The following is a 57,671-nucleotide window of genomic DNA, read 5'->3' as shown; positions in this document are numbered from 1 at the left end:
CAGCAAAAAATTATCAAAACGACGGAGATTCTATTTACCGTTTGTTTTATGATACAATTAAAGGTGGAGATTATCGCTCACGTGAAGCAAACGTACATCGCTTAGCAGAAGTTTCTGGTAATATCATCGACCAATGTGTAGCGCAAGGAGTTCCTTTTGCTCGTGATTATGGTGGAATGTTAGACAATCGTTCATTTGGAGGTGTTCAAGTACAACGTACTTTCTATGCAGCTGGACAAACAGGACAACAATTGTTATTAGGGGCTTATTCAGCATTATCACGACAAATTGGTTTAGGTCGTGTGAAGATGTACAACCGTCACGAAATGCTAGACTTAGTTAAAGTAGACGGAAAAGCACGTGGAATTATAGCACGTAACTTAGTTACAGGTGAATTAGAAAGACATTCAGCTCACGCAGTTGTTATTGCTTCAGGTGGATATGGAAATGTTTATTTCTTATCAACAAATGCAATGGGAAGTAACGTTACAGCTGCTTGGAAAATTCATAAACAAGGTGCTGCTTTTTCAAATCCATGTTTTGTACAAATTCACCCAACTTGTATTCCAGTTCACGGAACAAATCAATCTAAATTAACATTGATGTCAGAATCTTTGCGTAATTCAGGTCGTATTTGGGTTCCTAAAAAGAAAGAAGATGCTGAAGCAATTCGTGCAGGAAAACTAAAACCAACACAAATTGCGGAAGAAGATAGAGATTATTATTTAGAAAGAAGATATCCTGCTTTTGGTAATTTAGTACCTCGTGATGTAGCTTCTAGAGCAGCAAAAGAACGCTGTGATGATGGTTATGGTATTGAAGCAAATGATACGAATGAAGGAGTTTACTTAGATTTCTCTTCGGAAGTGAAAAGTAAAGGTAAAGAAGTTGCTTATGCTCAAGGAAATCACAACCCATCTGAAGAAGAAATTATTACTTTAGGTAAGAAATGGATTGAAGAAAAATATGGTAACTTATTCGAAATGTATGAAAAAATTACAGACGAAAATCCATATGAAACTCCAATGAAAATTTATCCAGCAGTTCACTACACAATGGGTGGAGTTTGGGTCGATTATAACTTACAATCTACAATTCCTGGTTGTTTCGTTGCTGGTGAAGCTAACTTCTCAGATCACGGTGCAAACAGATTAGGAGCTTCTGCTTTAATGCAAGGTTTAGCTGATGGTTATTTCGTATTACCATATACTGTTTCAAATTATTTAGCTGATGATATTAGAACAGGAAAAATCTCAACTGATTCTCCTGAATTCGCTGAAGCTGAAAACAATGTAAAAGCAACAATTGACAAATTCTTAAACAATAACGGTACAAAATCTGTTGACCATTTCCACAAACGTTTAGGTAATGTTATGTGGAATAAAGTCGGAATGGCTCGTAACGAAAAAGGTTTAACAGAAGCCATTGCTGAAATTGGACAAATTCGTGATGAATTCTACAGAGATGTTTATGTTCCTGGAAGTGCAGATGAACTAAACCCTGAACTAGAAAAAGCACTTAGAGTCGCAGATTTCTTAGAATTAGGACAATTGATGGCTATGGATGCTCTGCAAAGAAAAGAATCTTGTGGAGGTCACTTTAGAGAAGAATATCAAGATGCTGAAGGAGAAACTTTACGTGATGATGTAAATATGTCTTTCGTAAGTGCCTGGGAATATAAAGGTCAAGATACTACACAAGCGGTTCTTCATAAAGAAGAATTGAAATATGAGTTTATTAAAATTGCAGCTAGAAATTATAAATAAAATACTATGAGCGCAGCTAAAAATATAAATATAACCTTAAAAATTTGGCGTCAAAAAAATGCTGATTCTAAAGGTGGAATTGAAACATACAAATTAGATAATGTTTCAACAGCAAGTTCATTTTTGGAAATGTTAGACCAATTAAATGAACAATTAGTAAATGAGAGAAAAGAACCTGTGGCATTCGATCACGATTGTCGTGAAGGAATCTGTGGAATGTGCTCACTTTACATCAATGGTAGAGCTCACGGACCAGAAACAGGAACAACAACTTGTCAGTTACACATGAGAAAATTCAATGATGGTGACACTATCTTTATTGAGCCATGGAGAAGTAAAGCCTTTCCTGTTGTTAAGGATTTAGTAGTTGATAGAAGTTCTTTTGATAGAATTCAACAAGCCGGAGGTTTTGTTTCTGTAAATACTTCAGGAAACACAATTGATGCCAATTCAACTCCAGTCCCTAAAGAGGATGCTGATAAAGCTTTTATGGCTGCAGCTTGTATTGGTTGTGGAGCTTGTGTAGCAAGTTGTAAAAACGGTTCAGCTATGTTATTTGTTGGTGCAAAAGTATCTCAATATGCATTGCTACCACAAGGAAAAGTGGAAGCAACACAACGTGTTCAAAACATGGTTCGTCAAATGGATGAAGAAGGTTTTGGAAACTGTACAAACACTGGAGCCTGTGAAATAGAATGTCCAAAAGGAATTTCTTTAGAAAACATTGCTCGTATGAACAGAGAATACTTAAAATCTAGTTTCTAAAACATACTTGTCTTTCTGACGAAGGAAGAATCTAAAACGCATTCATTAATTTGGATGCGTTTTTTATTGTATTACTACTTTAGCATATTTATTGTTTACTTTAATCAAGTATAAGCCTTTTGAAAATGCAGCTACATCAATTGTAGTTATTGATGAATTTACAATGCTTGAATACACTTTTTTGCCAGTATAATCAAAAATTTCAATTGCATTTAATGGAGTTTTACTTTCAATATGAATTTGATTTGAAGCGGGATTTGGATATAAATTTAATGTATCATCAGTCAAAAATTGTGATGTTGTTAATGTATTTGGATACGATAAAAAACCAATTGTATTTCCTACATCAGATACGTTATAAGGTAAGTTTATTCCATTTGAACCAAATTCTTCCGCACCAGCATCAAAGTTTGCTGTAGGTCTATTTCCATTTAGAATATCTTTTGTTAAAAAAGAAAAACTTCCAACTCCAGCATCAATAGCTGCACTTCCAGTTTGAACTCTATAAAAATCTGTTCCAGATGTTAATAATCCCGAACTTACAGCTGTATTGTTATTTGTTCCTGTAGGAATATCCCAACTTCCTGTTTGACGAATATTTCCCTGATAAATTGAAGTCCCTGTTGGAGCAGTAACTACATTTATAGCTTTGTTACTTGAATTTAGCATTATATTATTCGCTACTGTAACATTTAGAGGAGCTAAGGTTAAATCTGAAGAAACATCTGTTCCCATTCGAATGCCATAATCGCAATTTACAAAAGTATTATTTGTTACAATTGCATTTTTAACTTGGTAATAACCATTTAAAGCAGAACTTGGTCTTCCATTTGAAATATTAATTCCACCGCAAGTTTTGGTGCTCGAACCATCTGGTTTTATAGAGTTTACTCCTTCAACATAGTTATTATATACTTTGTGATTTTCACCAATGATTCTGATTCCACCTGAAAACAAATTGTTATTGGCAAAGAAATAATTGCCATAAACTTCGCAATCATTACCATGTCTTAGTGTTAATGTTCCTTGATAATTTCTAAATGTGTTGTTGTAGTATTTATTTTTCCCACTTTTGTTAGATATAATTTCCACTTCACCAGACCAATTATTAAATAAATTATTATAAACTACTTCCGTTATCAACTAAATTAGAAGGATTTCTAAAAATTACACCTTCAAAAATAATATATGAACCTCCTAAGCTTATTCTCGAATTTCCTTCAAAAAAGACTTGTCCTGCAGTTTGAGCTACAATTTTTATAGGATTTGAGGCGTTGCCATTTTTATTTATACTTAAATAAATATTTGTCCAGATTCCATTTGCTAATGTAATTGTGGTTCCAGCTGAAGCACTAGAAATTGCTGCTTGTAATTGAGTGTTGTTTGTTACAGTTTGCCCTATCATGCTTTGTAAACAAATAACCACCTATAAGATACTAATTTGAATTCCTTTTTTCATAATCAAAAAAATTGGTTAACCAATTTGGTTATCCGGACAAATATAATTGATTTTTGCATACATTTGATAAAATTCATTACATTTAAAATTTATTCTACATTTAATGAAAATTGCTTTATTCCAAACCAGCTTAGCTTGGGAAAATCCAGAAGTAAACCGAACATTTATAGAAAAATATTTTATGAGTGAAGAGGAGTCTTTTGATATATTTGTGCTTCCAGAAATGTTTTCTTCAGGATTTACAATGAATCCAGAAAAAATTGCCGAAACAATGAATGGGAAAACAATTTCTTGGATGAAATCTTTAGCTTTTAAGAAAGATTGTGCAATTTGTGGTAGTTTGGTTATTGAAGAAAAAAACGATTATTACAATCGCTTTATATTCGTTCATCCTGATGGAAAAATTGACTTTTATAACAAAAGGCATTTGTTTTCATTGGCTGGTGAACATGAAAAATATTCAAAAGGAAACAAAAAAGTAATTATTGATTATAAAGGCTGGAGAATTTGTCCTCAAATTTGTTACGATTTGCGTTTTCCAGCATTTTCTCGTAACCATGAGAATTATGATTTGTTGCTTTATGTTGCCAATTGGCCAAAAACAAGAATAACTGCTTGGGATGCACTTTTAAAAGCAAGAGCTATTGAGAATATGTGTTATGTAATTGGTGTAAATCGAATAGGTTTTGATGAAAACAACCACCAATATATAGGTCATTCACAAGTTTTAGATGAATTGGGAAATCAAATTCTTGATGCTGATGAAAAATTAGGTGTATTTATAGTTGAATTAGACAAAAATAAAATGCTTGAAAATAGAAATAAATTGAATTTTTTAAACGATAAAGATGAGTTTGAAATAACGTTTTAAATTCAAAAATAAATTTTCTAAATTTTTCCAAGCTGTGTTTTAGAATGTTTAATTCCTCAAATCAAACTCCTGATCGACATCCCAATTGGATCTAACATCAATCTGTTTTGGAAAATAGATAATTTCTTCTGCTTGCCTTTTTTCTAAAAAGCTACCAGTGTCCCATTCACCATTTCCATTATCATCATAAATAACTCTGATTGTGTAAAGTAATGGATCAATTAAATCGAAATTTAGTGTTGTTTCTTTTTCACTAATTTTAGAAGCCAATACTGTTCCTTTACTATCCAGCAATTCAACAATTATTGGAAAACGATTTACATTTTTTAAATTTACTCTTAAATTACCAAAATCAGCATACGTTCTAGTTCCAGTTCTTTGAATTAAAGTGTCGTTTGTTGTGCCATAAAAATCAGTTATTGCACCAGGTAAAAGTTCTAAAGTGTATTTTTCATCTTCTTCTTTTTTGAAATCAAAAACAAGCTCTTGTTCAAATTCAATATATTTTATTTTGAAATCGAGGGCAACAGAATCTTTATTTAATAACTTCATTTTTGATGGGTCAAAACTAGATAATGGAGTAGTTGATTTTAATGCAAAATTATCTGAAAACCTCAAAGTACCTGATTGTTTTGCAGTTATCGACAAAGTGTCAGTCTCTTTTAAAACTTTATATTTTGAAACAAATGATTTTGAATAACCTTCATTTTCAACTAAAAACAAAATTGAATCTGATGCTACTTTTGGAACAAATATCTGAACAGAATCTTTTCCGACAGTTGGAAATTTTGCCAACTTAACATCAATGTTGTCTGATCCTGTTTTTGCTGTTACTTTTAAATTTTTAATATTTCCAGTAAAAGCCATGAAAAATTTATTTGTTGTTTGTTGAATTGGTTTTTCGGCTTTAAAAATTGGTTTTTCTGCAAATAATTCTAATTGATAAGCTATTTCCGTAGGAGTTTTGATAGGCTCTTTTAAAAATCCAATTTTATCAGACTTTGGGTCAAATTTATTGTTGCCATTTTTATCTTTCATTGCTACTAAATAGTATTCTCCTTCTTTTAGATTTTCTAAGGCAAATACTTTTAAACTGTCTAATGTGTTCGTTACATACAAAGGGGTTTCCTTATAAACAGTAGAATCTTTGAAGGTTTGAGCATCATACAACATTACTGATACAAAGTTATCTGGCTTTTGATTGTAGGCATCTTTAATTTTTCCAACAACAGTTAAGGAATCAATATAAGAACCCGTTGAAAACACATATTTGAATTGTGAATATGGATTTCCTTCATTATTATCTGTAATACTTTGTCCAAAATTGAAACTATATGTAGTGTTTTCTTGTAAAGTATCTTGAATCTTAATTGAAATAAATTTACTGGCACTTCCTTGAGGAACTATTATTGGAGCAGTTTTCATTGGAGGTGAAATAATCAATTGTTTATTAATGTCTTTGATCTTTATTAACTCGTTAAAAACAATCTTTATTTCTTTTCCAGTGAAATTAGTTTTATAATTTTCAGGTGAACTACCAATAATTTTGGGTGGAATGGTGTCTTTTAAACCACCAGTGATGGTTCCTCTTTTAGCGCAACTTGAAAAAGCAAAAAGAAGACTAAATATCAGTGTTAATACTATAAAATATATTTTTTTCATAAGATTCATAAATTCAAACACAAAATAACAACTATATTTAAAGCTTACATACTTTTTTTACTATTTTTTATGATTGTGTATAAGCAATAGCCAACAAACTGACTTTAGAATTCGGAATTTCCAACAAAGCTTTTGCAGAAGCTTCAATAGTTGCTCCACTTGTAATTACATCATCAACAAGAAGGTAATGTTTGCCAATATGATGGTCTTTTGCCTTAATTTCAAAGTTATTTGACATCAATTCAGCTCTTTTTGCTTTAGATTTTTTGGTTTGAGTTTTGGTGTGTTTAATTCTAAATAAAACATCATTCTCTATAGGAATTTTAAGCTCTTTCGACAAAGCTTCACAAAATGTAGTCACTTGATTGTAGCCTCTATCTTGCAATCTTTTTTTATGAATTGGTGTTGGAATTATATAGTCAACTTTCGGAATTTTATTAGCATCTATAAGTTCATGTGCATAAATGTTACCCAAAATTGTTCCGATTTCTTGTTGTTTTCTGTATTTTAAATTATGAATTAATTCTTGAACAATTCCTTTAGAATGAAAATATAACATTGCTGTAGCTTGTTCAATGGGAAGTATTCCATAGAATTTGCTCATAATATCATTGTTCTCTATTTGATGATGATAAGTATAAGGCAAATTATGTCTGCATTTAACACAAATAACAGATTCATTGTTCAATAACAAAGAGTTACAGCCATTGCAGAGTTTGGGAAAGAATAAATGGAGTAATGATTTAAACATTTGAAAAAATAAAATTAAAGATAAAAATTCTTCTTTAATATTCTATATAATTTTTACTTTTGCATCATTATGGCAAAACAAGAAGATTTATTTAAGAACGTAGTTTCGCATGCAAAAGAATACGGATTTATTTTTCCGTCAAGCGAAATATATGATGGTTTGAGCGCGGTTTATGACTATGCTCAAAACGGTGTAGAATTAAAAAAGAATATTAGAGAATATTGGTGGAAAGCCATGGTGCAAATGCATGAAAATATTGTAGGATTAGATGCTTCAATTTTCATGCATCCAACAACTTGGAAAGCTTCTGGACATGTTGATGCGTTTTCTGACCCATTAATTGACAACAAAGACTCTAAAAAAAGATATCGTGCCGATGTTTTGATTGAAGATTATGCTGAAAAAATCAACATCAAAGCTCAAAAAGAAATAGAAAAAGCAAGAACACGTTTTGGTGATGCTTTTAACGAGGAAGAATTCACTTCAACAAATGAAAGAGTTAAAGGTTATTTAGATCAAAAAAATACGATTTTACAACGTTTAGCACGTTCTCTTGAAAAAGAAGATTTAGCCGATGTAAAGGCATTGATTGAAGAATTAGGAATAGCTTGTCCAGATTCTGGTTCCAAAAATTGGACAGAAGTTCGTCAATTTAACCTAATGTTTGCTACTAAATTAGGAGCTTCTGCAGATACAGCTATGGATTTATACTTACGTCCAGAAACAGCTCAAGGTATTTTTGTGAACTTCTTAAACGTTCAAAAAACGGGTAGAATGAAAATTCCGTTTGGAATTGCTCAAACAGGAAAAGCCTTTAGAAATGAAATCGTAGCAAGACAGTTTATTTTCAGAATGCGTGAATTCGAACAAATGGAAATGCAATTTTTTGTAAAACCAGGTGAAGAAATGCAATATTATGATTATTGGAAAGAAACACGTTTAAAATGGCATTTATCATTAGGTTTAGGAAAAGAAAATTACCGTTTTCATGACCACGAAAAATTAGCTCATTATGCTAACGCTGCAGCAGATATTGAATTCAATTTCCCATTTGGATTTAAAGAATTAGAAGGAATTCACTCAAGAACAGACTTTGATTTGAAAGCTCATGAAGAACATTCTGGTAAAAAATTACAGTTTTTTGATAACGAAACAAATTCAAGTTATGTTCCTTATGTAGTTGAAACTTCTGTTGGTTTAGATAGAATGTTTTTAGCTGTTTTTTCAAAAGCATTAGAGGAAGAAATACTAGAAGATGGTTCAACCAGAACGGTTTTACGTTTACCTTCTGTATTAGCTCCAACAAAAGCTGCTGTTTTACCTTTATTAAAGAGAGATGGTTTGCCAGAAATAGCTAAAGATATTATTGAAGAATTGAAATGGGATTTCAACGTAGCTTACGATGAAAAAGATGCCGTTGGTAGACGTTATCGTCGTCAAGATGCACTTGGTACTCCTTTTTGTATTACTGTAGATCATCAAACAAAAGAAGACAATACAGTTACAATTCGTCATAGAGATACCATGAAACAAGAGCGAGTTACCATTACTGATTTGAGAAAAATCATCTCAAATGAGGTTTCAATGCGTAATTGGTTAATGAAAATGTAACAGTCTAATAACAATATATTTGGTAAGACTTGCTATTTTGCGAGTCTTTTTTTTAGTTATTAACATGCAATTCTTTTTTTGTTCTAAAAATTGAAATTTAGTTGAAATACTGCATTTGACAGTGTGTAAAATTCATTTTGTCGATATTTATATCCAAAAAACTAATAAAAACCTCAAATAACTGTTTTTAAAAGCGTTTTTTAAATGTATTTCAACCCTTTTTTAATGTAAGTTAACGGGTTGTTAACATGTTTATGTATTTGTTAACATTTTTTTGTTTGCAAAATGGAATTACGGTTTTACCCTTTTTATTCAAAATTTAACTAATATTGTTACCAGTAAAACCCCAAATTTTACCCTTTAAACTACTAATTCTAGATAATCAATAAGGTTATTGGTATTAGACATATGACATATAAATATATTATAATTGACGGTAACAGTCAAAGTAGCATGAGTTTGCAGGCTCATGTTTCTACTTTGGGTGATTTTCACTTCTCTGGTTATACAAATAACACAGCAGAAGGGTTGAATCTTATTTTGGAAGAAAATCCAGATGTAATTTTTTTAGGAACAAACCTGGCAGATTCTAATACAGAAAGTAATTTTACTTTAGTAAACGAATTATATAAGTATATGGTTGTTTTACCTAAGATAATTATTATCTCCAACACCAAAGAAGTTGCTTATGAAGCAATGAAATATGATGTGTATGATTTTATTTTGAAACCTTTTCAAAAAATCGACATTATAAAGACGTTATTGAAATTTAAGAAAGAAAAGAGCTTTGCTTCATTGTTAAATCAAGTAAACTTTTCACAGATTGAAGTCAATCAACCTATTGTAAATACTAATGTGACCAATGCTATTCCTCTGGTAGAAGAGAAAAAGTATGATTTTAGTGAAAATGGCGTTGAAAAGGAAATTCCTAAAATTGACGTTCAATTTAATACGGAAGAAATAAAAAACGAATTAATTGATATTGTTAAACAAAGTTTAGAGTTTAAACCAGTTATAGTTCAGTCAGAACAAGTTGTGGAACAAAAAAACAACATTTTATGTGTGAAATCGTACGGAGATTATAGATTCATTGAGTTTGATGATATAGTTTACTTAAAAGCAGATAATAATTCAACAGATATTATGATGAGTTCTGGTGATAGTATTACAGCCTTTAAAACTTTAAAATATTTTGAAAGTTCGTTGCCAAATGATTTTGTCAGAATCCATAACAGCCATATTATAAATATAAAATACGTTTCTAGAATACATTTAGGTAATTCAGACTGTTATTTAAACAAAGGAAAAGTTAAACTTCCTTTTTCGAAGTCTTATAAAGACAATATTAGCACAATTATTGAACTATATGCATCTAATGAGCCAAAAGACGATTAGATAATTTAATAGTTACATTTCAAAACAGTCATTTAACTCTTGTTTGTAGTTATAATACAAATAGGAGACAAAATCTTGCGTACATTCTTCAAATCTTATCTATTTTTACATTGTTCTTAAAGAAAAGGATAGTCTCATACCCATTTCTCAAAGAGCTACGTTCTTACCGATTAATTTTTATTAATATTTATATATGTCTTTAAAAAGGCTACTTGTAATTTTTCAAGTAGCCTTTTTAATTTTAAAAAAAAACCACCATTTTACTTAAAAAAAACAATTTTTTAGTATAAAAAATTTAAATACAGATTGTTGTTTTTTTTCGTTTAAATACGAAATTAACCGTTAAAATAGAATAGTCAGTAAGAAAAAACTTAATTTATTTAAAGATAATAAATGTTTTTTGACTATAAATTTACACCATAATCTATCAATCTACCATTTTTTACGCTTCTAATACATTTATTTACCCTCAAAATATATATGATTACCCTTGCTTTTCGCTATTGGAATAGGTTCCTTCTAATTTTATAGAAACAAAAAACAAATTACAAACCCTTAACTCTATTTATTATGAAAAAACTTATTGCAACCTTCGCAGTAGTACTATTTACTGTAGTGCTAACATCTTACAACAACAATGGTGATGATCAAATTGCTGGTGATAACACTTCAACTCAAACACAAGAACCAGGTGGAGTTATTCAAGATGTTGGAGGAATTTAATATATTTTATTAATTGAATAATTAAAAAGTGGTAAAATGATATATTTTACCACTTTTTTTTTATTTTCGTAAGCATGAATATCAGTTTAAAAAGAATATTTTTTTTAATAATTATTCTATCATTTTATTTTTGCGATAATAAAAAAAATTATGATTTAATAAATCATAATATTAATGATAGTATTGTTTATTATAATGACAGCATTAAAAATTTAAATATTTCAGATTCGTTAAAAAAATCTCTGAACGATAAAGTATTTGAATTAAATAAGTTCAATAAAAACGATTCTATTAGAATAAAGAATAACGATACTATTGCTTATAACTATTTTAAATTAAATTTTTTTGACGATTATAATAAAGTTGTAAAATATAATTACTCTGAATCATTAAAACTTAAAGACACTTCAAGAATTATTAAAAGCACCATAAATTATGGGCATTATTATTTGAGAAGAAATTTTTATGATAGTGCCTTTTATTATTTTGACAAATCCCAAAAACTATATGTAGCAAGTAATCAATTAGATAAATCAAATGAATTAGCAATCGAGAAAGCAACAATACAATATTATAAAGGTGATTATTTAGGAAGTGAAACAACAATTTTTAAATCTTTATCTTTTTACAAAAAAAAGGAGGATTATTTAAAGTTAAATACTGCTTTTACAATTATTGGTCTATGTAAAATGGATCTTCAAGAATATGACGAATCAATTGAATATCTTACTATGGCTTCAAATTTGTCAAAGAAGATAAATTCAAATAATTCTACTGATCCTATATTGTTAAACAACCTCGGTTTAGTATATTTCAAAAAAGAAGAATATCAAAAAGCAATTGACTATTATTTAAAAATAATTAACTATCCAAATATTGAAACTGATAATTTTCAAGTATATACTTTTGCAAAACAGTTTTTAACCTATTCAAAATTTAAGTTAGGAGATTTTAAAAATTTTCAAAAGGAATATGATGAGATTATTCAAAATTATAAAGAATTAAATATTTCTTTAGTACAACCTTATGTTCAATTATCCGAAATATATGAGTATAAAAATGAAAGTAACAAAGCTCAGGAATTTGCATTAGAAGCTTATAATATTTCAATTAAAGATGGTTTGTATAGAGATAAACTGCTAGCTATTAAACAGCTAGCAAATGTATACCCTGAAAAATCTAAATACTACTCTAATGAATATATAAAACTTTCAGACAGTATTGCAGCGGTTGACAAAAAAGTACAAAATACCTTTGCTCGTATTGAATACAGAGTAGATGAATTGAACAATGAAAACCTTTTATTAGCTGAAAGAAATAAACAATTAATTTACTACTCTATTATTGGAATTTTGTTATTGTCTATGTTTTATTTCTATAGATGGCAAAAACAAAAACAAAAAGAGCTTTTGTTAATTCAAGAACAACAAAAAGCCAATGAAGAAGTATATGGTTTGATGATTAATCAGCAAAATCAAATGGATTTAGTGAAAGCTCAAGAGCAAAAAAGAATTTCGCAAGAATTACATGATGCAATTTTAGGCAAACTTTTTGGAGCCAGAATGAATCTTGATTATTTAAACGGTAATGAATCTGAAGAAGTAAAGAAAAATAAAGAAAAATATATTCACGAAATAATTCAAGTTGAAAAACAAATTAGGCAAATCTCTCATGAATTAAATGACGACCAAAAAGCAATTATTAATAATTATCAATTAATGATTGATAAGCTTGTTGATGAACAAGAAACAATTTTGAATCATAAAATTGATTATACAATTAATACCAAAATTCCTTGGGAAAAGCTTACTGCAGAAGAAAAAATTAATTTATATAGAATTTTTCAAGAAACGTTTCATAACATAAACAAATATGCAAAAGCAAAAAAAGTAACATTTTCTCTTGTTTACAATGATAATAAATTAAAAATCAATATATTAGATAATGGAAAAGGTTTTGAAAGGAAGAAAGTAACTAAAGGTATTGGAATAAAAAACATGAAAGAAAGAGCCAAATTAATTAACGCTATTTATACAATCGAATCAGAAATTAATAAAGGAACTAGAACCCAAATAACACTTTACATAAACCCCAACAAAGAATTTTAAATTATGAAAAAACTAACTGTTTTTATGGCAGATGATCACCCTTTTATCATCGAAGCATATAACAATACTATTAAAAGTTATGAAAATGAATATGACATAACAGTATTTAAAGCTAGTAATTGTAAAGAGGCATATGAAATTTTAAGCAATAGCGAAACACCAAATTTTGATTTGGCTTTTTTAGACGTAAGTATGCCTCCTTTTGAAGAACGAAATGTTTTAACAGGTGAAGATGTAGCTAGAATTCTTAAAACAAAACAACCTCAATGTAAAATCATCATGTTAACAATGCTCTCAGATGCATTACGTATTTTAAACATTATTAAAAATATCAATCCAAATGGATTAATTATTAAAAATGATTTAACTTTTGACGAATTAAAAAATGCTTTTGAGAAAATTTTAAGAGGTGAAAATTATTATAGTCAAACCGTTGTCAAATACGTTAGTCAATCTGTATCAATTGAGAATAGTCCTATTGATGAGTTGGACCGACAAATTTTATATCATATTTCAAGAGGTGTTAAGACCAAAAACATTCCAATGTACACTTCAATGTCATTAAGTACTATTGAAAAAAGAAAATTAAGCTTAAAAGAACTCTTCAAAGTAAAAGGTGGCTCTGATGAAGACTTGATTAGAGAAGCAAGAGATAGAGGGTTTTTATAATAAATACGGGAAAACCGTAACACAAAGAGGTTGAAGCCGCAGACAACTTTAGACACTTTAATGTAATTTAGCCAATGGAATTCTAACAGAGTCTTTCATACGTTCTTATAATATTTTATGTGTCTATTATTTAAATCTAAAGAATTAATTTTTTCGTAATTTTTTAGTTCTTTAGATTTAAAATTAAAATTTAATTAACAGTTGAAAAGTGAAGCCCTGCAATTTGCCCCAAGCAAAACTTAACATGCTAAGCCAGAAGCTGTTTAATTATTTTTTAAAAAATTAAAAGAGCGAATGCATTTAGTTATGTCATTCGCTTTTTTGTTTTTAGTAGTATTTTACTCTTCTTTCAAAGCGTTCCAACCTTTAGCTTTTAATTCAATTTTGGTATTTGCTCTAGTAATTAGATGATTACCTTCTTTTTCATTTACCATATGGCCAATCACAGTTAAGTTTGGATTTGCCTTAATTTTATCGTAATCTTCTAATTTAATTGTAAATAATAATTCATAATCTTCACCACCATTTATGGCAATCGTTGTGCTGTCAATATTAAACTCTTCACAGACATTTATTAATTGTGGATCTAAAGGAATTTTCTCTTCAAACAAATTACAACCTACTTTACTTTGTTTGCAAATATGCATGATTTCTGACGATAGTCCGTCAGAAACATCAATCATTGATGTTGGTTTGACTTCTAATTGAGCTAACAATTCTTTGATGTCTTTTCGAGCTTCTGGTTTCAATTGACGTTCAATTAAATAAGTATAAGCATCTAAATCGGGTTGATTATTTGGATTCACCTGAAAAACTTGTTTCTCACGTTCCAAAACTTGTAAACCCATATAAGCTGCACCCAAATCTCCTGTAACCACTAATAAATCTCCTTCTTTTGCACCATTTCTATAAGCTAAATCTTTTTCATCTGCTTCTCCAATAGCAGTTATAGAAATAATCATTCCTTTTTGAGAGGAAGTTGTATCACCACCAACAACATCAACATTATAAATTTTAGCTGCTAACGCAATTCCGTCAAATAATTCTTCCAAAGCTTCAAGCGGAAAACGATTAGAAACTGCAATTGAAACGGTTATTTGTGTTGGAGTAGCATTCATGGCATAAATGTCTGAAAGATTCGCTACAACAGCTTTATAACCCAAATGCTTCAAAGGCATATAACTCAAATCAAAATGAACACCTTCTATAAGTAAATCGGTAGAAATTACAGCTTTTTTCTTCTTAAAGTCAATTACGGCAGCATCATCACCAATACTTTTTAGTGTAGATTTCTGTTTTATATCAAAACGTTGAGTTAAACGATCTATTAATCCAAATTCACCTAGTTGCGATAAATCTGTTCTTTGAGGGTTTTTGTCTTCTATCATTTGGCAAAGGTACAAAGGAATTTTATTTGCTAAAAGATTGAAAGGCACAAAGATTTATTAAAATATAGTTGTTCAATAAATTTCTTACTTTTGATTAAATACTTTGCATGACAATTCCATTTGAACCAATTATTTTAGGTTATAAAATCAATATTCACTTAATAGTTGAGTATTTGGCATTTTTCATAGCTTTTAGATATTATATTTTTTTAAGAAAACGTTCTAGAGATGTTATTCCAAATTCAAATAGACTTTCTATTATACTTGGTGCTGCGATTGGTGCTTTAATAGGTTCAAGAATTGTTGCTTTTTTAGAAAATCCAGTCTTTACTTTTGATGTTTCAATTTTGATTACTCTTTTAAATTCCAAAACCATAATGGGTGGATTATTTGGTGGATTATTAGGAGTTGAATTAGCCAAAAAAAATATTGGAGAAAAAAAATCTTCAGGTGATTTATTTGTATTTCCTATTATAGTTGGAATTTTTATAGGACGAATAGGTTGCTTTTTATCAGGAACTAATGAGTTTACTTATGGAAATGAAACGACTTTTTTTCTTGGAATGAATTTAGGAGATGGCTTAAATAGACATCCAATAGCTCTTTATGAATTATTATTTCTACTACTTTTATTCCTATTTTTATGGAAATTAAAACGAAGAGATTTAAAAAATGGTTTATTATTTCAATATTTTATGATAAGTTATTTTACATTTCGTTTTTTTATAGAATTTATAAAACCTAATGTCTTTTTTATTTTAGGATTAAGTTCAATTCAGATTTTATGCTTAATATGTTTGCTTTATTATAACAAAACAATTATAAATTTATTCAAAAATGCCCGTTAGAAACTATACTTATTACGATTATACTTTAAGCCTTTGTCCAGAATGTTTAAAACGAATAGATGCTAAAATTGTTTTTGAAAACGATAAAGTTTACATGCTAAAACGCTGTCCAGAACACGGAAAATCAAAAGTATTGATTGCTGATGATATTCCATACTATAAAAATATAAGAAATTACAATAAACCTTCTGAAACCCCTTATAAATTCAATACTAAAACTGATTATGGTTGTCCTTATGATTGCGGTTTGTGTCCAGATCATGAACAACATTCTTGTCTAACTGTAATTGAAGTAACGGATAGATGCAATTTAACTTGCCCAACCTGTTATGCAGGTTCTTCTCCCACTTATGGAAGACATAGAACTTTGGATGAAGTAAAAGCTATGCTAGATACCATTGTTTTGAATGAAAAAGAACCTGATGTAGTTCAGATTAGTGGTGGAGAACCTACAATTCATCCTAATTTTTTTGAAATTTTGGATTATGCCAAATCGCTTCCCATTCGACATTTAATGTTAAATACTAACGGAATTAAAATTGCAAAAGACAAAGAATTTGCCAAACAATTAAAAAGTTATGCTCCAGATTTCGAAATATATTTACAATTTGATTCTTTTGAAAATAGTGTTTTGCAAGAATTAAGAGGTGCAGATTTAAATGAAATTAGAAAACAAGCTATTGAAAACTTGAATGAACTTAATTTATCAACGACGTTAGTAGTCACATTGCAAAAAGGATTGAACGATAATGAAATTGGTAAAATAATTGACTTTGCTTTGCAACAAAAGTGTATTCGAGGTGTAACTTTTCAACCTACTCAGATTGCTGGAAGACTGGAAAACTTCAACCCTGAAACTGATAGAATGACATTGACAGAAGTTCGTAGAAAAATTTTAGAACAAACTGCAATCTTCAATCCAAATGATTTATTGCCTGTGCCTTGTAATCCTGATGCTTTGGTTATGGGTTATGCTTTGAAATTAGATAATGAAGTTTTTCCATTGACACGATATATTAATCCAAATGACTTATTAGATAATAGTAAAAATACTATCATTTATGAGCAAGACAACGTACTTCAAGAGAAAATGATTGAATTATTCAGTACTGGAAATTCTGTGGAAGTTGCTGAAGAAAATTTAAAATCTATTATGTGCTGTTTACCAAATATTGATGCACCAAATTTAGGTTATGATAATTTGTTCAGAATTATTATAATGCAATTCATTGATGCTTATAATTTTGATGTAAGAGCTATAAAGAAGTCATGTGTTCACATAGTGAATAAAGACAATAAAATAATTCCATTTGAAACTATGAATTTATTTTACAGAGACGAAAAATTAGCAAGATTAGAAGAATTAAGAAACGAAATTAAATTTTAGCATATGATAGCATTAGAAGGAAATATAGATTTAAGTGGTTTGATTATAATTTTGGTGTTAATAATGGTTGGACCACCAATTTTATTAACTATTATTGGCTTTGCAGTCAAGAAAAATAATCCTAAAGCAGCAAAAGTATTATTCATTTTAGCAGCATTATATTTACTAATAGGATTGGGAATTTGTGGAAGTTTAATGCGTTAAAAATGAAAGAATGATTGTTTTTTAATACCATTATGTGTTTTTATTTTACCAACTATTTTTTTATTTAGAGAAGGTTTTTCTCATAGAAAGTCAAAACCAGATAAGGCTAAATTTTGGTATGTTTTAGCAGCATTATATTTAATAATAGGTTTTGGGATTTGTGGAAGTATTATCGGATAATAAAAAACCCAACAACTTGCGTTATCGGGTTTGGTCTATTTTCTTTATTCTATTCTCTATGTTCTTTTTTTAATCATTCAACTTCAAAACAGCCATAAACGCTTCTTGAGGAATTTCAACATTTCCTACTTGACGCATACGTTTCTTACCTTTTTTCTGTTTTTCTAAAAGTTTACGCTTACGAGAAATATCTCCACCATAACATTTGGCAGTTACGTCTTTTCTTAAAGCTTTTATGGTTTCTCGAGCAATAACTTTTGCTCCAATTGCCGCTTGAATAGGAATATCAAATTGTTGTCTTGGGATTAGTTCTTTCAATTTCTCACACATTTTCTTACCAATGTAGTAAGCATTACTTTCGTGAATTAAAGCTGAAAGAGCATCAACGGATTGTGCATTCAATAAAACATCTAATTTCACTAATTTAGATTCACGCATTCCAATAGGTGAGTAGTCAAATGAAGCATATCCTTTGGAAACGGTTTTTAATCTGTCATAAAAATCAAATACAATTTCCGCTAAAGGCATGTCAAAATTCAATTCAACTCGTTCTGTAGTTAAATAGGTTTGATTAGTGATTACACCACGTTTTTCTATACATAAACTCATTACATTTCCTACGAAATCAGCTTTTGTAATGATAGTTGCTTTGATATATGGTTCTTCAACTCTATCCAATTTAGAAGGTTCAGGTAAATCGGAAGGATTGTTTACAATTAATACGGTATCTGGTTCTTTTTTGGTAAAAGCATGATACGAAACGTTAGGAACTGTTGTGATAACAGTCATGTCAAACTCACGTTCTAAACGCTCTTGAATAATTTCCATGTGCAACATTCCTAAGAATCCACAACGAAAACCAAATCCTAATGCAGCCGAACTTTCAGCCGTAAATACCAATGAAGCATCATTCAACTGTAATTTTTCCATTGATGCACGTAAGTCTTCAAAATCTTCTGTATCTACTGGATAAATTCCAGCAAATACCATAGGTTTTACGTCTTCAAAACCTGTAATCATATTAGTGGTTGGCGTTTTTGCATCTGTGATGGTATCACCAACTTTTACTTCTTTAGCTTCTTTAATTCCAGAAATCAAATAACCAACATCACCAGTAGAAATTTTATCTTTTGGAACTTGATTTAATTTTAATGTGCCCACTTCATCCGCAAAATATTCATTGCCAGTAGCCATGAATTTGATTTTTTGCCCTTTCTTTATTTCTCCATTTTTAATTCGGAAAATAACTTCAATTCCTCTAAAAGGATTGTAATGTGAATCGAAAATTAAAGCTTGAAGAGGTTCATCAACATTTCCTTTTGGAGCTGGAACTTTTTCAATAATAGCTTCCAAAATTTTATCCACTCCAAAACCAGTTTTTCCTGAAGCGTGAATAATATCCTCTAATTTACAACCTAATAAATCAATAATATCATCACTAACTTCTTCAGGATTAGCACTTGGTAGATCAACTTTATTTAAAACCGGAATGATTTCCAAGTCATTTTCTAAAGCCAAATATAAATTAGAAATCGTTTGTGCTTGAATGCTTTGTGCAGCATCAACAATCAATAAAGCTCCTTCACAAGCTGCAATGGAGCGAGAAACTTCATAAGAAAAATCAACGTGACCTGGTGTATCAATTAAATTTAAAATATAATCTTCACCATTGTGTCTATAATTCATTTGAATAGCGTGACTTTTTATGGTAATTCCACGTTCACGTTCCAAATCCATATTGTCTAATAACTGTGCTTTTTCTTCACGAGCTGTTACGGTTTGAGTCGCACCAAGAAGCCTGTCGGCAAGCGTACTCTTTCCGTGGTCAATATGAGCAATTATACAAAAATTTCTAATGTTTTTCATTCTCTTTTTCTTACTTTATTTAGAAATGCTCTTGCATTTAATCTGCAAATATAATTCAAAGTTTTGGATAAAAATATCAACTTATTATGAAGTTGTTAGTTTAATAATTTCTTATAGGATTAAACAACTCTTAAAGTTTTTTAAATTCAACAAAAAAGGAATATTTATTGATACATTTATAATTAAAAAAAAGTATTGTGAATTACGATCGAATTAAAGAAAAATTAGAAATTCTAGCTGATGCTGCAAAATATGATGTCTCTTGCTCTTCTAGTGGTGGAAATAGAAAAAACAACAACAAAGGTTTGGGAGATTCTTCGGCTTCTGGTATTTGCCACACCTACACTGAAGATGGTAGATGTGTGTCATTACTTAAAATCTTACTAACCAATTTTTGTATATATGATTGTGCTTATTGCGTGACTCGAAAAAGTAATGATATTCAACGGGCAGCTTTTACAGTGGATGAAGTGGTGGACTTGACTATTAATTTTTACAGAAGAAACTATATTGAAGGTTTGTTTTTGAGTTCAGGGATATTTAAAAATGCTGATTATACCATGGAACGATTAGTTCGCGTGGCCAAAAAACTTCGACTTGAACATAAATTCAATGGATATATTCATCTAAAAAGTATTCCTGGTGCAAGTGACGAATTAATGCGAGAAGCAGGATTATACGCAGATAGACTAAGTATGAATCTCGAAATTCCAACAGAATCTGGATTAAAACTACTAGCTCCAGATAAGAATCATCAAGATATGATTAAACCAATGGGGTTTGTGAAAAATGAACTTATTCAGTATAAAGAAGAAAAGAAAAAATTTAAATCAACTCCAAAATTTGCTCCTGCTGGACAAAGTACACAAGTTATCGTTGGTGCAACGCAAGAAAACGACAGACAAATTATTCAAGTCGCAGATCATTTTTATAAAAATTTTAATTTAAAACGAGTGTATTATTCAGGTTATGTTCCAGTTTCAAATGATACAAGGTTACCTGCAATAGGAGCTCAAGTTCCTTTAGTTCGTGAAAACAGATTGTATCAAGCAGATTGGTTAATGCGTTTTTATGGATTTAAAGCCAATGAAATCTTAGAAAAAAATAATCCTTTTCTAGATTTGGAAGTTGACCCAAAAATGGGTTGGGCATTGCGAAATATTACTCAATTTCCAGTAATTGTTCAACATGCTCCTTTAGAGATGATACTTAGAGTTCCAGGAATTGGAGTAAAATCAGCGCATAAAATTGTTCATGCTCGTCGGTTTCAAAATTTAACGATAGAACATCTAAAAAAAATTGGAGTGGCTGTTAACAGAGCTAAATACTTTATCACTGTTAGTAATGAAAATACCTATCTCAAATTTTTGAATGCCGTTAACTTGAAAGAGATAATTTTAAGTGACACCAAGTCTAAATTTGAAAAACCATTTGACAACCAATTATCATTATTAAATGACACTACTTTCTTACGATAATACTTTTGAAGGTTTTTTAACAGCTGTTTTTGAGATTTTTGAATATAAATATGTTCAGCCAAAAATCATCAAATACACTGATTTACAACAAAATTTATTTATAGATTCTATTGAAATAATAACCAATATTGAAAAATCTGACAGAGTTATAAAAAGATTAAACGAACAAATTGGTGCTGATGGTGTTCGTTGTTTGATTTATGCTTTTCTTTCTGAAAAACAAGATGTTGAAAATAGTATATTAAAAGTAATTGAATATGCTGTGAAGAATCCATCGCAAAATGTGATGAAAAATTTTTCTAATGAAGCTGTGTTGCAAATTTCTAAACTTACTAAAAGTGTTGGTAGAGAAAAACATCGAATGGAAGCTTTCATTAGATTTGAATTATTAAAAGACGGGATTTATTTTGCTAAAATTGAACCTGATTTTGATGTACTGACTTTGATTATTAGACATTTTAAAAATAGATACCAAGACCAAAAATGGTTGATTTACGATTTGAGAAGAAAATATGGAGTGTTTTATGATTTATTCAAAACCGAAATTGTTTCACTCGATTTGGATTTAAAATTACTTGAAGCAAATAATAATGAAGTGTTTTCTGATTCAGAAATAGAATACCAAAAATTATGGTCAGAATATTTTGATCATACTAATATAAAAGAAAGAAAAAACACAAAATTGCACACGCAACACGTTCCAAAACGGTATTGGAAGTACCTCACTGAAAAGAAAATTTTTTAGACTTAAAATGAAATCTGTACTTTTGCAAAAATTTTAGTTCAAAAATGCCAAAAATCGGAAACATAATTTTACCTGAATTTCCTTTGCTACTTGCACCTATGGAAGATGTGAGCGATCCACCATTTCGTAGGTTGTGTAAATTGCATGGAGCCGATTTAATGTATTCAGAATTTATTTCGTCTGAAGGATTGATTCGGGATGCGATGAAAAGCAGAAAGAAATTAGACATTTTTGATTACGAAAGACCCGTTGGTATTCAAATTTTTGGAGGCGATGAAGAAGCTATGTCTGAAAGTGCAAGAATCGTTGAAACGGTTCAACCTGATTTAGTTGATATAAATTTTGGTTGTCCAGTAAAAAAAGTGGTAACAAAAGGAGCAGGAGCAGGAGTTTTGAAAGATGTAGATTTGATGATTCGTTTGACAAAAGCAGTTATTAGAGGAACTTCGCTTCCAGTAACAGTAAAAACAAGATTGGGTTGGGATGATGCTTCTATAAATATTGATGAGGTGGCAGAAAGATTGCAAGACATTGGCGTGCAAGCGTTGTCAATTCATGCCAGAACTCGTGCCCAAATGTATAAAGGACATTCGGATTGGAGCCACATTGCAAGAGTAAAAAATAACCCAAGAATTACCATGCCAATTTTTGGAAATGGTGATATAGATTCCCCTGAAAAAGCTTTGGAATACAAAAATAAATTTGGTATTGACGGAATAATGATAGGAAGAGCAGCTATTGGAAACCCTTGGATTTTTAATGAAATTAAGCATTTCATGAAAACGGGTGAAAATTTGGCTCAACCAACTATGAATGACAGAATTGAAGCGGCCAAAAATCACTTAATTTGGTCAATGGAATGGAAAGGAGAACATTTAGGAATAATAGAAATGCGTCGTCATTATACCAATTATTTTAAAGGAATTCATTCGTTCAAAGAATACAAACAACGTTTAGTTACAACTGATGATGCTAATGGATTAATGCAGGTTTTTGATGAAATAGCAGAGGTTTATGCTAATTATCAGTTTTCGTAAACTATTCAACTAATTTTTTTGATACAGTGTTGCTTGCAATCCAAGAAGCAGCAATTCCAAGTATATATATGGTTGCAATCACAATCAAGATGTTTTTAACTTCAAAAACGACTGGATAAGGTAAAGACTCATTAACCATCACTAAACTAAATTGTTGTTGGATTACTATAATAATGATTCCTATAATTAAACCAATTAAACCTCCAAAAAAAGTAAGCAAACTACCTTGAAAAAAGAATATTCCTCTCAATTGCCTTATTTCAACACCTAAATTATACAAGGTTTTTAAATTGGATTTTTTATCTATAATCATCATGATTAAAGCGCCAATTAAATTGAATAAAGCAATAATTATTACTAGTGTGAAAATGAGATACACTGCAATGTTTTCAGTATTCAACATCTTATAAAGTGAATCGTTTAATTGTGCCCTGTTTTTAATAACTACCTCATCTTTAAATATAGAATTTAATTCACTAATTGCTTTTTCTTCAGTTGAATTAGGTTTTAATTTAAATTCAATATTTGTGACTTGATTAGATTTAAAACCTAATAATTCTTGAGCAATTTTGATGTCACAATAAACATATTTATTGTCAATTTCTTCGTTTAAAGAATATATTCCAACCGGAATTAAGGAGGATCTTTTAAAATCATCATCGCTAGAAAGTTGCCCTTTCTTGGCCTTAGGAGCAATAACTTCTAATCGATTGTTAAAATCTAACAAACCAATCGAAAGCTTACGTTGTATGCCAGCACCAATAATTCCCTGATTGGTTTCAGATTCAATCCATGAACCAGCAAATAGTTGTTCATTAATGGAAGTTACATCCGAATATAAGGAATCAACTCCTTTGATATAAGCAACTTGTTCTTTTTCATCATATAGAAAGAAAACACGTTCTTCAACAATCTTGCTAAAGGCAGAAAAATTTTCAGATTTTTTTAACTGATTGATTTGGTCTAAAGAAAGAATGAAAGATTTCCCTTTTGAAGCTTCGATTTTTATATCAGGATCAGTAGAATTGCTAAAACTCAAACTGAATTCTTTTAAACCACTAAAAACAGACATGACTACAAACAAAGCCATTGCGCTAACAATAATTCCAAGCGAAGCAATAAATGTAATGATATTTATGGCAGTACTTTTACTGAAACTTAACGCATATCTTTTAGCTATGTAAAAAGGAAAATTCAAATTAAGATTTTTTTCTTTTTTCTAATAAATCAGGATTTTCAATAGGATTTTCGCTTCCTTTTAAAGCATTGTCAATGCCTTCGATATAGTCTAAACTATCATCAATGTAAAAAATAAGATTTGGTACTTTTCGCAATTGATTCTTTACGCGTTGCGCTAAATCGTGTTTAATTAAAGGAGTATTTGTTTTAATAGCTGCTAAAATCTCGGGTGCTTTATCTGTCGGAAAAACACTTAAGTGAACTTTTGCAATGGATAAATCCGTAGTTACATTAACTTTTGATATTGAAATAATTAGGTTGCTGATTCCGTTTTTACGAATTTCACCTTGCAAAATATCTACTAAGTCATTTTGCAATAAAGCACCAATTTTTTTTTGTCTGTTCGTTTCCATTTGGCAAAAATACGATTTTTTTAAAGTCACTTATAATATATGTGATAGGATTTTATTTTATAATTTTACCAAAAATATAAAAAATGAGAAAAATTGAACATATTGGTATTGCTGTTAAAGATTTAAATCAATCCAATCAGCTTTTTGAAAAATTATTTGGAAATCCACCATACAAAGAAGAAGAAGTGGCTTCAGAAGGTGTGAAAACTTCTTTTTTTATGAACGGTCCAAATAAAATTGAACTTTTAGAAGCTACAAATGAAAATAGTCCAATTGCTAAATTTTTAGAAAAAAAAGGAGAAGGAATTCATCACATTGCTTTTGATGTAGAAGATATTGAATCAGAAATAGTTAGACTGGAAAAAGAAGGGTTTGTTTTAATAAATGATAAGCCAAAAAAAGGAGCAGATAACAAGTTGGTCGTTTTTTTACATCCAAAAAGTACAAATGGAGTTTTAATAGAACTTTGTCAAGAAATCAAAGAAAAGTAATATAAGATTTGCAAGCAATTAAAAATAGTAGTAATATTGCACTCTCAAAACTGGTCCTATAGCTCAGTTGGTTAGAGCACCTGACTCATAATCAGGTGGTCCCTGGTTCGAGCCCAGGTGGGACCACAAAAGAAAAGCCTTTCTTTACTGAAAGGCTTTTTTTAAACGATGTTATTTGTATTTAATAGAGATATAATGCATTTGAGGTTATTTTAACATTATTATTAATTTTAAAATTTTGTAAGTAATTTATTTTTTTTACTTTTACGCACATGAGATTAACCCCAAATAAATATTTACTAATCAGCTTTTTGATGGTTTGTTGCCCTATTTTCGCTGGTCCAACTAATCCACCAGCACCTGCTGGTCCTCCGGTAGGGCCAGGTCTTCCATTAGATTCTAATTTGTATTTATTGTTTCTTTTAGGTGTAATATTCTCTTTTATTTTTTTTAGAAATTACATCAAATCAGGTAATAAGGTTTAATTAATCATTAATTAAATTAAATTCTGCTAATCTTTTAACGTATTTCCCGATTACATCAAATTCTAAATTAACTACATCTCCAATTTTTAAAGTTGAAAAAACAGTATTTTCATAAGTATATGGAATGATTGCTACGCTAAATTCGTTTAATTTAGAGTTTACAACCGTTAAACTTGTTCCATTAATAGTGATTGAGCCTTTTTCAATTGTGACATTATTCAATGATTTGTCATATTCAAAAGTAAAATACCAACTTCCTTCTGCTTCTTTTATTTCTTTGCAAACACCAATTTGATCGACATGACCTTGAACAATATGTCCGTCAAGTCTTGAGCCTAGTATCATGGCTCTTTCTATATTTACTAAATTATTTTTCTCCCAATTCGAAATAGTGGTTTTTTCAATGGTTTCTTTAATTGCAGTTACGGTATATTCATTTTCATGAATGTTTACAACTGTTAAGCATATTCCATTATGAGCCACACTTTGATCAATTTTTAATTCGTTAGTAATTTTAGATTCAATTGTTAAGTGAAGATTTTCTTGGTCTTTTTGAATCTCTTTTATTATTCCGATTGTTTCTACTATTCCTGTAAACATAAGTGGTTTTATTTTACTAAATTTGCAGTTCAAAAATAGCATAAATTACTCTTTATAATGGTTAAAATAGCAGAAAATATTATTGTAGGAATTTCAATAGGTGATTTAAACGGTATTGGGAGCGAGGTTGTCCTTAAAACTTTTGAAGATAACAGAATGCTAGAGTTGTGTACACCCGTTATTTTTGCTAATGTTAAAATAATGTCTTACTTAAAGAAAGTTTATGAATTAACATTAAATTTTCACGGAATTGATTCATTAGATCAATTAGTGATAGGGAAAATTAATGTGCTTAATGTTTGGAAAGAGCCTGTAAATATTGAATTCGGCAAAACAAATAATGAAGTTGGTAAATATGCAATAAAGTCTTTCTTTGCAGCTACTAAGGCTTTAAAAGAAAACAAAGTAGACGTATTGTTAACAGCTCCAATCAATAAATATAACATTCAATCAGAAGAATTTAAATTTCCAGGTCACACCGATTATTTGGCAAAGGAGTTTAACGAAAATGCTCTTATGTTTATGATTCATGATAACTTAAGAGTTGGATTGTTGACGGACCATGTGCCAGTTAATGAAGTGGCTAAACATCTAAATGAAGCATTAATTACAAAGAAAGTTAAAGTTATAAATAACACCTTAAAACAAGATTTTAGAATTGAAAAGCCAAAAATTGCAGTTCTTGGACTCAATCCTCATGCTGGTGATAATGGTGTGATTGGAAAAGAAGATGAAGAAATAATTAAACCAGCCTTAAAGAAAATTTATGATGCTGGAGTTTTAGTATTCGGTCCATATTCAGCGGATAGTTTTTTTGGAAGTAATCAATATAAACAATACGATGCTGTTTTAGCAGTGTATCACGATCAAGGCTTAATTCCATTCAAGACAATGTCATTTGGTAATGGAGTTAATTATACTGCTGGACTGAGTAAAATTAGAACTTCTCCAGATCATGGAACCGCTTTTGATATTGCAGGAAAAAACAAAGCAAGTGAAAGCTCATTTAGAGAGGCTTTGTATTTGGCAATTGATGTGTTTAATAATAGAAATGAGTATAAGGAATTGACCAATAATCCTTTAATTGCAAGTAAATAATTAGTTATAAACAAAAAAAAGTTGACAACTACTTTTATTTTATAAATATTTTATATCTTTGCACTCCTTTAAAAAGGAAAAAACTGTTGTAATGGATAATTTAAAAGAGTATTTAATTCAATTTGTTGGATTAAAAATAGGGAAACACCAGTTTGATTATCACATAGATAATTCGTTCTTTGAGCACTTTGAGTTTGATGAATATAACGCTTCAAATATAAAAGTTGATGTCTTGTTAGATAAAAAAAACACAATGCTTGAGTTAACAATCAAGCATAAAGGAACTGTAAATATTCCATGTGATTTAACTAGTGAAGATTTTGACTTGCCTATAAAAGGAAAAATAAACTTAATTGTAAAGTTTGGAGATTCTTTTAATGATGAAAATGAAGAATTATTGATATTACCTCACGGAGAATTTGAATTTAATGTGGCTCAATATATATATGAGTCTATCATACTTTCAGTTCCTTCCAAAAGAGTTCATCCTGGAGTGAAAGACGGAACGCTAGATTCTAAAGCATTAGAGCTTTTAAATGATTTAGCACCAACAGAGATTAAAGAAGAAGAAAATAAAGATACCGACCCAAGATGGGACGATTTAAAGAAACTATTAACGGATAAATAATATAGTAAAATGGCACATCCAAAGAGAAAAATCTCCAAAACAAGAAGAGATAAGAGAAGAACACATTATAAAGCAACTCCTGCTCAAATCGCTACTTGCCCAATAACTGGTGAAGCGCATTTATACCACAGAGCTTACTGGCACGAAGGTAAAATGTACTACAGAGGACAAGTTGTAATTGACAAGTCTGAAGCAGTAGCTTAATAGCATTTTAAATTATAGAGAAAAAACTCTCACTTCGTGGGAGTTTTTTTGTTAAAAACAAATCATTGATAATTATACTCAAGGATTTATTTGGGTTTGAATTTTTTTTTGTAATTTTCACAACTATTCAAATGGCATCATTTGATAAGAAAAATTATACTTATGAATAAAATAACAGCCGCAATAACAGCAGTTGGATCCTATGTTCCTGACTTTGTTATGTCTAATAAGGTGTTGGAAACTTTAGTAGATACTAATGATGAATGGATTACTTCACGAACAGGAATCAAAGAAAGAAGAATTCTTAAAGAGGAAGGTCAAGGAACGTCTTTCCTGGCCATAAAAGCAGCACAAAACTTAATAGAAAAAGCAAACATCGACCCAGCTGAAATTGACATGGTCATCATGGCTACTACAAGCCCAGATATGCCTGTGGCAGCTACCGGTGTTTATGTTGCCTCTCAAATAGGTGCGGTTAACGCATTTTCTTATGATTTGCAAGCAGCTTGTTCTAGTTTCTTATACGGAATGTCAACAGCTTCAGCGTACATACAATCTGGTAGATATAAAAAAGTACTTTTAATTGGAGCCGATAAAATGTCTTCAATTATTGATTATACAGATAGAACTACTTGTATCATCTTCGGTGATGGGGCTGGTGCAGTTTTATTTGAACCTAACGAAGAAGGTTTAGGTTTGCAAGATGAATACTTAAGAAGTGATGGAATTGGAAGAGATTTCCTAAAAATTGAAGCTGGAGGATCTATAATGCCACCTTCAGAAGAAACCGTGAAAAATAAAAAACATTTTGTGCAACAAGATGGAAAAACTGTTTTCAAATATGCAGTTTCTGGAATGGCTGATGTAAGCGAAAAAATTATGCAACGTAACAACCTTACTAAGGATAATGTGGATTGGTTAGTAGCTCATCAAGCAAATAGAAGAATTATTGATGCAACAGCAAATAGAATAGGTTTAGAAGATGACAAAGTTTTAGTAAATATCCATAGATATGGAAATACAACTTCTGGAACTTTACCTCTATTATTAGCTGATTTTGAAAGTCAATTAAAAAAAGGAGATAATTTAATATTTGCTGCTTTTGGGGGTGGATTCACATGGGGATCTATCTATCTAAAATGGGCATATAATTCAAAATAAAAACAAACAAACTAAATCAAATCAAATTTTAATAGTATGGATATTAGAGAAATTCAAAATTTAATCAAATTTGTATCGAAATCAGGTGCAACGGAAGTGAAATTGGAGATGGATGATTTTAAAATCACCATCAAAACTACCGCAGAAGGTGCTGAAAGTACTACTACTTATGTTCAACAAATGCCAGCTGTTCAACAAATGCCTCAAGCACCAGTAGTTCAACCTGCAACTCCTGTAACTCCTGCAGCAGCAGTTGAAACTAATGATGATTCAAAATATATTACTATAAAGTCTCCAATTATTGGAACATTATACAGAAAACCAGCTCCAGATAAACCAGTTTTTGTTGAAGTAGGAAGTACAATTTCTAAAGGAGATGTGGTTTGTGTAATTGAAGCAATGAAATTATTCAACGAAATTGAATCTGAAGTTTCTGGTAAAATTGTTAAAATTTTAGTAGACGATTCTTCTCCTGTTGAATTTGACCAACCATTATTCTTGGTAGATCCATCATAATTATTTTGAAATTCCAATAGTCAAAATACAAACTCCAAATGTTGGATTTTGGGATTTGGGATTTGTAATTTTAAAATTTAAAAAAAGATGTTTAAAAAAATATTAATTGCCAATAGAGGAGAAATTGCACTGCGTGTAATTAGAACTTGTAAAGAAATGGGCATCAAAACTGTAGCTGTTTATTCAACTGCAGATGCAGAAAGTTTACACGTACGTTTCGCTGATGAAGCTGTATGTATTGGACCTCCTCCAAGTAACCTTTCGTATTTGAAAATGTCAAATATTATAGCTGCTGCCGAAATAACAAATGCAGATGCTATTCACCCAGGATATGGTTTCTTATCTGAAAACGCAAAATTTTCTAAAATTTGTCAAGAACACGGTATCAAATTTATTGGAGCTTCTCCAGAAATGATTGATAGAATGGGGGACAAAGCCAATGCTAAATCAACTATGATTGAAGCGGGTGTTCCTTGTGTTCCAGGTAGTGAAGGAATTATTACTTCTTATGAAGAATGTGAAAAAGTTGCCAAAACTACTGGATATCCTGTAATGCTTAAAGCTTCTGCAGGTGGTGGTGGAAAAGGTATGCGTGCCGTTTGGAAAAAAGAAGATTTGAAAAACGCATGGGAATCAGCAAGACAAGAAAGTAAAGCTGCTTTTGGAAATGATGATATGTACATGGAAAAACTTATTGAAGAGCCAAGACATATTGAAATTCAAATAATTGGAGATTCTTTTGGAAAAGCATGTCATTTATCAGAAAGAGATTGTTCAGTACAACGTCGTCATCAAAAATTAACAGAAGAAACACCTTCTCCTTTTATGACTGATGAATTGCGTAACGCAATGGGCGCTGCTGCTGTAAAAGCCGCTGAATATATTAAATATGAAGGTGCTGGTACGGTTGAGTTTCTTGTAGACAAACATAGAAATTTCTACTTTATGGAAATGAATACTCGTATTCAAGTAGAACACCCTATCACAGAGCAAGTTATTGACTATGATCTAATTCGTGAGCAAATTATGGTAGCGGCTGGAATTCCAATTTCTGGTAAAAACTATTTCCCAATGCTGCACTCTATTGAGTGTCGTATCAACGCAGAAGATCCTTATAACGATTTCAGACCTTCACCAGGAAGAATTACAACACTTCACACACCAGGTGGACACGGAGTTCGTTTAGATACTCATGTTTATTCTGGATATACAATTCCTCCAAATTATGATTCAATGATTGCTAAGTTGATTACAACAGCTCAAACTAGAGAAGAAGCAATCAACAAAATGAAACGTGCTTTAGATGAGTTCGTAATTGAAGGTATAAAAACAACAATTCCTTTCCACAGACAATTAATGGATGAACCAGACTATGTAGCGGGTAATTACACTACAAAATTCATGGAAACTTTTGTTATGAATGAAAAGGTTGAAGAATAAACAAAAAAACGCTCAATTTTATTGAGCGTTTTTTTTATCCAATAATTTGTAATAAATCATCTACTTCTTTTTTTTGGGACTCATATTTCAATTGAAATTCAGAACCTTCTTTCATTTTATTATAATAAGACAATCCCTTTATAGCAAATGCTTTTAAATAATAAGTAGATAATGTTGGAATCAAAGGAAATTTTTTATGAAACAACATTTCATAATAAGCTTGCCATTCTCTTTCATTTCTATCCTTAAGAGCTATTTCAGCTGATTTTTGATGTACATGTAGCATTTCATGAGCCAATAAATTTAACATCAAATCTAATGGAAACTCAAAAGTGTTTTCTGGAATTCTAATAATTTGAGGTTCACCAATTTCTCCTTCAGTAGTCATTAAAATAAAATCGGGTTTTGCTTTTTCTCTTAATTCAATTCCTTTAAAATTGGGATGCGATAAGTCATATTCCCTAATTAATAATTCAGCGGCTTCAACTGTCAATCCATTCTTGTGAAAGATTTGTATGGTGAACACTATGTCTTCAAATGACATCATAAATAAAAATTCCAAAAATTAAATTCCAAATTCCAAAAAAAAGATTATTCAAATTTCTCCAATTTCTATAAATCTGTGTTCCAAATATAAAATCCCAAATTCTAAAAACTAATGTAATCACAAAGTATCTTCAAGCCATTTAAAAAACTCACGTTGCCAAACTAAACCGTTTTGTGGTTTTAAAATCCAATGATTCTCTTCTGGGAAAATCATAAACTTACTTTTAATTCCTTTTAACTGTGCTGCTTGAAAAGCTTCTTGACTTTGTCCAATTGGCACACGATAATCAATGCCACCTTGAATAATAAAAATAGGAGTATTCCAATTGTTTACTAAAGTAATTGGATTGAAATCCTTAAAAGTTTTCTGTGCAATTTTATTCTCATTTTCCCAATAAGCACCACCTGAATCCCAATTCGTAAAGAAAACTTCTTCGGTTGTGCCATACATACTTTGTGTATTGAAAATTCCTGCGTGAGAAATAAATGTTTTGAATCTGTTGTTGTGAATTCCCGCTAAATAAAACACAGAATAACCACCATAACTTGCTCCAATTGCTCCTAATCTTTCTTTATCTACATAACTTTCTTTTGAGATATCGTCAATAGCTGCTAAATAATCATCCATCACTTGTCCACCCCAATCACCACTAATTTTTTCATTCCATTCCACACCATGACCTGGCATTCCTCTTCGGTTAGGAGCTACAACAACATAACCTTGTGAGGCCATCACCTGAAAATTCCATCTAAATGAATAAAATTGCGTCAAAGCACTTTGTGGACCACCTTGACAATACAAAAGCGTTGGATATTTTTTAGAAGCATCAAAATTTGGAGGTAAAATTACCCAAACCAACATTTTCTTGCCATCTGTTGTGGTTACATATCTTCTTTCGGTTTTACACTTTGTAATATTAGCATAAACTTCATCATTTACTTTGGTAATTTGGTTCCATTCTGAACTTTTTAAATCATATGAATAAATCTCACTAGCATGATTCATATCTCCACGAGTTACAATGATTTTTGAATCGCTAAACCCAACAATTCCGTTTACATCAAAATCTCCTTTTGTGATTTGATTTACGCGAATCATGATTTTAGTTAAACCCGGAAAATTCACTTCAAACAATTGTTTTGTGCCATCAATTGCAGCAATAAAATAGACTTTTTTACCGTCTTTACTCCAAGTAAAACTATCTACAGTTCCATCCCAATTACTTGTCAAATTGATATCTAGCCCTTTATGACGAACAATAATATCATTTTTATCGGCTTCATAACCATCTCTTTTCATTTGCAACCAAGATAAATCTCCATTAGGTGAAAACTGTGGTGCAACATCATACCCTAAATTCTTTTCCGTAAGGTTTTTAGTGGTTTTAGTTGCAATATCATATTCATATAAATCTGTATTTGTTGAAGTTGCATAAGCTGTTCCTGCTTTTTTCTTACTTACATAAATTACTTTCTTTCCATCAGGTGAAAAAATATAATCTTCATCACCACCAAATGGTTTTTGTGCACAATCATAAGGTTCGTTTGCCATGATATCTTCATCATTCACAAAAACATGATTATGTTTACCTTCATTCCAAGTATCCCAATGACGGTAATCTAAGCCATCATAAATTTGAACATTAGATTTCTCTAATTCAGGATAAAAATCTTTCCCTAAAACTTTTTCAATTTTGACTTCTTTGTGCGAAAGTGTTTTTCCATTAGAGATGTTTTTATCCTCCAATAACGATTTGTAATCTTCAATTGCAGTAGCTTTTCCACCTTTTATTGGAATAGAATAATAAGTAGCATTCAACTTATTTTCAACCATATCGGGTTTAGATACTTTGTAAATTACTGATTTTCCGTCTTTTGAAATTCCCAAAGCAGAAACTCTGCCTAATTCCCATAATTTTTCTGGAGTCATAATAGCTTGAGAAAATCCTGATGTTGTAATCATAGTGAGAAATATTAAAGTAATCTTTTTCATTTTTTAACAATTTTAATAGGCTAAAAATAATCATTTTTTAAAAAAATATACCTAATTTCACTTTTTAAAAGCAAAAAAGAAAATAATGAGAAAATTAGCATTGCATTGGCAAATTTTACTAGGAATGGTTTTGGGAGTAATTTTTGCTTTTTTGCTCGTTCAATTTGACTGGGGAAAGCAATTTATTGTAGATTGGATCAAACCTTTCGGTAATATATTTATCAATTTATTAAAATTAATTGCTGTTCCGTTAATTTTAGGTTCATTAATTAAAGGAGTTTCTGATTTAAAAGACATTTCTAAGCTTTCTCAAATGGGAGGAAGAACCATTGGATTATATATAATGACAACTGTTCTAGCGGTTTCTATCGGTTTAGCGGTTGTAAATATTATAAAACCAGGTGAATTTATTTCTGAAGATACCAGAAACGAACTATTAACCAATTTTGCAGGTGATGCCACTTCTAAAATTGAAGCAGCCAACAAACAAAATGAAGCTGGACCATTACAGGCTCTTGAAGATATTGTGCCAGATAATATTTTTAAATCAGCAACTGATAATGGAAGCATGCTACAAGTAATTTTCTTTGCATTGTTTTTCGGTATATCTATGATTTTAATTCCTGAAGAAACAGCTAAACCAGTTAAAGCTTTTTTTGATGGTTTTAATGAAGTAATTCTCAAAATGATTGACTTAATCATGTTGGCTGCTCCAGTTGGAGTTTTTGCTTTATTGGCTTCTTTGGTCGCTGAATCACCAAGTGCAGACTTATTTAAAGCTCTCGGAATGTACGGAATTTCCGTTTTAATTGGATTAGCTTTAATGATTGCAGTTTATTTATTAATTGTAAAAATATTGGCCAGAAAAAATGCTTCTTTTTTCTTAAATGGTATAGCTCCAGCTCAATTATTAGCTTTTTCAACCAGTTCGTCAGCTGCAACTTTACCTGTGACAATGGAAAGAGTTGTAGATAATTTAGGGGTTGATGATGAAGTAGCTAGCTTTGTTTTACCCATTGGTGCCACAATAAATATGGATGGAACGAGTTTATACCAAGCAGTGGCTGCTGTATTTATTGCTCAAGCTTTTGGTATGGATTTAACCTTAGGAGCTCAATTAGGAATTATTGTTACCGCAACTTTAGCATCGATAGGTAGTGCAGCTGTTCCTGGTGCAGGAATGGTTATGTTGGTTATTGTTTTAGCTCAAGCTGGAATTCCAGAAGCTGGTTTGGCTTTAATTTTTGCCATTGACCGACCTCTAGATATGTGTAGAACTACAGTAAACGTTACAGGTGATGCAGCAGTTTCAATGGTAGTAGCAAAATCAGTAGATAAATTAGAATAATTTTCAATCTTAGTGTTCTATAAAAGTTAAAGTATAAAAAAAGCATTAACTAAATGAACCTAAATACCTAAATGGTTTAAAAAAACAATAATAATGAACGACTTTCATTGGACCAAACTCTTTAATCCCGAATTCTATATTACTATGGAAGTTGGAGGTGTACCTATTGGAATCTATATGGTTTTGTTCATTGTTTTTGCTGAAACGGGTTTGTTTGCAGGTTTCTTTTTACCGGGTGATAGCTTGTTGTTTCTTTCTGGAATTTACAGTAGAGAACTAGTGGAAACGTTCTTTTATATTCCAAGTGATTTTTCAAATGTGACTATTTTAGCTTTATTAATTGCTGCTGCTGCCACATTAGGAAATGTTTTTGGCTATTGGTTTGGAGCAAGAAGCGGACAATTTTTATATGCTAAAGAAGACAGTTTCTTTTTCAAAAAGAAGTACTTGTACCAATCACAAGAATTTTTTGAAAAACACGGTGGAAAAGCCATTATCTTCGCTAGATTTTTACCTATTGTAAGAACATTTGTGCCCATAATTGCAGGAATTGTTCACATGGAAAAAGGAAGATTCATGTTTTATAATGTGTTGAGTTCACTACTTTGGTCTTTTACTTTAGTTTTTGCAGGACATTATTTATATGACTTATTTTTATCAGAATTTGACATTGATTTAAAAAAACACATTGAAAAAATTATTTTAATATTGATAGCAGTTACCACATTTCCTTTAGTAATGAAAGCTATAAAATCTAAAAAGTCGAATTCTAATACTCCTGAATAATGCAACTAAGCTATTGGGAATTAAAAAACTGGTTCTCTAATGTTGATTTCACTATCGTAGGAAGTGGAATTGTAGGTTTGCATTGTGCGTTAGAATTGAGAGGAAGATTTCCAAAAAGTAAAATTTTAGTACTCGAAAAAGGAATTTTACCACAAGGTGCCAGTACAAAAAATGCTGGTTTTGCTTGTTTTGGAAGTATTTCGGAAATTATTTCCGATTTAAGAACCCATTCCGAAGAAGAAGTTACTCAATTGGTTCAAAAAAGAGTCAATGGTTTACAATTACTACGCAAACGTTTAGGTGATGAGGTTTTGGATTACAAACCTTATGGTGGTTATGAATTGTTTTTAAAGGAAGATGAAGCTTTTTATACCGAATGCCTTTCAAAAATTCCTTTCATAAACGATATTTTAAAACCCATTTTTAAAGCAGATGTTTTTGCCAAAGAAGTAGACCGTTTTAATTTCAAAGAAATTTTTGACTATCTAATTTTCAATCCGTTTGAAGGGCAAATTGATACCGGAAATATGATGCAAGCTTTGTTAAAAGAAGCAATTTCCAACGATATTCTAATTTTGAACCAACAAAACGTAACTTCATTCACGGATAATAATTCATTTGTTGAAGTGGTTACCAATGAAACTTCCTTCAAAACAAACAAACTACTCTTTGCTACCAATGGATTTGCATCCCAATTAACAAACAACCAAGTAAAACCAGCAAGGGCTCAAGTTTTAATTACAAAACCTATTGAAAATTTAGATATAAAAGGAACTTTTCATTTAGATCAAGGGTATTATTATTTTAGGAATATTGGAAACAGAATTCTTTTTGGAGGTGGAAGAAACCTAGATTTTGAAGGTGAAACGACGACTGAATTCAATCAAACCCAAATTATTCAAAATAAGTTGGAGCAACTACTAAAAGATGTGATTTTACCCAACCAACCTTTTGAATTTGAGCACCGTTGGAGTGGAATTATGGGTGTTGGAAATCATAAAAAACCAATAGTTGAACAGCTTTCTAACAATGTGTATTGTGGTGTTCGTTTAGGTGGAATGGGAGTTGCTATTGGAAGTTTAATTGGTAAAGAATTAGCGGATTTATTATATTAGTTTCTTTATTTATAAGAAAAATTGATAATCGAGTAAATATCCAAATTCTTGAATATATTTGTTACTTATTTAAGTACGCTTTTTTATGTTCAAAAAAATAAAACGAATTATTTGGAAAACCTTTCTGTGGTTTAATATCATCAGTCTTTTTTTAGTATTGCTTTTCAAATTTGTACCAGTTCCTTTTACACCTTTAATGGCAGTTAGAGCTATTGATCAAAAATTGGAGGGCAAAGAAATGCGTTCCAGTCACGATTGGGTTCCTATTGAAGAAATTTCTCCAAATCTTCAAAAAGCAGTCATTGCCAGTGAAGATGGAAATTTTTTGACACACAGTGGTTTTGATTTTAAAGCCATTGAAAAAGCCTATGAAAGCAATCAAAAAGGGAAAAAAGTTAAAGGAGGAAGTACCATTTCTCAGCAAACCGCAAAAAATGTTTTTCTTTGGCAAGGTAGAAGTTATTTAAGAAAAGGTTTAGAAGCTTATTTCACCGTACTTATTGAATTATTTTGGAGCAAAGAACGTATCATGGAAGTGTATTTGAACAGCATTGAAATGGGTGATGGAGTTTATGGAGCTCAAGCAGCAGCAAAACATTGGTATCATAAAGATGCAAAAAACCTCTCAAGAATTGAAGCAGCTGGAATTGCAGCCATTTTACCTAACCCAAGAAAATTTAAAGCAGTAAATTCTTCCAATTACATTAACAGAAGAAAAGCAAAAATCAGTAAATATATTGGGTATGTCTCGCTAGACTATTAAACCTTTAATCGATATAATCTACTGTTCGTCTGGTTTTTATGTTTAAAACGATATTCAAACAGAATTTTTTATACATTTGCCACCTAACGACAAAATAGAATATTAATGAAAAAAATGCTCCTTTTTTCTGCCTTTCTTGTTATGCAATCACTTTTCGCTCAACAAGAATTAGATCTTACCATCAGATATGATGATACAAATTCAAGATATGAAGTTTATGCTAAACCAAACTTTACGCAAAGCAATTTTACATGGGGACCTTCACAAATCAGTGTATTAGTGCCTGCAAGTTTTCCTGATCAAGCTTTATTAATTACTTCTCACGCAGGTGGATCTTGGGGCGACAACTCAATTGTTTATGCACCTTCATCTTCACCAAATTATGATTTTCACGGTGTACAAACTGGTGGACAGCTAACAAATTTAGTAGCCAATCAAGAAAAATTAGTATTTTCTTTTGTTTCTCCTTCTGGAAGTTGTGTAACGGGTTTACGTTTATTCATTAACGGTTCAGATCCAAATTCAAGTCAACCAGGAATGGCTGGTGGAGATTTCGCAAATTCAATCGATAATGGAAATTTAACGGACATTTATAATACAAATTACAATAATACAGGTTCTACATGTACCACATTATCAGTTGAAACACAAGCTCCATTAACAGAAGTAAATATTGTAGCTTACCCTAACCCTGTAGTGAATGAATTGACTATTTCAGGCTTAACTACTTCAAGTAACTCAATCCAAATTTATGCTTATAACGGGAAGTTGTTAAAAACATTTGAAACAATTGAAGCAGAATCAAAAATTTCATTTTCAGGATATGCTGACGGAGTTTATTTCATAAAAATTCAAAACGCAGAGAATCGTTTTACCATCAAAAAAATTATTAAACAACCATAAGGTATTTGCAATAAACACTAACAAAAGGAGCTAAATTTTAGCTCCTTTTTTTATTTCTGAAAATTGAAACGTAACATTTCACACTCAAATTCGACTAATAAATAAAAACGAATTAGATATGCAAGCACACGAAATTGATTACCATATTTATGGAGAAGAAATGCAATATGTTGAGATAGAGCTAGATCCTCAAGAAGTTGTAGTAGCTGAAGCAGGGAGTTTTATGATGATGGACAGTGGCATCAAAATGGAAACTATTTTTGGAGACGGAAGTAAACAAGAAGGTGGCATTTTTGGAAAACTATTATCCGCTGGAAAACGAGTTTTAACAGGTGAAAGTTTATTCATGACGGCTTATCAAAACATAGAATATGGGAAGAAGAAAGTTTCGTTTGCTTCACCTTATCCAGGAAAAATTGTACCAATTGATTTAGCAAAATACGGTGGAAAATTTGTTTGCCAAAAAGACGCTTTTCTTTGTGCAGCCAAAGGAGTTGCTGTTGGAATTGATTTTTCAAGAAAACTAGGAAGAGGTTTATTTGGTGGAGAAGGTTTCATCATGCAAAAATTAGAAGGAGATGGAATGGCTTTTGTACACGCAGGAGGAACTCTAGCAAGAAGAGAATTACAAGCTGGTGAAGTTTTAAAAGTCGATACTGGTTGTATTGTAGGTTTTACCAAAGATGTACAATATGATATTGAATTTGTTGGTGGAATTAAAAACACCATTTTTGGTGGAGAAGGAGTATTCTTTGCTACACTTCGTGGTCCTGGAGTAGTATATATTCAATCGTTACCATTTAGTAGATTAGCAGACAGAATTATTCAATCAGCACCTCAAATGGGTGGAAAAGATAAAGGGGAAGGAAGTTTATTAGGTGGTTTAGGCAATCTTTTAGATGGTGATAATAGGTTTTAATCTTTCCTGCAAGGTTTTCAAAACCTTGTAGGTATAAATTCCTTTAAATAAAAAAAGGTCAAAATCATAAAAACCCAAATAACATAAAATAAAACTAATTTTAAACATAAAAATCCCGTTTAGAAACTACCTAAACGGGATTTTTTTTAGAATGATATTTCAAAAATTATTTCAATTCTCTGACACCCATATTATATAATGTAAACGCTTGAATATCTACTTGCTCATTAATAATAGCTTCAGTAGATTTTCCAGCACCATGTCCAGCATTAACATCTATTCGAATTAAGGTTGGATTTGGACCCGTTTGTTTGGCTTGCAATTCAGCAGCAAATTTAAAACTATGAGCTGGAACAACTCTATCATCATGATCACCAGTAGTAATTAAAGTCGCTGGATAAGCAGTGCCAGCTTTAACATTGTGAACAGGAGAATAACCTCTCAAATAAGCTAACATTTCTTTGGAATCTTCAGATGTTCCGTAATCATAAGCCCAACCAGCTCCAGCGGTAAAGGTATGGTAACGCAACATGTCTAAAACACCAACAGCTGGTAAGGCTACTTTCATTAAATCAGGTCTTTGCGTCATGGTTGCTCCAACTAATAAACCACCATTAGAACCACCTTTTATAGCTAAATAATCAGATGAAGTATATTTTTGAGCAATTAAAAATTCAGCGGCAGCTATAAAATCATCAAACACATTTTGTTTTTTCATTTGCGTTCCTGCATCGTGCCATTTTTTACCATATTCTCCACCACCACGAAGATTCGCAACAGCATAAACTCCACCATTTTCCATCCAAACAGCATTTGAAATACTAAAACTTGGTGTCAAACTGATGTTAAATCCACCATAACCATATAAAATAGTTGGATTTTTACCGTTCAATGCTATTCCTTTTTTGTACGTAATAATCATCGGAATTTTTGTGCCATCTTTAGAAGTGTAAAAAACTTGTTTAGACTCATAATCTTCTGATTTGAAATCTACTTTTGGTTTTTCATATACTTTTGAAGCTCCTGTTTTTGGATCATACGCATAAATAGTTCCTGGAGAAGTATAATTGGTAAACGAATAGTACAATGTAGTTTCTTCCTTTTTTCCACCAAAACCTCCAGCAGAACCAATGCCAGGTAATTTTATATCACGAACTAATTTTCCATCATAATCATATTGTTTGATAAGCGAAACTGCATCTTTAATATAATCTGCAAAAATGTATCCACCACCTGTTGAAACCGAAAGCACATTCTCTGTTTCAGGAATAAAGTCTACCCAATTTTCCATTTTTGGATTGGCTAAATCAAATGTTACTACTCTTTGGTTTGGAGCTTTATAATCCGTAGACAAATAGAATTTTGTGCCCACATTATCAACTACATTGTTATTGTAATCAAATGTGTTTACAATTTTTTGAATAGGGCCATTTTTACTCAAATCTTTAATGTATAACTCATTTCCGTTTGTAGCAACAGCAGCAGAAATTACTAAATAATTCTCGTCATCAGTAACGTAACCACCAACATATCTTCTTTTTTCATTCAATCCAAAAACAACTTTGTCTTCTTTTTGCGAAGTGTTTAATTTATGGAAATACAATTTGTGTTGGTCTGTTTTAGCAGAAAGTTCACTTCCTTTTGGTTTGTCATAACTGGAATAGTAAAAACCTTCATTTTTGTACCAAGAAATCCCACTGAATTTTACATCTACAATAGTATCTCCAATAATTTCTTTGGAAACAGCTTGCATCACAATTACTTTTCTCCAATCGCTTCCACCTTCAGAAATGGCATATGCTACTAAGGAACCGTCTTTTGAGAAGTTTATTCCACCTAAAGAAGTGGTGCCATCTTTTGAAAATGTATTGGGATCTAAAAACACTTCTTGTTTGCCATTTTTGTCTTTTCTATACAAAACCGATTGATTTTGTAACCCATCATTTTTGTAAAAATAAGTGTAATCTCCTTCTTGGAAAGGAGCTGAAATTTTTTCGTAATTCCATAATTTTTCCAAACGCTCTTTAATTTGCTTTCGAAACGGAATTTTATCTAAATAGCCAAAAGTAACTTCATTTTGTGCTTTTACCCAAGCTTTGGTTTCTTCACTATGGTCATCTTCTAACCAACGATAAGGATCTTGAATAGAATCTCCAAAATAGACATCAACAGAGTCTACTTTTTTAGTTTCGGGATAATTTACAGTCATGTCTGCTTCAGCTTCTGTTTTAGGCTCTTGCTTGCACGACAAAATAGATAGTGCTACAATAGCTAAGGTTATTGTTTTTTTCATGTTTACTGAATTTATTGAAGTATCTTTTTGTTATAGGATACTTACGGTTTAAGGTTGTTGTGTTACAAATTTAACAAATTGATATTTAAAGCTTTGTTAAATGCAAAAAAAAACGACTAAAATTTAGTCGTTTTTGCAATGTTTAATAGATTAGTTAGTTTACTACAATAGGAAAACTAACTTCTGCATCTGTATTACCTGCTGCATTTGTAATGTCTCCAGTGTTAACGTTTGCAGCAGTTTTATTCGGCTCATGTCTTAAAGTTACCGTCAATGTACCTGTGGAACCAGAAGTTCCAGCAACTAAAGTAAACGCTAAACCTATTGGATTACCATTTTCATCTACGTTGTTTGCATCATAAGTAACAGTTCCTAAAGACGCTGCTAACTGATAGAAAACTTGGTGATCTGCTCCTTCTTCTTCAACTTCTTCAGTGATGTCTTCCGCTGGATTGGCTAATTCATTCAAAAATGTAGTATAACCTGTGTAAGTTGTTCCGGCTGTTAAGGTACCGCCTCCAGTTGGTGTTAAAACAGGAGCATTTGGCCCATCACCATCTAAGTCTCTTGAAGTTAAAATTATAGTTTGTCCTCCACCAATTAGCGTGGTAGTTACTGTTGTAATAACTTCTTCTTCGTTTACAGCGGTTGTATTGTCGTCGTCATTGTTACAAGAAGTTGCAAATAAAGCTGGAATTAATACTAAGGCAATAAGTTTTAAATTTTTCATTTTTTTAAATTTTAATAATTGAATTTTAATTGAATTTGAACATTTCTACCCATTTCATCTACAAAAAAGCGTTGACGATTTAGGTAATCTCGATACGTTGTGTTAGCAATATTTTGTACACTAAAAGAAGTGGTTAAACTATTTTTTTTGGCAATTTTAAAAGTCATCTCACTGTAAAAATGCAATAAATGATATCCGTTTGGAGGGGTGCTAATGTCTACCAAAACAGGTGTTAAAACATCATCTACAATAATATTTGTTTCAAAATTGTAATTGGGATACTGACTTTGTGTAAAAACAACTTCGCTTTTTAAGGAGGTTACGAAATTAAACCAAGATTCATTGCTATATTGAATTTTGTTATTAATGGTAAAAGGGGTCATGTCAATAAGATATTCATCGCTACTTAAATTTTGTCCCTTTACATAAGCTAAATTCAAATCATGTGAAAAATGGTTGTTAATAACCCATTTAGTATTTAAATCGAAACCGGTTAACAAAGCCTCTGTTTGTTTATAATCCCACACAGGAAAAGCACCACGAATGGTAGTTTCAAATCCAATAGGTTGCAGATACATAAAGTTTGTAATACGATTTACAAACGGATTAACTGCTACGCTAAAAGCCTTCCAATCTTTCTTAAAGGTGGTGTTGAATTTATAGGACTGCTCTTTCTCTAAATTTAAACTTCCTAATTCAATTTGACCTGTAGAATGATGTAAACCATCACTAAATAATTCAGAAGGATTTGGATTTCGAGAAGCTAAACTTACATTTACTAACCATTCCATTTCATGATGAAACAATTTTTTCAAACCAATATTTGCCGAAATAGTATGATAGTCAAAAGTAGGCTTGGTCAGCCATTGACTGCTTTCTTCGCCTACAATAAATTGCGAGAAATTGGCGTCATAACCACGTTCTGCCCATCTTGATTTTAAATAATATTTTGTGGCTTCTATAGTCGAAAAATCATAACGAATGCCAGATTCTAAAGATGTTGCGTTATCAAATTTATAAACTGCAATTCCATAAAAACCCGCATCAAATTTATCATAACTTGGAATTAAAGGTCTAACACCTGTATTTGGGTTGGCAAAGTTGTTCTGATATCCTAAATTAACTCCCGAATTTAACTTCCAATTTTCAATGGATGTTTTGTAATCAGCCAAAAAAGTATGTGTAGCCAATTGCAAATCTAAAGCAGCTTTGTCATTATTTGCACTACTTCTTCTAACATCATACTCAAATCTATTGTTTAACTGAAAGGCATATTGAAAATCAAGAGAGCTGTTGTCATTTAGCCATTGTTGATAATTAATTTTTGCTAAATGATGTTGCACTTCTTGTTTCGGAGCAACAATAGAATAAGTAAAAGGCTCAATAATAGTAGGTTGTTGATTGTTAATTGAGTTGTATAAATCGTTTACATTGCCAATATGAGAAGCACTCAAAATTCCTATTTGCGCATTATAAAAACTATACATCGCATTGAATGTATAGTCTTCTTTAGCAAAACGAATGCCTCCTGAAAAATTTTGTTCTCGATTTCCAGAATTAGATAATACATAATCGGGTGTTTCTCTATCCCCTAAATATTTATAGGTTCCAAGAACATTCCAACTCCAACCATAACGATTCCCTTTTTGTAAACTCGAACTCAAACTTCCACCCATGCCATTTGAAGCCAAATTGACAATTGTTTTTCCAAACAAAGTGTCTTTTTTTACAATTTCAGGCTCTATAATTACTACACCACCAATGGCATCACCTCCATATTGTAAGGCAGAAGCACCTTTAATAACAGTTATTTTTCCAGCGGAATTAATATCAAAATTAGGGGCATGTTCTGTTCCCCATTGCTGATCTTCCAGTCGGACATTGTTATTAATTATAGGCACGCGGCTACTGTGTAATCCATTGATGACAGGTTTAACAATTGTACTACCTGTTTTTAAAATGGAAACACCAGAAACTTCTTTTAAAGCATCTCCAAGGGTTTGGTTACTAAACTTTTCAATAACTTCCTTGTTAAGGTATTGCTCGTTACTGCTTTGTGTTTTAGAATTTGTGTTTTGTTGAATAACAACGGTTTCTAATTTGTTCACATCTATTTCCATTTGACGATTTATAGTCAAATCACTTGAAACAGTAAGCGTTTCTTCGATAACTTGATATCCTATATAGGAAATATAAAGTTTTTGTTGCCCCAATGGAATGCCAGTCAAGATGTAGCTTCCGTCTGAATTCGTCGAGGTGGTTTTGTTGCCAATATGTACGTGTGCAGCTTCTAATGGAGAGCCATTTTCATCTGAAATTACTCCAGTAATTGTTACTTGAGTGTATCCAAAAAGGCTAACCAAAAAGATAAATAGAGTCGATAAAAATCGCATTTCTTTTAGTTTTAAGGTAACATAACGTATCATTATTTTTAATAACGATATCTATAATATAATACTTAAACTAATGTGGGTGGACCGCGAAGATAAAATGAATTCCCTTTAAACGTAATAAATACTTCATTACTGTTAAATTGATATGGAATCCTATTAAATGAAGATAAATAATCAATTTGTAAAACTTCAGGGGAAAGAAAAGCCGCAAATTTGAAATCACAAACGGGACAATCTTCCTTTTCAGAAATTTTATAGATTAAATTTTTATTAGATTTTGAATGCGAGTGATCATGTTCAGAATCTTGCTTTATAGAGTGAGAAAAAGCATGCACAGATTGATAGCAAACAGCAAATAATACTGCTAGCATCAAACCAAAATTCATAAATTGCAATTTCTTCTTCATTGATGCAAAAGTAATTCTTTTATAACCAAAAATAAAAAGAAACCACAAATTAACTATTTTTTAGGATTTCCTAAAGGAATTAATTTGTGGTTTACAATAATTTAAAGAATATTTTGTTCTGTGATTAAACTAAATCATTTGCTACTAAATATTCTGCGATTTGAATGGTATTCGTTGCTGCACCTTTTCTTAAATTATCTGCAACAATCCACATATTTAAAGTGTTAGGTTGGCTTTCATCTCTACGAATTCTACCCACAAACACATCATTTTTACCTTGTGCATACAAAGGCATGGGATACGTAAAAGTATCTAAATTATCCTGAACAGTAATTCCTTCAGTATTATGTAAAATTTGACGAATTTCAATCACATCAAAATCATTTTCAAACTCAACATTAACCGCTTCACTATGCCCACCAACGATTGGAACACGAACAGCAGTGGCTGTAACAGCAATGGTTTTGTCGTTTAAGATTTTTTGAGTTTCACGAACTAATTTCATTTCTTCTTTAGTGTAGCCGTTTTCTTCAAAAACATCACATTGTGGAATGGCATTTCTATGAATTTGGTATTTGTAAGCCATTTCACCTTTGGTGCCAGCATATTCGTTTTCTAATTGTTCCACAGCTTTTACACCAGTTCCAGTAATGGATTGGTAAGTAGAAACAATTATTCTCTTAATTTTATATTTTTCGTGCAAAGGTGCTAATGCCAAAACCATTTGAATAGTAGAACAATTAGGATTTGCAATAATTTTATCTTCTTTGGTTAAACCCGAAGCATTAATTTCTGGAACTACTAATTTTTTAGTTGGATCCATTCTCCAAGCAGATGAGTTATCTATTACGGTTGTACCAACTTCAGCAAACTTCGATGCCCATGCTAAAGATGTTTCTCCACCAGCAGAAAATAAAGCAATATCTGGTTTCATTTCTACCGCAGTTTGTAAACCAACGACTGAATAATTTTTACCTTTATATTCAATTTGTTTTCCAACTGACTTCTCAGAAGCCACAGGAATTAATTCCGTAATCGGAAAATTTCTTTCTGCTAACACTTGTAGCATAACTTCACCAACCATTCCGGTTGCACCAACAACAGCTATTTTCATAATGAATTATAATTTTAAAATGCAAAAGTATCGAATATAAATATCATTTCACAAGTATTTTTATAAATATAACAAAAAGTTTAATATATAACATATGTAGAAGTATTTTTCAAATTTTTATTTAAAAAAATAACTTTTAAAATAGGCAATAAAAAAACCCTGAAGTTTTTTCAGGGTTTAGTACTGAATTGAATTCAGTATAAATTAGAATAGGTATGTAGCGGTATTATTTTTTTAATAAATCTCTAATCTCAGCCAACAATTCTTCTTGTGATGGTCCCGCTGGAGCAGCTGGAGCTGGTTCTTCTTTTTTCTTCATGGCATTAACTCCTTTAACAATCATAAACATTACAAATGCAACAATTACAAAGTCAATTACATTGGTTAAAAATTCTCCCCACATAACAGCAACTTCTCCTTCAATTACTCCTTCAGCATTTGCCGTTCCTTCAGTGATAACATATTTTAAATCTTTAAAATCAGCATTAAATAGTAATCCTATTAAAGGGGAAACTATTCCTCCTGTAAAAGATGATACTACTTTGTTAAAAGCAGCACCCATAACAAAACCTACAGCAATATCTACTAGGTTTCCTTTCATTGCAAATTCCTTAAATTCTTTTAGCATAATGTTTAAATTTTAAATTTTAAATTAGTTTTGGATAATATCTACATACGAATTTATAAAAAAAATTAACATTTATTTTAGTTTTTATAAAAAACACGCTTCACTCTTTGCGAAATTCCGACGAAAACCTCATATGGTATGGTGAATGACACTTTTGCAATTTCTATTACATGTGGTTTTTCACCAAAAATGATTACTTCATCTCCAGCTTTACAGTTAATTTTAGATACATCAACCATAATCATATCCATACAAATGTTTCCTAAAATTGTCGCTTTTTGATCTTTAATTAACACATAACCTTTTTCATTACCCCATAATCTTCTTATTCCATCTGCATATCCAATTGGGATAGTGGCTACTTTAGTTTGCGTATTAGCTATGTATTTTCTAGAATAACCAACACTTTCTCCTGCTTCAATGGTGTGAATTTGGGAAATAATGCTTTTTAATGTACTAACATTTAAAAGCTGTTTTGTCTCTTCTTCTGAATTTCCTACTCCATAAAGACCTATTCCCAATCTCACCATTTCCATTTGATAATCAGTATAATTGAAAATACCTGAAGTATTTAAAATATGTCGAATAGGTTTGTGGTTTAAAACTGAAGATAAAGTATCATAAGCTTCAGTAAATAATCGAATTTGATTTAAAGTAAAGTCTTTAAAATTTGGGTCATCACTCGCAGCTAAATGTGTAAATATGCTTTCAACTTTAATGAAATTATTGTTCTTGATGATTGCTTTTAGTCGTTCAAACTCATTTGGTTCATAGCCCAAACGATGCATTCCCGTATCAATTTTTAAGTGAATTGGATATGAAGAAATATTGCGTTGTTGTGCTATTTTTAAGAACGCATTTAAACCGGTTATTGAATAAATTTCCGGTTCCAAATCATAAGCAATCATGGCATTAAAACTACTATTTTCTGGATTTAAAACCATAATCGGAACAGTAATTCCAGCTTTTCTTAATTCGATACCTTCATCCGCAAATGCAACTCCTAAATAATCTACTTTGTGATGTTCTAAAAGTTTAGCAATTTCATAACCACCATTGCCATAACCAAAAGCTTTAACCATAACCATTACTTTAGTTTCAGGTTTCAGTTTGGATTTATAAAAGTTGAGGTTATAACTCATAGCATCTAAGTTAATCTCCAATACCGTTTCATGATTTTTTTCTTCTAAAATCACGACGATTTCTTCAAAATCAAAACTTCTTGCTCCTTTTATTAAAATGGTTTCATTTTCAAAAGAATTCAAATTAAATTGTTGTAAAAATTCTGGTGTGGACGAAAATGAAATTATATTGGGAATATCTTTCAAGTAATTGCCAATGGTATCACCAATGGTAATTAATCGATCAATTTTATTGTTCTGAATTAAAGACGTAACTTTTTGATATAATTCCTGCAAAGGCAATCCACTTTGAAAAATATCTGAAAGAATTAAAGTCTTTTTTTGATGTAATTTTTGCTGCTCTAAAAAATCCAAAGCCATTTTTAAGGATTGATAGTCTGATGAATACGAATCGTCAATCAAAGAACAATTATTGATTCCTTTTTTAACTTGCAAACGAAGTTCAACTGGATATAAATTTTTAATTCTTTCAGCAATTACATTAGTATCATATTTTAGATATAATAATGTGCATATACAAGTCATTACATTATCTAAAGAAGCTTCATCTTGAAAAGGAATTTCAACTTTAAATGAATTTTTAAGGTATGTTATGGTAAGATTAGTAAAACCATTTTTACTGTTTTCTTTCTCACCAAAAACAGTAGCCTTTTTATCCGTAAAACTCCAAGTTATAGCTGTTGAAGTAAGCAATTTTTCAATAGAATTATCCTTTTCAAGAATAACTATTTCACAATTTTTAAATAGCTTGACTTTTTCTTCAATTTTTTCGTTTTGAGAAGAAAATCCTTCATTATGAGCATTGCCTAAATGCGTAAAAATTCCGATTTTAGGTTGAATGATTTTTTGAAGTTTTTCCATTTCATTTGTAGTAGAAATTCCTGCTTCAAAAATCCCAAAATTGTGATTTTCATTTGTTCCAAAAATGGATAACGGAACACCAACTTGCGAATTATAACTTTTCGGACTTCTAACAATTGTAAAATCTGGACTCAATAGAAAATTCAGCCATTCTTTTACTATGGTTTTTCCATTGCTTCCGGTTATTCCAATAGTAGGAAAATCAAATAAATTTCGATAAAAAACAGCTGTCTGTTGTAAAGCATTTAAAGTGTTTTCAACCACAACAAAGTGAGCTTTATCTTTTAATTGTTCTGGAATATATTCAACCACAAAATACTGAACTCCTTTTTCTATTAAGTGTTCAAGGTATTGATGAGCATCATGATTATGTCCTTTTAAAGCAAAAAAAAGGGTTCCCTGATTGTTTTGTAAGGAACGACTGTCTATGGAAATGTTTTCAATACTAAATTCAGGTAAATTTTTAGCTGATTTAGCATCGATAACCGGAATAATATTTTGGAGTGTAAAAGTCAAATTATTGATTTTCTTTATTGTCTTTCATAGCTTTAAAAAATGCAGCTCTGCTCAAAGGTTCATATTCTTCGGTTTCACCCAGCATGACTAATTTATCACTTTCTGATTTTCTAAAACTATAATTAGCCAAATTTCCTGTTCGTGTACAAACAGCATGAACTTTTGTTACATATTCTGCGGTTGCCATCAAAGCAGGCATTGGTCCAAACGGATTTCCTTTAAAATCCATATCCAAACCAGCCACAATAACACGAATTCCTGAATTGGCTAAATCATTACAAATAGCAATAATTTCATCGTCAAAAAATTGAGCTTCATCAATACCAACTACATCGCAACCTTGAGCCAAAATTCTAATATTTTCGGCAGCGGGAACTGGTGTAGAACGAATCTCATTAGCATCATGAGAAACAACCATTTCTTCATGATAACGAGTATCAATTGCGGGCTTAAAAATTTCAACTTTTTGTTTGGCAAACTGAGCTCTCTTAAGACGTCTAATTAATTCCTCTGTCTTGCCAGAGAACATAGAGCCACAAATAACTTCAATCCAACCAAATTGTTCTTGTTGATTTACGGTGTTTTCGAGAAACATTTTGTATATTTCGGACGATTAATACTAAATTCTTTTATTTTTGTAATCAGAAACAAATTTATCAAAAAAATCATCTATAAACTCTATTCTATTCTATAAAGTTATGAAGAAAAAGCTAGAAGGCGAATTAATAAGCATCGCACACCGAGTTTTAAAACTTAAAAATCGTTCTGAAACTGTGCTTTTACAACAAGAAGCTAAAAAGTTATATGAACAATTAACAGTTTTACGTTTTTATGAAGAAAATTTCGAAAATTTAAAAAACGATATTTCTCCAGAACAATTAGAAGAAAAATTGGAGCAAATGGCAACAATTGCTGCTGTTGAAACTACAGATTTAGAAGAAAAAGTAGCTGAAGTAGCCCAACCAGTGGAAGAAACAAAACCAGTAGAGGAAGAAGTAGAACAACCTACAGAAGTTCAAGCAGAAGAAGTAATTGCTGAAGAACCCGTAAAAGAGGATGTTGTTGCAGAAGAAATTGTTACTGAAACTGTTGAACCTGCTAAAGAAGAAGTTTACGCATCGGCAGAAGATATCAATAAAATAGTGGCTGAAATGGCTAACAAAAAAAATGTGTTAGAGGAAACTCCTATTGAAACAGTGACTTTTGAAGCTTCAAAGCCAAACGAACCACAACAAATTTCATTTGAAGATTTATTAGGTGAATCCTACAAAGAACCTGAATTTGTTCGTGTAGAAGATACTCCAAAAGAAGTAGAAAAAGCAGCTGATTTAGTTTTTGAAAAAAAAGAGGAAGTTGTTGAACCCAAAAAAGAGGAAGTTGAAGCTGCAGCTGACGTAATTTTTGAAAGAGCTAATGAATTGCCTCAAGAAGAGAAAAAAGAAGAATACAGTTTTACAACGCTAAATGCCGAAAAAACAGAAGCAAAGCCAAAATCATTGAACGATCGATTAAATAGTGGAATTAGTTTCGGATTAAACGATAGAATTGCTTTTGAAAAAAAATTATTTGGAGGTAGTGCAGATGATTTTAATCGTGTGATTTCTCAGTTGAATACATTTGATTCTTTTGATGAAGCAAAATCTTTTATCAGCGATTTCGTAAAACCTGATTATAAAAATTGGGAAGGACAAGAAGAATTTGAAACTCGTTTTCTAGAAATTATAGAAAAAAAGTTTAATTAATGTATTTGACCATTTACCCATAACCTATAACCCAAAACCTATTTTATGGGAAAATTATTTCTTGTACCAACACCCATCGGAAATCTCGAAGATATGACTTTTAGAGCCATTAAGGTTTTAAAAGAAGCAGATTTAATTTTGGCTGAAGATACACGAACCAGTGGAAAACTGATGAAGCATTTTGATATTGCGACTCAAATGCACAGTCATCATATGCACAACGAACACAAAACGGTAGAAAATATCATCAAGCGATTACAAGCTGGAGAAACTATTGCTTTAATCAGTGATGCAGGAACACCAGCTATTTCTGATCCTGGGTTTTTATTAACTAGAGCTTGTGTAGAACATAAAATTGATGTGGAATGTTTGCCTGGAGCAACTGCTTTTGTACCAGCTTTGGTAAATAGTGGTTTACCCAATGATAAGTTTGTTTTTGAAGGATTTTTGCCGGATAAAAAAGGAAGACAAACCCGTTTTTTAACGTTAGAAAACGAAACCCGAACCATGATTTTCTACGTTTCGCCTCATAAATTGAATAAAACCTTAGCCGAATTTGTACAATATTTTGGAACAGAAAGACCTGTTTCTGTTTCTAGAGAATTATCAAAACTACACGAAGAAACCGTTAGAGGAACAGCCGAAGAAGTGCTAAAACATTTTGAAGCCAAACCTGCAAAAGGGGAAATTGTTGTGGTTGTGGGTGGGAAGAGTTTGAAATAGCTAAGGGTCATTTTTTATAAGATTGAATGGATTATTAAACGCTTTAGTATTTTTTTCATAATCTGATAATTTTTCAAAACATTCATTTTCATATGTTGTTTTAAATTCTTTAAACCTTTTATGTCTATAATATTGGTTTATATAGGTTCTTACTAAATTTAATATACTTCCCATAAAATAGCATACTGCAATAAAAATTAAATTTTCCATTTTCATTATTTTTAAATTATTTTCAAAAGTAAATTCTAGTAATAAAAAGAAATAGACACTTAAAAAAGGAGACTCATTCTTTACTATTTTATTACTTCTTGCTATTAAAACTAAAATTATATGCTGTTTGTTACATTTATTTTTCAACTCCTTTAACTTAGCCTTCTTTCTTTAGTATTCAAACAAGTTTGCCTAACTTTGAATTATAAAAAATAAATTCATGTCAACACAAAATACAACTACAACCTGGAAAGGAAAAATGCAATTCGAATCCACAAATCCTAGTGGAGAAACTTTTTTAATTAATGCAGCTGCCGAACATGGTGGTGAAGGAGCTGGGTTGCGTCCAAAAGCATTGATGTTGTCTGCTTTAGCAGGTTGCTCGGGTTTAGATGTAGCTTCATTAATTGAAAAAATGAAGTTAGAAGTAGCCGATTTCAAAATTGAAACTATAGCAAATTTAACCGAGGAACATCCAAAAGTATACGACAATGTAACGCTTGAGTACCATTTTTATGGTGAAAATTTAAACGAAGCTAAATTACAACGTGCTGTAGATTTATCAGTAGAAAAATATTGCGGTGTTATGGAAATGTTTAGGCAATTTGCTGAGGTTAAAATAAAAACAATCTTTCATAATAACTAACATCATGACAATTTCAGAACTAATATATAAGGTAAAAAAAGGTGAAATTCTTCCTTTTACTGAAGTGATACAAACTATTGATAATTTGTATGTTTTTACTCCAACAACATTTAAAAACGGAAAAATTGTCAACGAAGCCAATACTAATAACGGTTCATGCAAAGTGTTTTCTTTCGCAAAAAAGCAACAATTAACTGTTCAAGAAACTTTATTTTTATTTGGTGAACATTATCAAAAAGTAGTGGATACTCCAAGTGAAGAAGACCATCAAAATATTAGAAATTTTATCAAGTTTGGTTGGGAAGGCATTCATTTTGAGAACGATGCTCTTCAATTAAAAAAATAATTAGTTTTTGAATTGAAATTATTTATACATTTGCCTTTCAATTATATACGCCAAAAAAAATGAATTTGTATGTCATCTCGAGCGGAGTCGAGAGACAGAATTCTAACTTCTAAATTATCTAAAATGAGATGGAATTTAAAATCTAAGCCAGAAAGACAAAAAGTACAAGCCTTACAAAATGCCCTTCAAGTCGATGAAATTATTGCAACACTATTAGTACAACGAGGCATCGAAACCTTTGAACAAGCCAAAACTTTTTTCAGACCCACTTTAGAAGATTTACACAATCCTTATTTAATGAAAGATATGGATTTGGCCGTTAATCGCATTGAAAAAGCCATTCAAAATGAAGAAAATATTCTGATTTTTGGAGATTATGATGTCGATGGAACAACAGCGGTTTCTTTAGTTTCAAGTTATCTAAAAACGATTTATCCAAACATTGATACTTACATTCCAGATAGATATGAGGAAGGGTATGGAATTTCTTTTAAAGGAATAGATTACGCAGAAGACAACGGAATTTCACTAATCATTGCTTTAGATTGTGGTATAAAATCCATTGATCATATCGATTATGCAACTAATAAAGGAATTGATTTTATCATTTGCGACCATCACAGACCTGGAGAAATTTTACCCAAAGCCATTGCTGTTTTAGACCCAAAACGCGAAGATTGTTCGTATCCTTATGACGAATTATGTGGTTGTGGTGTGGGTTTTAAATTAATTCAAGCTTTAGGGCAAAATAGAAATCAAACTATTGAAGATTTAGTACCTTATTTGGATTTAGTTGCCACTGCCATTGCCGCGGATATTGTTCCCATGACTGGGGAAAATCGTGTTTTGGCCAAATTTGGTTTGGAAATTATCAATTCAAATCCAAGACCAGGCATTAAAGCATTAATTCAAAATATCAAAAAGAAAACACTTACAATTACTGATGTCGTTTTCATTGTGGCACCAAGAATTAATGCAGCCGGAAGAATCAAACATGGAAATTATGCCGTTCAATTGTTAACCGAATTTAGTTTGGAACAAGCCACAGAATTTGCTTCTGAAATAGAAGATTTTAATTCCGATAGAAAAGGGTTAGACCAACAAATCACTAGGGAAGCTTTACTCCAAATTGAAGAGAATCAAGAAGAAAATCGCTTTTCATCTGTGGTGTATCAAGAAGATTGGCACAAAGGTGTTATCGGAATTGTAGCGTCAAGATTAATTGAAAAATATTATCGACCAACCATAGTTTTTACCAAAAGTGGAGATAAATTAGCCGCTTCAGCACGTTCTGTTAAAGATTTCGATATTTACAATGCTTTGGAAGCTTGTGCCGATCATTTAGAACAGTTTGGTGGACATATGTACGCAGCTGGAATGACCTTGAAAGAAGAAAACTATGAAAATTTCAAGAATGCGTTTGAGAAAACAGTAGAAGAAACGATTCATCCCGATTTGTTAATTCCTGAAATTTCTATAGACGCTGAGATTGATTTTTCAGATATTAATCCGAAATTTGTACGCATTTTAGATCAATTTGAACCTTTTGGACCTCAAAACATGCATCCAATTTTCTTAACAAAAAATGTTACAGATACGGGGCATGGAAAACCTATGGGAAAAGAAGAAGAACATTTGCGTTTGTTCCTAAAACAGAATAATTCAGAAGGAATTGGTGCAATCGGTTTTGGGTTAGGAAATAAGTTAGAATTGACTAAAAATTTCAATCCATTTGATATAGTGTATTCCATAGAAGAAAATGAATGGAATGGCAATGTGAGTTTACAATTAAGATTGAGAGATTTAGAATCAAATTTGCATAGTATCTAAGCATCTTAGTCACTCAGCAACTTTATACAAAATATGGCAAAAAGAGATCCTTACGCAGCTTTACGATACAAAGAATTTAATTTTTTCCTTTTCATGCGATTTGCTATGGTTTTTGCTTGGTCCATGCAGTTTGTAATTATAGAATGGGAAGTATATAGTTTAACAAAAGACCCATTGTCACTAGGAATTATTGGTTTGATGGAAATTATTCCAGCCGTTTCTATGGCTCTTTTTGCAGGTCATATTGTCGATCAAAGTGAAAAGAAAAAATTACTTGTAAAGTGTATTTTAGGTTTTTCCATAGTTAGTTTAGGGTTGTTTTTAATCACTGTTCCACAAATTACCCAAGATTTATCTACCAAAACTATTTTATATACGGTTTATGCTTTGGTTTTTTTTGGTGGTTTAGTAAGGTCGTTTATAAGTCCAACCATTTTTTCTTTACTTTCTTTAATTGTTCCAAAAAAAGTCTATCCAAACGCTGCCACTTGGAGTAGTTCTACTTGGCAATTGGCTTCTATGTTTGGTCCAGCTTTAGCAGGTTTATCAATTAGCATTATTGGTGTACATTGGTCTTTATGTTTGGTTTTTGCTTGTTCATTAATGGCCTTGATAACCTTAACAAAAATTGAAACTAAGCCTATTTTAAATCCAAAAATAGGGGAACCTATATTCAAAAGTTTAAAAGAAGGCTTGAATTTTGTATTTACCAATAAAACCATTTTAGGAGCTATTTCATTAGACATGATTGCCGTTTTATTTGGTGGGGCTGTGGCATTGTTGCCTGTTTTTGCTCAAGATATTTTAAAAGTAGGTTCAGAAGGGTTTGGTGTTCTAAGAGCAGCACCAGCATTAGGCTCTTTTTTAATGATGATTTTTTCAGCTTACATTTCCTTAAATAAAAAAGCTGGAATAAAATTATTAGGAGCTATCTTTATGTTTGGGGTGTGTATTATTGTTTTTGGAATTTCTACAATTTTTTGGGTTTCAGTTTTAGCAATGTTCTTAAGTGGTGTTTTTGATGGTGTTTCTGTCGTTATTCGAAATACAATTCTCCAATTGCATACACCAGATCACATGAGAGGAAGAGTTGCTTCTGTAAATTCTATTTTCGTAGGTTCTTCAAATGAATTGGGAGCTTTTGAAAGTGGTTTAACAGCTAAATTAATGGGAGTTGTCAATGCAGTTGTTTTTGGTGGAATCATGACATTGCTCACTGTTACTTTTACAAGCTTTGCCTTGCCAAATTTTAGAAAATTAGACCTAGAAAAAGATGTAGAAGACTTAGAAAAAGAATTGTGATAAAAACAGCTATATCTTAACCAATTTGACTCTTAAAACTTGTGATGGTTTGTAGCGTTCAACAATAAACTTTACCTGGCTGTATAAACAAATAGATTATTTGAAAAACTAAAGAAAAAATTTCCTTTTGTGGAACTAATATAGTATTATCCTAATAAACTTTATAGTTATTTTTAGGACGAGTCAGGGACAAGTCAAATAAGTAGATGCTCCATACATACTCCATACATACTCCAAGCATAAAGTTAACATACTCTATAGTTGTAGTGCCTAAAAAGGCACTCTAGAATCAATTATCTAATCAAAAAAACTTTTCTTAAATATCTCTTTGTGTTTCAAATTTCTTCAATTCAAAGATTTCTCCATCAAAAACTCCATATGTAAAATAGCCTATCCAATCTCCAAGATTTACATACTTAGAATTTTCTCCAATATCAATAATCATTGGTAAATGTCTATGACCAAAAATGAAATAATCATAATGTTTTGTTTCTAATTTTCGTTTGGCATAGAGTACAAGCCATTCATTTTCTTCTCCTAAAAATTTCACGTCTTCATCACCTGAAATTAGCTTGTTTTTTACGGATAGATATTGGGCTAATTTTACACCAATATCAGGATGCAACCAACGAAATAACCATTTTGAAAAAGGATGAGTAAACACTTTTTTCATACGTTTATATCCTTTGTCTCCCGGGCCTTTTCCATCACCATGACCAATTAGAAATGTCTTGTTGTTAAACGTAAATTCCTTATTGTCATGATACACAGGAATGTTTAATTCTTTTTCAAAATAATCATGCATCCATAAATCGTGATTTCCAACAAAAAAATAAATTGGAATTCCAGAATCTCTTAGTTCGGCTAATTTTCCTAAAACCCTAACAAAGCCTTTAGGAACAACAGTTTTATATTCAAACCAAAAATCAAATAAATCGCCTAATAAAAAAATAGCTTCGGCATCTTTTTTAATTTCATCCAACCAAGCCACAAATTTCTGCTCTCTAGGGAAGCTTTGTTCAGGGGTTGGTGCACCAAAATGTTGATCAGAAGCGAAATATATTTTTGTTTTCAAGGGTGTTACTTATTGTTTTTTGTCAAATATATAAAAGTTTTTTATTTATTTTAATGATTAGTGTATCCACATTTGAAATTGACATATACAGGTTCAAAAATGTTAATTTCTCATTTTTTTTGTTAATTTTTGTTAAAAAATCCTTAACTTGGGGGGCTAAATCAAACCAAACAACAATATAATGATGAAGAAAATTACGCTATTTTTAGTAA

Annotated in this window: 55 protein-coding genes and 1 tRNA gene (1 of these 56 running past the window's edge); 35 read left to right on the top strand and 21 right to left on the bottom strand. The window is 31.0% G+C overall.

The genetic code is table 11. The annotated features are described in order from the left end of the window. Both AABJ49_RS07325 and AABJ49_RS07320 read left to right on the top strand, forming a co-directional pair. Positions 1–1,766, top strand: the 3' portion of a protein-coding gene (locus tag AABJ49_RS07325; RefSeq protein WP_338377478.1) for a fumarate reductase/succinate dehydrogenase flavoprotein subunit. 244 nt of this gene lie to the left of the window's left edge; the window shows 1,766 of its 2,010 coding nt (coding positions 245–2,010); its start codon lies beyond the left edge, outside the window; the stop codon is at positions 1,764–1,766. A gap of 6 nt (positions 1,767–1,772) precedes the next feature. Then, the gene (locus tag AABJ49_RS07320; RefSeq protein ID WP_338377476.1) at positions 1,773–2,531 is read left to right on the top strand and encodes a succinate dehydrogenase/fumarate reductase iron-sulfur subunit; all 759 of its coding nucleotides are present in this window, start codon (positions 1,773–1,775) and stop codon (positions 2,529–2,531) included. 63 nt (positions 2,532–2,594) lie between these two features. On the opposite strand, the gene AABJ49_RS07315 is transcribed toward AABJ49_RS07320, so the two are convergent. Further along, positions 2,595–3,674, bottom strand: coding sequence for a chondroitinase-B domain-containing protein (locus AABJ49_RS07315; protein WP_338377474.1), 1,080 nt, complete (start codon positions 3,672–3,674; stop codon positions 2,595–2,597). Further along, positions 3,652–3,936, bottom strand: coding sequence for a chondroitinase-B domain-containing protein (locus AABJ49_RS07310; protein ID WP_338377471.1), 285 nt, complete (start codon positions 3,934–3,936; stop codon positions 3,652–3,654). The genes AABJ49_RS07315 and AABJ49_RS07310 overlap by 23 nt, the downstream gene beginning before the upstream one ends. A gap of 157 nt (positions 3,937–4,093) precedes the next feature. Here AABJ49_RS07310 and AABJ49_RS07305 point away from each other — a divergent pair, with 157 nt between their 5' ends. Beyond that, complete coding sequence (locus AABJ49_RS07305; RefSeq protein WP_338377469.1) at positions 4,094–4,861, top strand: amidohydrolase; 768 nt, start codon at positions 4,094–4,096, stop codon at positions 4,859–4,861. 48 nt (positions 4,862–4,909) lie between these two features. Here AABJ49_RS07305 and AABJ49_RS07300 read toward each other — a convergent pair whose 3' ends face one another. Both AABJ49_RS07300 and AABJ49_RS07295 read right to left on the bottom strand, forming a co-directional pair. Beyond that, complete coding sequence (locus tag AABJ49_RS07300) at positions 4,910–6,523, bottom strand: Ig-like domain-containing protein (RefSeq protein WP_338377467.1); 1,614 nt, start codon at positions 6,521–6,523, stop codon at positions 4,910–4,912. A gap of 67 nt (positions 6,524–6,590) precedes the next feature. Next, a complete protein-coding gene (locus tag AABJ49_RS07295) occupies positions 6,591–7,127 on the bottom strand; it encodes a phosphoribosyltransferase family protein (protein WP_338377465.1) in 537 nt (178 codons plus the stop codon). Between the two features lie 216 nt (positions 7,128–7,343). On the opposite strand from AABJ49_RS07295, the gene AABJ49_RS07290 reads away from it, so the two are divergent. The 5 genes from AABJ49_RS07290 (at position 7,344) to AABJ49_RS07270 (ending at position 13,780) form a co-directional block, all read left to right on the top strand. Then, positions 7,344–8,885 (top strand): glycine--tRNA ligase, encoded by a 1,542-nt coding sequence (locus AABJ49_RS07290; protein WP_338377463.1) that lies wholly within the window; start codon positions 7,344–7,346, stop codon positions 8,883–8,885. Positions 8,886–9,293: 408 nt separating this feature from the next. Further along, positions 9,294–10,280, top strand: a complete 987-nt coding sequence (locus AABJ49_RS07285) for a response regulator transcription factor (RefSeq protein ID WP_338377461.1) — start codon at positions 9,294–9,296, stop codon at positions 10,278–10,280. A gap of 570 nt (positions 10,281–10,850) precedes the next feature. Beyond that, a complete protein-coding gene (locus AABJ49_RS07280) occupies positions 10,851–11,003 on the top strand; it encodes a hypothetical protein (protein ID WP_338377459.1) in 153 nt (50 codons plus the stop codon). A gap of 74 nt (positions 11,004–11,077) precedes the next feature. Continuing rightward, positions 11,078–13,111 carry a tetratricopeptide repeat protein gene (locus AABJ49_RS07275; RefSeq protein ID WP_338377457.1) on the top strand — a complete coding sequence of 678 codons (2,034 nt, stop codon included), beginning with the start codon at positions 11,078–11,080 and terminating at the stop codon, positions 13,109–13,111. 3 nt (positions 13,112–13,114) lie between these two features. Then, complete coding sequence (locus AABJ49_RS07270) at positions 13,115–13,780, top strand: response regulator (RefSeq protein WP_338377455.1); 666 nt, start codon at positions 13,115–13,117, stop codon at positions 13,778–13,780. A 338-nt stretch (positions 13,781–14,118) separates the two neighbouring features. Here AABJ49_RS07270 and thiL read toward each other — a convergent pair whose 3' ends face one another. Next, on the bottom strand, positions 14,119–15,168 hold the full coding sequence (thiL, locus tag AABJ49_RS07265; protein WP_338377453.1) for a thiamine-phosphate kinase: 1,050 nt from the start codon (positions 15,166–15,168) through the stop codon (positions 14,119–14,121). 107 nt (positions 15,169–15,275) lie between these two features. Here thiL and AABJ49_RS07260 point away from each other — a divergent pair, with 107 nt between their 5' ends. Genes AABJ49_RS07260 through AABJ49_RS07250 form a run of 3 tightly spaced genes read left to right on the top strand, consistent with a single transcriptional unit; the run spans position 15,276 to position 17,607 of the window. Then, entirely contained in the window at positions 15,276–16,016 is a 741-nt protein-coding gene (locus tag AABJ49_RS07260; RefSeq protein ID WP_338377451.1) for a prolipoprotein diacylglyceryl transferase family protein, read from the top strand. Further along, entirely contained in the window at positions 16,006–17,403 is a 1,398-nt protein-coding gene (locus AABJ49_RS07255) for a radical SAM protein (RefSeq protein ID WP_338377450.1), read from the top strand. The genes AABJ49_RS07260 and AABJ49_RS07255 overlap by 11 nt, the downstream gene beginning before the upstream one ends. A 3-nt stretch (positions 17,404–17,406) precedes the next feature. Next, positions 17,407–17,607 carry a hypothetical protein gene (locus AABJ49_RS07250; protein WP_338377448.1) on the top strand — a complete coding sequence of 67 codons (201 nt, stop codon included), beginning with the start codon at positions 17,407–17,409 and terminating at the stop codon, positions 17,605–17,607. A 249-nt stretch (positions 17,608–17,856) separates the two neighbouring features. Here the strand turns inward: AABJ49_RS07250 and lepA are convergent, their stop codons facing one another. Continuing rightward, positions 17,857–19,653: a translation elongation factor 4 gene (gene lepA / locus AABJ49_RS07245; protein WP_338377445.1), complete on the bottom strand. Its 1,797-nt coding sequence runs from the start codon at positions 19,651–19,653 to the stop codon at positions 17,857–17,859. A 197-nt stretch (positions 19,654–19,850) separates the two neighbouring features. On the opposite strand from lepA, the gene AABJ49_RS07240 reads away from it, so the two are divergent. The 3 genes from AABJ49_RS07240 to dusB are packed head-to-tail and all read left to right on the top strand — an operon-like array spanning position 19,851 to position 22,913. Continuing rightward, positions 19,851–21,131: a putative DNA modification/repair radical SAM protein gene (locus AABJ49_RS07240; RefSeq protein WP_338377443.1), complete on the top strand. Its 1,281-nt coding sequence runs from the start codon at positions 19,851–19,853 to the stop codon at positions 21,129–21,131. Continuing rightward, complete coding sequence (locus AABJ49_RS07235) at positions 21,109–21,876, top strand: TIGR03915 family putative DNA repair protein (protein ID WP_338377441.1); 768 nt, start codon at positions 21,109–21,111, stop codon at positions 21,874–21,876. The genes AABJ49_RS07240 and AABJ49_RS07235 overlap by 23 nt, the downstream gene beginning before the upstream one ends. A 44-nt stretch (positions 21,877–21,920) precedes the next feature. Further along, positions 21,921–22,913 carry a tRNA dihydrouridine synthase DusB gene (gene dusB, locus AABJ49_RS07230; RefSeq protein WP_338377440.1) on the top strand — a complete coding sequence of 331 codons (993 nt, stop codon included), beginning with the start codon at positions 21,921–21,923 and terminating at the stop codon, positions 22,911–22,913. A 1-nt stretch (position 22,914) separates the two neighbouring features. Here the strand turns inward: dusB and AABJ49_RS07225 are convergent, their stop codons facing one another. Continuing rightward, entirely contained in the window at positions 22,915–24,111 is a 1,197-nt protein-coding gene (locus tag AABJ49_RS07225; protein WP_338377438.1) for an FtsX-like permease family protein, read from the bottom strand. A 1-nt stretch (position 24,112) separates the two neighbouring features. Beyond that, the gene (gene rbfA, locus AABJ49_RS07220) at positions 24,113–24,505 is read right to left on the bottom strand and encodes a 30S ribosome-binding factor RbfA (RefSeq protein ID WP_338377436.1); all 393 of its coding nucleotides are present in this window, start codon (positions 24,503–24,505) and stop codon (positions 24,113–24,115) included. 83 nt (positions 24,506–24,588) lie between these two features. Between rbfA and mce the strand changes: the two genes are divergently transcribed. The 3 genes from mce (at position 24,589) to AABJ49_RS07205 (ending at position 25,481) form a co-directional block, all read left to right on the top strand. Next, positions 24,589–24,996 (top strand): methylmalonyl-CoA epimerase, encoded by a 408-nt coding sequence (gene mce, locus AABJ49_RS07215; protein WP_338377434.1) that lies wholly within the window; start codon positions 24,589–24,591, stop codon positions 24,994–24,996. A gap of 52 nt (positions 24,997–25,048) precedes the next feature. Beyond that, a tRNA-Ile gene (locus tag AABJ49_RS07210) sits at positions 25,049–25,122 on the top strand. A 146-nt stretch (positions 25,123–25,268) separates the two neighbouring features. Continuing rightward, a complete protein-coding gene (locus tag AABJ49_RS07205; protein ID WP_338377431.1) occupies positions 25,269–25,481 on the top strand; it encodes a hypothetical protein in 213 nt (70 codons plus the stop codon). Here AABJ49_RS07205 and AABJ49_RS07200 read toward each other — a convergent pair whose 3' ends face one another. Continuing rightward, on the bottom strand, positions 25,482–26,081 hold the full coding sequence (locus AABJ49_RS07200; protein ID WP_338377429.1) for a riboflavin synthase: 600 nt from the start codon (positions 26,079–26,081) through the stop codon (positions 25,482–25,484). Positions 26,082–26,138: 57 nt separating this feature from the next. Here AABJ49_RS07200 and pdxA point away from each other — a divergent pair, with 57 nt between their 5' ends. The 6 genes from pdxA to accC all read left to right on the top strand — a co-directional run bounded on the left by pdxA (position 26,139) and on the right by accC (position 31,128). After that, positions 26,139–27,179, top strand: coding sequence for a 4-hydroxythreonine-4-phosphate dehydrogenase PdxA (gene pdxA, locus AABJ49_RS07195; RefSeq protein WP_338377427.1), 1,041 nt, complete (start codon positions 26,139–26,141; stop codon positions 27,177–27,179). Positions 27,180–27,270: 91 nt separating this feature from the next. Further along, complete coding sequence (locus AABJ49_RS07190; protein ID WP_338377425.1) at positions 27,271–27,807, top strand: DUF177 domain-containing protein; 537 nt, start codon at positions 27,271–27,273, stop codon at positions 27,805–27,807. Positions 27,808–27,816: 9 nt separating this feature from the next. Continuing rightward, complete coding sequence (rpmF, locus tag AABJ49_RS07185) at positions 27,817–28,011, top strand: 50S ribosomal protein L32 (RefSeq protein WP_026716620.1); 195 nt, start codon at positions 27,817–27,819, stop codon at positions 28,009–28,011. 162 nt (positions 28,012–28,173) lie between these two features. After that, entirely contained in the window at positions 28,174–29,172 is a 999-nt protein-coding gene (locus tag AABJ49_RS07180) for a beta-ketoacyl-ACP synthase III (RefSeq protein ID WP_338377421.1), read from the top strand. 36 nt (positions 29,173–29,208) lie between these two features. Next, positions 29,209–29,688, top strand: a complete 480-nt coding sequence (gene accB, locus AABJ49_RS07175; protein ID WP_338377419.1) for an acetyl-CoA carboxylase biotin carboxyl carrier protein — start codon at positions 29,209–29,211, stop codon at positions 29,686–29,688. An 87-nt stretch (positions 29,689–29,775) separates the two neighbouring features. Beyond that, on the top strand, positions 29,776–31,128 hold the full coding sequence (accC, locus tag AABJ49_RS07170) for an acetyl-CoA carboxylase biotin carboxylase subunit (RefSeq protein WP_338377416.1): 1,353 nt from the start codon (positions 29,776–29,778) through the stop codon (positions 31,126–31,128). 34 nt (positions 31,129–31,162) lie between these two features. Here accC and AABJ49_RS07165 read toward each other — a convergent pair whose 3' ends face one another. Together AABJ49_RS07165 and AABJ49_RS07160 are read right to left on the bottom strand one after the other, a co-directional pair. Then, complete coding sequence (locus AABJ49_RS07165) at positions 31,163–31,675, bottom strand: hypothetical protein (protein ID WP_338377415.1); 513 nt, start codon at positions 31,673–31,675, stop codon at positions 31,163–31,165. Between the two features lie 117 nt (positions 31,676–31,792). Continuing rightward, the gene (locus AABJ49_RS07160; protein ID WP_338377413.1) at positions 31,793–33,667 is read right to left on the bottom strand and encodes a S9 family peptidase; all 1,875 of its coding nucleotides are present in this window, start codon (positions 33,665–33,667) and stop codon (positions 31,793–31,795) included. 85 nt (positions 33,668–33,752) lie between these two features. Here AABJ49_RS07160 and AABJ49_RS07155 point away from each other — a divergent pair, with 85 nt between their 5' ends. The 6 genes from AABJ49_RS07155 to AABJ49_RS07130 all read left to right on the top strand — a co-directional run bounded on the left by AABJ49_RS07155 (position 33,753) and on the right by AABJ49_RS07130 (position 39,501). Continuing rightward, positions 33,753–35,015, top strand: coding sequence for a dicarboxylate/amino acid:cation symporter (locus tag AABJ49_RS07155; RefSeq protein ID WP_338377411.1), 1,263 nt, complete (start codon positions 33,753–33,755; stop codon positions 35,013–35,015). Positions 35,016–35,108: 93 nt separating this feature from the next. Further along, positions 35,109–35,801 carry a VTT domain-containing protein gene (locus tag AABJ49_RS07150; protein ID WP_338377409.1) on the top strand — a complete coding sequence of 231 codons (693 nt, stop codon included), beginning with the start codon at positions 35,109–35,111 and terminating at the stop codon, positions 35,799–35,801. After that, the gene (locus AABJ49_RS07145; protein ID WP_338377407.1) at positions 35,801–36,916 is read left to right on the top strand and encodes an FAD-dependent oxidoreductase; all 1,116 of its coding nucleotides are present in this window, start codon (positions 35,801–35,803) and stop codon (positions 36,914–36,916) included. Before AABJ49_RS07150 ends, AABJ49_RS07145 begins: the two co-directional genes overlap by 1 nt. A gap of 85 nt (positions 36,917–37,001) precedes the next feature. Then, complete coding sequence (gene mtgA, locus AABJ49_RS07140) at positions 37,002–37,679, top strand: monofunctional biosynthetic peptidoglycan transglycosylase (protein WP_338377405.1); 678 nt, start codon at positions 37,002–37,004, stop codon at positions 37,677–37,679. Positions 37,680–37,784: 105 nt separating this feature from the next. Beyond that, a complete protein-coding gene (locus AABJ49_RS07135; RefSeq protein ID WP_338377403.1) occupies positions 37,785–38,582 on the top strand; it encodes a T9SS type A sorting domain-containing protein in 798 nt (265 codons plus the stop codon). Positions 38,583–38,700: 118 nt separating this feature from the next. After that, positions 38,701–39,501, top strand: a complete 801-nt coding sequence (locus AABJ49_RS07130) for a TIGR00266 family protein (protein WP_338377401.1) — start codon at positions 38,701–38,703, stop codon at positions 39,499–39,501. A gap of 166 nt (positions 39,502–39,667) precedes the next feature. Here the strand turns inward: AABJ49_RS07130 and AABJ49_RS07125 are convergent, their stop codons facing one another. The 8 genes from AABJ49_RS07125 to AABJ49_RS07090 all read right to left on the bottom strand — a co-directional run bounded on the left by AABJ49_RS07125 (position 39,668) and on the right by AABJ49_RS07090 (position 50,180). Next, positions 39,668–41,794, bottom strand: coding sequence for a prolyl oligopeptidase family serine peptidase (locus AABJ49_RS07125; protein ID WP_338377399.1), 2,127 nt, complete (start codon positions 41,792–41,794; stop codon positions 39,668–39,670). Positions 41,795–41,948: 154 nt separating this feature from the next. Next, a complete protein-coding gene (locus AABJ49_RS07120) occupies positions 41,949–42,524 on the bottom strand; it encodes a type 1 periplasmic binding fold superfamily protein (RefSeq protein WP_338377397.1) in 576 nt (191 codons plus the stop codon). Between the two features lie 11 nt (positions 42,525–42,535). Continuing rightward, positions 42,536–44,950 carry a TonB-dependent receptor plug domain-containing protein gene (locus tag AABJ49_RS07115; protein ID WP_338377395.1) on the bottom strand — a complete coding sequence of 805 codons (2,415 nt, stop codon included), beginning with the start codon at positions 44,948–44,950 and terminating at the stop codon, positions 42,536–42,538. Between the two features lie 32 nt (positions 44,951–44,982). After that, positions 44,983–45,324 carry a hypothetical protein gene (locus AABJ49_RS07110; protein WP_338377393.1) on the bottom strand — a complete coding sequence of 114 codons (342 nt, stop codon included), beginning with the start codon at positions 45,322–45,324 and terminating at the stop codon, positions 44,983–44,985. Between the two features lie 124 nt (positions 45,325–45,448). After that, positions 45,449–46,438, bottom strand: coding sequence for an aspartate-semialdehyde dehydrogenase (locus AABJ49_RS07105; RefSeq protein ID WP_338377391.1), 990 nt, complete (start codon positions 46,436–46,438; stop codon positions 45,449–45,451). A gap of 226 nt (positions 46,439–46,664) precedes the next feature. Next, a complete protein-coding gene (mscL, locus tag AABJ49_RS07100; RefSeq protein ID WP_338377389.1) occupies positions 46,665–47,066 on the bottom strand; it encodes a large-conductance mechanosensitive channel protein MscL in 402 nt (133 codons plus the stop codon). A gap of 77 nt (positions 47,067–47,143) precedes the next feature. Beyond that, positions 47,144–49,585: a bifunctional UDP-N-acetylmuramoyl-tripeptide:D-alanyl-D-alanine ligase/alanine racemase gene (locus tag AABJ49_RS07095; RefSeq protein WP_338377387.1), complete on the bottom strand. Its 2,442-nt coding sequence runs from the start codon at positions 49,583–49,585 to the stop codon at positions 47,144–47,146. A gap of 1 nt (position 49,586) precedes the next feature. After that, positions 49,587–50,180, bottom strand: a complete 594-nt coding sequence (locus AABJ49_RS07090; protein WP_338377385.1) for a thymidine kinase — start codon at positions 50,178–50,180, stop codon at positions 49,587–49,589. A 103-nt stretch (positions 50,181–50,283) separates the two neighbouring features. On the opposite strand from AABJ49_RS07090, the gene AABJ49_RS07085 reads away from it, so the two are divergent. Together AABJ49_RS07085 and rsmI are read left to right on the top strand one after the other, a co-directional pair. Beyond that, a complete protein-coding gene (locus AABJ49_RS07085) occupies positions 50,284–51,327 on the top strand; it encodes a hypothetical protein (protein WP_338377383.1) in 1,044 nt (347 codons plus the stop codon). A 45-nt stretch (positions 51,328–51,372) separates the two neighbouring features. Then, positions 51,373–52,050, top strand: coding sequence for a 16S rRNA (cytidine(1402)-2'-O)-methyltransferase (rsmI, locus tag AABJ49_RS07080; RefSeq protein WP_338377381.1), 678 nt, complete (start codon positions 51,373–51,375; stop codon positions 52,048–52,050). On the opposite strand, the gene AABJ49_RS07075 is transcribed toward rsmI, so the two are convergent. Continuing rightward, positions 52,051–52,260: a hypothetical protein gene (locus AABJ49_RS07075; protein ID WP_338377379.1), complete on the bottom strand. Its 210-nt coding sequence runs from the start codon at positions 52,258–52,260 to the stop codon at positions 52,051–52,053. A gap of 220 nt (positions 52,261–52,480) precedes the next feature. Here AABJ49_RS07075 and AABJ49_RS07070 point away from each other — a divergent pair, with 220 nt between their 5' ends. From AABJ49_RS07070 to AABJ49_RS07055, 4 genes are all read left to right on the top strand, one after another. Further along, positions 52,481–52,906: an OsmC family protein gene (locus AABJ49_RS07070; protein WP_338377377.1), complete on the top strand. Its 426-nt coding sequence runs from the start codon at positions 52,481–52,483 to the stop codon at positions 52,904–52,906. 4 nt (positions 52,907–52,910) lie between these two features. Continuing rightward, the gene (locus tag AABJ49_RS07065; RefSeq protein WP_338377375.1) at positions 52,911–53,252 is read left to right on the top strand and encodes a HopJ type III effector protein; all 342 of its coding nucleotides are present in this window, start codon (positions 52,911–52,913) and stop codon (positions 53,250–53,252) included. Between the two features lie 123 nt (positions 53,253–53,375). Further along, complete coding sequence (gene recJ / locus AABJ49_RS07060; RefSeq protein ID WP_338377373.1) at positions 53,376–55,082, top strand: single-stranded-DNA-specific exonuclease RecJ; 1,707 nt, start codon at positions 53,376–53,378, stop codon at positions 55,080–55,082. Between the two features lie 33 nt (positions 55,083–55,115). Further along, positions 55,116–56,384, top strand: coding sequence for an MFS transporter (locus AABJ49_RS07055; protein WP_338377371.1), 1,269 nt, complete (start codon positions 55,116–55,118; stop codon positions 56,382–56,384). A 316-nt stretch (positions 56,385–56,700) separates the two neighbouring features. On the opposite strand, the gene AABJ49_RS07050 is transcribed toward AABJ49_RS07055, so the two are convergent. Then, positions 56,701–57,459, bottom strand: coding sequence for a UDP-2,3-diacylglucosamine diphosphatase (locus AABJ49_RS07050; RefSeq protein WP_338377369.1), 759 nt, complete (start codon positions 57,457–57,459; stop codon positions 56,701–56,703). Positions 57,460–57,671 lie beyond the last annotated feature (212 nt).

This window comes from uncultured Flavobacterium sp. (genome assembly GCF_963922255.1).
Classification (GTDB): Bacteria; Bacteroidota; Bacteroidia; order Flavobacteriales; family Flavobacteriaceae; genus Flavobacterium.
Note: the sequence above shows the minus strand (reverse complement) of the source record. Positions and strands in the feature narration are given on the sequence as shown.

Excerpts from the sequence above, each read along its gene's own strand:
- AABJ49_RS07320 (WP_338377476.1), top strand. The coding sequence starts at position 1,773 with ATGAGCGCAGCTAAAAATATAAATATAACCTTAAAAATTTGGCGTCAA.
- AABJ49_RS07310 (WP_338377471.1), bottom strand. The coding sequence starts at position 3,936 with ATGATAGGGCAAACTGTAACAAACAACACTCAATTACAAGCAGCAATT.
- AABJ49_RS07305 (WP_338377469.1), top strand. The coding sequence starts at position 4,094 with ATGAAAATTGCTTTATTCCAAACCAGCTTAGCTTGGGAAAATCCAGAA.
- AABJ49_RS07300 (WP_338377467.1), bottom strand. The coding sequence starts at position 6,523 with ATGAAAAAAATATATTTTATAGTATTAACACTGATATTTAGTCTTCTT.
- AABJ49_RS07295 (WP_338377465.1), bottom strand. The coding sequence starts at position 7,127 with ATGAGCAAATTCTATGGAATACTTCCCATTGAACAAGCTACAGCAATG.
- AABJ49_RS07290 (WP_338377463.1), top strand. The coding sequence starts at position 7,344 with ATGGCAAAACAAGAAGATTTATTTAAGAACGTAGTTTCGCATGCAAAA.
- AABJ49_RS07285 (WP_338377461.1), top strand. The coding sequence starts at position 9,294 with ATGACATATAAATATATTATAATTGACGGTAACAGTCAAAGTAGCATG.
- AABJ49_RS07280 (WP_338377459.1), top strand. The coding sequence starts at position 10,851 with ATGAAAAAACTTATTGCAACCTTCGCAGTAGTACTATTTACTGTAGTG.
- AABJ49_RS07275 (WP_338377457.1), top strand. The coding sequence starts at position 11,078 with ATGAATATCAGTTTAAAAAGAATATTTTTTTTAATAATTATTCTATCA.
- AABJ49_RS07270 (WP_338377455.1), top strand. The coding sequence starts at position 13,115 with ATGAAAAAACTAACTGTTTTTATGGCAGATGATCACCCTTTTATCATC.
- thiL (WP_338377453.1), bottom strand. The coding sequence starts at position 15,168 with ATGATAGAAGACAAAAACCCTCAAAGAACAGATTTATCGCAACTAGGT.
- AABJ49_RS07260 (WP_338377451.1), top strand. The coding sequence starts at position 15,276 with ATGACAATTCCATTTGAACCAATTATTTTAGGTTATAAAATCAATATT.
- AABJ49_RS07255 (WP_338377450.1), top strand. The coding sequence starts at position 16,006 with ATGCCCGTTAGAAACTATACTTATTACGATTATACTTTAAGCCTTTGT.
- AABJ49_RS07250 (WP_338377448.1), top strand. The coding sequence starts at position 17,407 with ATGATAGCATTAGAAGGAAATATAGATTTAAGTGGTTTGATTATAATT.
- lepA (WP_338377445.1), bottom strand. The coding sequence starts at position 19,653 with ATGAAAAACATTAGAAATTTTTGTATAATTGCTCATATTGACCACGGA.
- AABJ49_RS07235 (WP_338377441.1), top strand. The coding sequence starts at position 21,109 with ATGACACTACTTTCTTACGATAATACTTTTGAAGGTTTTTTAACAGCT.
- dusB (WP_338377440.1), top strand. The coding sequence starts at position 21,921 with ATGCCAAAAATCGGAAACATAATTTTACCTGAATTTCCTTTGCTACTT.
- rbfA (WP_338377436.1), bottom strand. The coding sequence starts at position 24,505 with ATGGAAACGAACAGACAAAAAAAAATTGGTGCTTTATTGCAAAATGAC.
- mce (WP_338377434.1), top strand. The coding sequence starts at position 24,589 with ATGAGAAAAATTGAACATATTGGTATTGCTGTTAAAGATTTAAATCAA.
- AABJ49_RS07205 (WP_338377431.1), top strand. The coding sequence starts at position 25,269 with ATGAGATTAACCCCAAATAAATATTTACTAATCAGCTTTTTGATGGTT.
- AABJ49_RS07200 (WP_338377429.1), bottom strand. The coding sequence starts at position 26,081 with ATGTTTACAGGAATAGTAGAAACAATCGGAATAATAAAAGAGATTCAA.
- pdxA (WP_338377427.1), top strand. The coding sequence starts at position 26,139 with ATGGTTAAAATAGCAGAAAATATTATTGTAGGAATTTCAATAGGTGAT.
- AABJ49_RS07190 (WP_338377425.1), top strand. The coding sequence starts at position 27,271 with ATGGATAATTTAAAAGAGTATTTAATTCAATTTGTTGGATTAAAAATA.
- rpmF (WP_026716620.1), top strand. The coding sequence starts at position 27,817 with ATGGCACATCCAAAGAGAAAAATCTCCAAAACAAGAAGAGATAAGAGA.
- AABJ49_RS07180 (WP_338377421.1), top strand. The coding sequence starts at position 28,174 with ATGAATAAAATAACAGCCGCAATAACAGCAGTTGGATCCTATGTTCCT.
- accB (WP_338377419.1), top strand. The coding sequence starts at position 29,209 with ATGGATATTAGAGAAATTCAAAATTTAATCAAATTTGTATCGAAATCA.
- accC (WP_338377416.1), top strand. The coding sequence starts at position 29,776 with ATGTTTAAAAAAATATTAATTGCCAATAGAGGAGAAATTGCACTGCGT.
- AABJ49_RS07165 (WP_338377415.1), bottom strand. The coding sequence starts at position 31,675 with ATGATGTCATTTGAAGACATAGTGTTCACCATACAAATCTTTCACAAG.
- AABJ49_RS07160 (WP_338377413.1), bottom strand. The coding sequence starts at position 33,667 with ATGAAAAAGATTACTTTAATATTTCTCACTATGATTACAACATCAGGA.
- AABJ49_RS07155 (WP_338377411.1), top strand. The coding sequence starts at position 33,753 with ATGAGAAAATTAGCATTGCATTGGCAAATTTTACTAGGAATGGTTTTG.
- AABJ49_RS07150 (WP_338377409.1), top strand. The coding sequence starts at position 35,109 with ATGAACGACTTTCATTGGACCAAACTCTTTAATCCCGAATTCTATATT.
- AABJ49_RS07145 (WP_338377407.1), top strand. The coding sequence starts at position 35,801 with ATGCAACTAAGCTATTGGGAATTAAAAAACTGGTTCTCTAATGTTGAT.
- mtgA (WP_338377405.1), top strand. The coding sequence starts at position 37,002 with ATGTTCAAAAAAATAAAACGAATTATTTGGAAAACCTTTCTGTGGTTT.
- AABJ49_RS07135 (WP_338377403.1), top strand. The coding sequence starts at position 37,785 with ATGAAAAAAATGCTCCTTTTTTCTGCCTTTCTTGTTATGCAATCACTT.
- AABJ49_RS07130 (WP_338377401.1), top strand. The coding sequence starts at position 38,701 with ATGCAAGCACACGAAATTGATTACCATATTTATGGAGAAGAAATGCAA.
- AABJ49_RS07125 (WP_338377399.1), bottom strand. The coding sequence starts at position 41,794 with ATGAAAAAAACAATAACCTTAGCTATTGTAGCACTATCTATTTTGTCG.
- AABJ49_RS07120 (WP_338377397.1), bottom strand. The coding sequence starts at position 42,524 with ATGAAAAATTTAAAACTTATTGCCTTAGTATTAATTCCAGCTTTATTT.
- AABJ49_RS07115 (WP_338377395.1), bottom strand. The coding sequence starts at position 44,950 with ATGATACGTTATGTTACCTTAAAACTAAAAGAAATGCGATTTTTATCG.
- AABJ49_RS07110 (WP_338377393.1), bottom strand. The coding sequence starts at position 45,324 with ATGAAGAAGAAATTGCAATTTATGAATTTTGGTTTGATGCTAGCAGTA.
- AABJ49_RS07105 (WP_338377391.1), bottom strand. The coding sequence starts at position 46,438 with ATGAAAATAGCTGTTGTTGGTGCAACCGGAATGGTTGGTGAAGTTATG.
- mscL (WP_338377389.1), bottom strand. The coding sequence starts at position 47,066 with ATGCTAAAAGAATTTAAGGAATTTGCAATGAAAGGAAACCTAGTAGAT.
- AABJ49_RS07090 (WP_338377385.1), bottom strand. The coding sequence starts at position 50,180 with ATGTTTCTCGAAAACACCGTAAATCAACAAGAACAATTTGGTTGGATT.
- AABJ49_RS07085 (WP_338377383.1), top strand. The coding sequence starts at position 50,284 with ATGAAGAAAAAGCTAGAAGGCGAATTAATAAGCATCGCACACCGAGTT.
- rsmI (WP_338377381.1), top strand. The coding sequence starts at position 51,373 with ATGGGAAAATTATTTCTTGTACCAACACCCATCGGAAATCTCGAAGAT.
- AABJ49_RS07075 (WP_338377379.1), bottom strand. The coding sequence starts at position 52,260 with ATGGAAAATTTAATTTTTATTGCAGTATGCTATTTTATGGGAAGTATA.
- AABJ49_RS07070 (WP_338377377.1), top strand. The coding sequence starts at position 52,481 with ATGTCAACACAAAATACAACTACAACCTGGAAAGGAAAAATGCAATTC.
- AABJ49_RS07065 (WP_338377375.1), top strand. The coding sequence starts at position 52,911 with ATGACAATTTCAGAACTAATATATAAGGTAAAAAAAGGTGAAATTCTT.
- recJ (WP_338377373.1), top strand. The coding sequence starts at position 53,376 with ATGAGATGGAATTTAAAATCTAAGCCAGAAAGACAAAAAGTACAAGCC.
- AABJ49_RS07055 (WP_338377371.1), top strand. The coding sequence starts at position 55,116 with ATGGCAAAAAGAGATCCTTACGCAGCTTTACGATACAAAGAATTTAAT.